This is a genomic window from Ruegeria sp. CH8, from assembly GCF_056536985.1.
Genome location: NZ_JBQFQR010000013.1, coordinates 110,748 through 166,544, shown reverse-complemented (window position 1 = coordinate 166,544; position 55,797 = coordinate 110,748). Strand labels below are relative to the sequence as shown.

Sequence of the window (55,797 nt, the reverse complement as noted above, 5' to 3'; positions counted from 1 at the left end):
CCACACCCGACCGCATCAGGCCCTCAACATGCGCCCACCAGTCCCCGAAACTCTAGTCCGAGATGGCCCAGAACAAGGGGGCTAGACAGGGGTTCAATCTGCCATCTGTATTGCAAATAAAGCTGCCGCTTGCCCTGCGCTTTAAAAGCTTAGGTCTTTCCTCCAGAAACTAACCTGCGATGACACTATCGCCTTTCATTTAGCCAAGCGATATGCTGCACTGCAGAAGGGTTTTGGAGGCTTTGCACATGAGCGGTCGGATCATCTGTGTGGCGCAGCAGAAGGGTGGGGCGGGCAAGACGACGCTCGTGTCCAACTTGGCAGTCGCGTATTTGGCGGAAGGTAAAAGCGTCGCGCTATTCGACACGGACCCTCAGGGCAGCCTTGGAAAATGGCTGGATATTCGCGAAGAGGCGCTTGGGGAAAATCAAAAGCTCTGGTTCTCAACAGCAACAGCCTACGGGATTTCGCGTGCAATCAGAGGTGTCGGTGCTGAGGCCGATGTTATCCTGATCGATACGCCACCCAAAGCCGACAGCGACGTCCGATGGGTCCTGCGCGAGTCTGATCTGGTGCTGGTACCTGTTTCAGCCAGCCAGGCGGATGTCTGGGCGACCCACGACCTCTTGGACCTTGCAGACCGGGCTGGAAAACCAACGCATATTGTCATGAACCGAACGCGCGCAGGTACGCGGGTTGGCGAGGAAGTCGCAAAATCAGTGGCCGAGCTTGAGGCGCAGCAGTTGCAGTCATCGCTTGCAAACAGAGTGGTTTACGCGGAAGCGCTAGGTCGTGGTCTGGGTGTGGTCGAAGCGAAAAGGAACGGTTCCGCATCGGACGAAGTGCGCGCGCTCGCTGATGAAGTGTCTGCCATTTTGGAATTGTAAATCAGTTTTGCGCGACAGTGTTTTGGCACCTCGTTAAGGCGACGGTGTGAAAAAGAGGTTCGCTTTGAAAACTGTATCCGTAAGCGTCGGTGCCGAAGCTACACCGATTGTTGACGCTTAAACTTTTGGAAAGAAAAATGTCGGCAAAATTTGCTTGGCGTCGTCGCGAATTTTCCGTTTAGCAGAGTTTACGACAGGGTTGTTGATGAATCCAAAAGGGCAGATCCGGTGATCTGCCCTTAAGTTATGCAGCCCGTCGAATGAGACGGAGAGGCTCTAGTTCTCTGTCCGAGAGTTAAGCGGCTTTAGCCTTGTCGGCAATCGGGGCCGTCTTGCTGGCAACATTGTTAACAGTAGCGGCGTCATTGGCGATGCCATTTCCAGCGGCAATCAGCAATTCGACGGTGTCCATTTGGGCCTTTTTTGCCACCTCGGCGAAGGCAAACATCTTTTCCCCAGCAGTTTCTGAAACGCCTGAAACAAAGTTGGCGTAGGCTGTCGCGTATTCGGCTGGATCGGTCTTGGCCTTCGACACTTCCGTCAGCTTGGCGATGGTATCTTTAGCCCACAGATTGGTTATTTCAGTCGATTTTTCAGCAGCTTCCAAAGCTACGCGTGACAGTTTCTCATTCAACGATACGGATGTGTTGTACGCGTCTTCAAAGGCTGCGGCATTGAAGGGAAATGCCCCTGCTACATCTTTCAAAATCGCAGACAAGTATTCAATCTTTTCCATTGACGTTCGTCCTAACCTTATCGCGGGCCCACCCCGCAGTGTCTCTAACCGAGACTCTATGCTCTCTGCACTGCAGCAACGCAAGTGGAAAAGTTTACCTTACGGAAGGTTGGAAGAAACCGACGTGTTTATAGAGGCTTGTTTCTTCGCGTAATGTGCTTTGGCTTTTGGGCGCGCCGGCGGTTGTTTCGAATCACCCATGTCAAAAACTGGTTAGAATGATCCGTCTACACGGGGAAGACGCCCAGCTTTTCACCTGAAGGCCTTCGCATTCATCGATACGTAATGTCGGCTTACTACAGCCACGTTAAAGCTGAGAGCCGATCGGCAAAATACTCAGAAAACCTGCTACTAAATGGTCCCAGGCTGAACCTGTGGGCTCGGAGTCATATTCAAGGACTGTGCCATCCTGGTCCCGCGTCCTCCACTTTAGCTGGCCGGCAGGTTCCAATGTCACATGATATGTATATGCGGGCAGGGCTTCATCCAAAGCGCCCAAGGTTTGCGCTGTCAGCGCAGGCGAATCGATTAGAATGCCCATTTCGGTATTGATATTGACCGAACGCGGGTCCCAATTGAACGAGCCGACAAACAGGTACCGGTCATCGACGGCGAAAGCTTTGGAGTGCAGGCCGGAACGGGACTGAGCCCAGTTGATGCCGCGAGGCTGAACCTGATACGCGTCGGGCCGCAATTCGTAAAGTTCAACCCCGCCACGAAGCAATGCCCGCCGCTTCTTGGCGTAATGCGCATAGACCGGTGCGACGTCGTTTGAGGCCAGCGAGTTTGTCACGACTTTCACGTCGACGCCGCGGTTTTCCAGTTCGGTCATCCATCTCACGCCGTTCTTTCGTGGTACGAAATAAGCCGAAACGATATGCACCTCACTGTCGGCATTTTCGAAATATGGGAGCAGCTGCGACGCAAGGATCGGGTCTGAATTCTCCAACCCCGCAGCTTTGGACGGTGGATCCGCATATAGTGTCGCCGGGACCCAATCCAGAGCGAGAGCGCCGTTCGCAAAATTCTCCTTGGCGGATTTTCTTAAGGCTGCGCCGTATTGAGTTTGTTTCGCCTCTTCCACAAGTTCGTTGAGCCTGTTTCGCGCGTCGCTCAGGCTAAAGGCCTCTGGCTCTCCAACAACTACGCGGGCAGGAACCGCAAACTCACTGTTCCAGTATGCGTCAAAGCTTTGCGATACGTCCCTTACAACGGGGCCTGCGGCCAGAACGTCCAGATCCGCGTAGTTCATTTCTTTCCGCGCAAGGAAATACTCTGCCCCGATATTTCGCCCGCCCACAATCGTAAACACGTTATCCGCAGTCATGGACTTGTTGTGCATTCTGCGATTGATGCGCTTGAAGTCTGTAAGGCCCGCAACAAGCAGGCTTTGGTCCCGCCAAAAGGGATTGAACAGCCGGATTTCAATATTGTCGTGATAGTCCAGCGCAGCCGTCATCGCGTCATAGCTGGACGTGTCCATGTCATCCAACAGCAGGCGGACACGCACGCCCCGATCAGCTGCCTGCAAAAGACTGGCTGCGAAAAGGTGACCCGTTGGGTCGTTGTGCAGAAGATAGTATTGAGCGTCAATCGTCTGCTCTGCTGCGGCCGCCAAAAGCAGCCTTGAAACCAGAGCCTGTTCTCCGTCGCTGATTAGCTTGACACCTGATCGTCCGTCTTTGGGATCCCCAAGCCGGTTGGACACCTGCCCAAGCGCAGTATTGGAGTCTGCTGGTACAGAAGCAGTTACGGTCTTTTCATATATGCGAACTTTAGGAGCGCAAGCCACAAGAACCAGCGTGCAGCAAATACAGAACACGATAGCCCATGGTTTCATCAGCTTGCTCCAACGGTTATCTCACAGGTGACTACGCTTGGGGGTACGATTGCAAGTTTGTTCAAGCACCCGCCGACGTGTTTCGTCAGACAGTGTTGCTTTCGCGAAGCTTTTCCAGACGAAACTTCCCATCGGGAAACTGTCCTTGCTGAAGGCTTGATCCGGGCTGCGCGACACGTGTTCGTAAAAATCTACACCAAATCCGAACAGCGTGGGATCGTGACCATAAGGTTTGGTGGCTTCAAATAAGATCTGAGAATTCAACAGGGTGCGAACGAGCCGATCTTTGACCTGTGACCGAAGCATCGACAGCTTGAGACCAAGGGGCACACGTCAGTTTCATTCAACAGGCATTCACATTGCAGGCTGCGGTCAATTCTGCGGGTCAGGTAGCCCTGCTTGAGGCTGGATTGGCTTTGTTGACTGCACACGCTAGTGAGTTCCAGCTAGGTTGATTTTTGCAGCAACGACATTTTACCCTGATTGAGAAGATAGATGACTTTCAACGTGTTCTCTCTAGGAAGTAGGTTGCAAAAAACACTGTGGAAACAAAGCCCGCCACCACAATAATTGCTGATATTTCGGATAGCACTCCGTTTTATGAGTCAATGAGGGACGATCAGGCGCAGAGGTTGATACAATCCGAAATTGACCGCCTGAGAGAAGTGGCGACTTCGTTCGGAGGCGTCCCGGTCGGGCAAAAGGGCGATGACGCCCTATGCTATTTTATGGATCAGGATGCTGCGGTTAAGTCCGCTTTAGAGATGATCAACAAGCCGCATGGCACGCTGTTGTCCGTGCATGCAGGAGTACATTATGGCCCCGTCGTTTTTGCGGAGAATGGCATTTTTGGCGAAACTGTAAATCTTACGGCCAGGTTGGCTGCAGCAGCAAACCCAGGTGAGGCTTGTGTCAGCGAGACCGTTGTCAGCAATCTGAAACCCGATGTCAGGCAGTTGCTCGCCCCGATTGGCCCGCTTCGCCTGAAAGGTGTGAGTGATCCTGTGAAGGTATATTCTTTGCAAGTTCCCACAGACGGGATGAGTACCGTTTTGCATCTGCCGACATTTTCCGGCCGCAATGGGATTCATGAGAGGCAAAACGAGAATTTTGCACTCGTGCTCTATCACAACGACCGTTCCTGGCGTTGCCGTGAGGGTGATGAAATTAAGATCGGCAGGTCCAAAGACTGTGAAGTTGTTATGCCTCAACCGTGGGTATCGCGGCTGCACGCGGTTCTTAGCATGAAGAATGGTAAGCTCATGCTGACCGACCGGAGTTCTTCGGGGACATATGTTAAGGTTGAAAACGCACGAGAAATTCAACTGAAGCGGGAAGCCGTCATGTTGGCGGACAATGGGCTGATTTCACTTGCCCTTCCTATTCAGCACGCGGACGCCCGACCTTTAGAATTCGAAATCGTGCGCCGTTAGCTTCTTTAGAAACTGGATTTCAGAGTTCTGTGGCAAAAGTCTCAGAAGGAAACTTGTGATTCATGCTAAAGTCATCGTGAAGTGTGGATTTCAACGAAGTTCAGGAGGGAAGCATGCCATTGAATTCTTCGAGCCAGTTGTGTCACGGCGCTTTAGCTTTGGGGGCGGCTGCTGTGTTTTTCGTTGCAGAAGCCGTAGCGCAATCAGCGATGCCCAACGCCTGTCCGGTGGATGGATGCGAAGTGCGAATAGTGTCAGTCGAAAAAAATGGTGATGAACTTTCAATCACCTACGAGTCGAACTTTACACCGGATGTATCCAAGAACCATTTCCATGCATGGTGGGGGGAAAGCTACAATGTTGAGCAGGTTGGCCGGAATGCTCAGAGCGAGTTCGATGTCGAGCAAGGCCGCTGGCACCGGCACGATGAGTATCCGACTTATGTGACCAAGGAGGCTGCCTCAATCTCTGCGCGCGATGGGGCCACAACAATGTGCGTCACTGCCGCCGACAGGGATCACAACATTCTGGACGCGACCAAGTATCATTGCGTGGACGTGCAAGAGCATCTCTAAAGTAAGGGGTGTGCGGTGAGTTTCCCTGCTTTTATAGGCCGTTATGCCGTAGAAAGGGAAATCGCCAGTGGCGGCTTTGCGGCCGTCGTTCTTGCGCGGGATGAGGAACTTGAAGTCCCCGTTACGCTCAAAATTCTTCACGCAAATCTTGCTTCCAATGACAAGGTCATCACCCATTTTCTCGAGGAAGCGCGGCTGCTGAGGCGCATTCGGTCCCCGCGTGTTGTATCCGTTCATGATGTAGGGCGGCTGGAAGATGGTCGGCCTTATTTCGTCATGGACTATGCCGACCGGGGCACTTTAGCGGATCGCCTCAAACGGTTGCAGCCAACCATTATCGCACAACGGGATGGCGTGGGCGTATTGATTGATGCGCTGGCAGATGGGCTGACTGCTGTCCATGAGGCGAATGTTGTACATCGCGATGTCAAACCAGCAAACGTGCTTTTGCAACGCATCAAACGCCAGAGAGATAATGAGGCCGACGAGTCTTTCACTGCTTTGGTCGAGCCGGATGAAAGAGTGTTTCTGGCAGATCTGGGAATCGCAAAAGACATGGCCATTGGCGTCACTGGGGCGACCATGATGGCAGGCACGCCACTTTATCAGGCGCCGGAACAGGTTGAAAGCGGGCAACCCGTTACTCCGATGACCGACATTTATTCGGCGACGGCGCTGATGTGGCACGTTTTGACAGGCCGAGCGCCGCCACCGTTTCATCGCGTCGCTGAGCACTTGCCCGGATTGCCCGAGATGTGGCGCGATTGCATTGAGCACGGGATGGCGATGGATCCTGAGGCCCGGTTTCAGGAAATGGTATCCTGGCGCAGCGCAATGAACGATGCCTTGGATCGGGACCGGAGAGAAGCTGCGTCCGAGGCTGTGACGCAAATTTCGGAAGGTGGCATCGAATGCCCGTACAAAGGGTTGGTGGCTTTCCAGACAGAAGATGCCGGATATTTCTTCGGTCGCGAAGACTTGGTCGAAGAACTTGTGAGCCGATTTCAACAAAGTCGCATCCTGGTTTTGGGGGGCTCTTCTGGAAGCGGCAAGTCATCGGTTCTTCGCGCGGGGCTGCTTCCCGCTTTAGCTGCGAATGCAATTCCCGGAAGTGACAGTTGGCGTGTGTGTGTTTTCACCCCCGGCCGGGATCCAATGACGGATCTGTACTTTCACCTCATCGGGGACAATTCAAATCTCACTGCTCAGGTCTCGTTGGATGATTTTATTGCTTATCCCAGTGCGGCGCGACGTCTCGCTACGGCAAATGAAGGCGAGTTGCTGATCTGTATAGACCAGTTTGAAGAGCTTTTTACCCTGGTCACACGGGAACGCAGAAACAAATTCATCGAAGCACTGTCTGCGATGACCGACCCCGCAGATAGTCGGGTACGAATTGTAATCACAATACGTGCAGATTTTTATGCTTCGTGTGCCGAGATACCCTGGCTTGCTGATCGAATTTCGGAAAACCAACTTTTGGTTGGACCGATGACGCGGCCTGAGCTGCGTCGCGCAATAAGTGAACCTGCCCGAGCAGCCGGGTTGCACATGGACAGATCGCTGATAGACGCAATTGTTGATGAAGCTGGCAAGGAAGCTGGATCGCTACCCTTGGTGGCGCATTCGCTGTACGAAACCTGCATCCGCCGCAAGGGTGCGACGATGTCTCTGGACTGCTACCGAGAGGTAGGTGGCGTGACTGGCGCAATAAGTCAGACAGCGGAGACGCTTTTTTCAAATAGCTTCGATGACAGGCAGCAAAAAGCCACACAGCGGTTGTTTTTGCGACTGGTGACACCCGGAGAGGGGACACCGGATACACGCAGGTTACTTCCGATAGATGAGGTTGAACAGGACGTTGAGCCCGATACCACGCAGAGGGTTGTCGAAGCTTTGACGGATGCACGCCTTCTGACAGTGGATGAAAACAACGTGCAAATCGCGCACGAAGCCCTGCTTCGCACATGGCCAAGATTGACCTCTTGGATAGAGGATAGCCGGGACGACCTGCGTATGCGGCAACGTATTCAGCATGACGCCGCTGAATGGGAAAACGATAGACGCGAACCTGATTTGTTGTACCGCGGAACACGGTTACTGGCTGCCGAGGAGTGGTCGGCGGAAAACGAAAATGTACTGGGCAAACTCGAGCGGGAGTTCCTCATACAAGCGCGGGACGCGCGGGAGAGCGCTCTGGCGGCGTCAGACCGGCGCAGACGGCGGCGGCGGCTTTTTTATCAGATCGCGGCTGGGGCTCTGGCTGTTTTGACCATTGGTGCGACCGGGGCTTCAATCCTGGCCATTCGTGCCTCCAACCTTGCTGAAAGTAACCGACAGATAGCGGTCGCGGCGACTGCAGAAGCCAACGAACGTTTTGCGCGTGCGCTTGGGGCGGCCGCAAATGGGCTATCCCAATCAGATCCGCTGCTCGCCCTGTCACTCAGTGCGGAATCTATCGCGCGGGCCAACTCAGCCAGTTCCACGTCCGAAGCGCGCTCTGCGATGCTTTTGGCGCGTCAGAAATTAGCCGAGCCAGGCTTAATCCCGTTAGGAAGTCCATTGACGGTCGGAGACGCCCAGACCATGGATCTTGATGCGGCAGGCCTGAGGGTGGCCGTCGGGCTGCGCGATGGGCGGATTGTGATTTACAGCACCAAGACAGATGAAGGTGTTCTGGCGGAACTGGTTGGGCATTCCGGAGGAATCCGTGATCTGGCATTTTCACCGGACGGGAACTTTCTGCTGTCGGCAGCAACCGACGGGGATGTGCGATTGTGGGATGTCGGTCCCTCTCGGTATGGTCCGGTCACGACGCTGTTTTCCGGCGATGATGTGGCATTCGGCGTGGCCTTCGATTCAGTTGGAAAACGTGCCGCTTCCGCAACCGGGGATGGTACCGTACGTCTTTGGGATATTTCGACTGGAATGCAAATTGGTTCGCCCTTGGCGGAAGAACAACTGGGGTTCAAAAGGGTTGCGTTTTCCCCGGTTCTGGAAGGTCTGGTTGCCGGAAATGTTGACGGAGCCATTTACGGATGGATGGATAGTGATGCACGTTCGGCTTTTCCGCCGATTCCGGGTGGTCCACTGGGTCCCGATCCTGACCATATTTCTTTCAGCAGTGATGGCAGCGTTTTTGCGGTGTCTCACACAAATGGAAAAGTTACGACGATAGGTTTCCCTGCGGGCGTTCCAATCGTTGAACGTTTTACCAACGCAGAAGCTGTTGTTGCTGCGGCGTTTGCCAGCCCAGAGAACATTCTGGTGGGCGCAACTGCGAGCGGAACGCTTCTTTTGGAAGATTCCAACATGTTGCCTGTTGGGGGCATCGTGCAAGCGCACGGCCAGAGTATCGTGGACATCGAAAGTGCCACACAGGTTCCCATCCTGGCAACTCTTGGCCGGGATCAGCAAGTCCGCCTGTGGCAGATCGCTTCTGAACCAAGCAATGGCGAAACACTTGCTTTTGAAGATGGGGTAAAAGCCCTTGGGGTCGCTTACGGCCCGGATGGAAACGAAGTCGCAGTTGGCGACAGCGAAGGTAACATTTGGATCTGGGATGTGGGTTCGGCTATGAAGCCGTTGTTGTTGAGGGGACATCGCAATCAGGTTTGGGCCGTTGCGTATTCGCAGGATGGTCGAAATCTTGTTACCGGCGATCGGGATGGCAATATCCGGATTTGGGACACGAACACCAAGCAAATTGAAGATCAATTTGACTTGGGTCAGGCGCCTGTCTGGAACATCGCGCCAACTGCCTCAAAGCTGTTTTTTGTTGCCACGGGAGATGGGGTTTATCAAATCGACGCGTCAAACACGAGTGTCGTTCAGACTATCGGATTGCCCGGCACGGACATAAACCGAGTGACCGTGTCCCCGGATGAAACCAGGCTCGGTGCAGCGTCCTCTGACGGGCGAATTTATGTCTGGAATATAGCGGAAAACCGTTTGGAAAGAGTAATAGAGGCTGATGACAACACGCTTTGGAGCGTCGCATTTTCCACCGACAGTTCAAGAATTGCGTCCGCCTCCAGTGACGAGGTGGTAAAAGTCTGGGATTTGGAAAGCGGCGAAGAGCTTGCCTCCTACGGCGGTCTTAAGGGAGGCGCCACGGATATCGCATTTTTGGCAGACGAGGCCACCTTGGTCGCAACCGACCGATCCGGAGAGTTGCATTGGTGGGATACGGCCGTAAACCGGCGGCTCATGCCTGTTCAGAAGGTGCACGCCGGTCCGAGTTGGCGAATTGCACTTGCGCCCGATGGGCAGTCCTTTGCGACAACAGGTGAAGACGGGGTAACTCGAATTTGGGACAGTTTGGATTTGGAAAAAGCCTGCTCATTAGGCAGCCCAGCTTTCGATAAAGAGAGAAGAAACCAGTATCTGGGTAGCGAAGAACCGACGACCAGTTGTAGTGCGATTCAGTAAATGGTCAGAGTTATCAGGTCGGCAAGTCTTTGTGTCATAGCATACTTGAGCAATTTCATACCCCACATCGGAACTCGGTATCCGGATGATGCTACGGTTCTGCACCTTAATGTCTGATCAGTTATGAAGCGGCGCCACCGATAGTGCATTCACCGACAGCAGAATGACTGAGACATTGTCGGGAGCTCCCTGCGCAAGGGCCGCATCGAGCAATCGTTGCACGGCCATTTCATCTGATAGCGACAAAACCTGTTCAATAGCGGGAATTGAAACCACGTCAGTAAGACCATCACTGCAGATTAAGTATTTCCAGCCGTCGGTTACTGGTTCAACGCCTACGTGGGGGGCGACGTCATGGAATTTTGGAGCCCCGCCAAGAGATTGAGTCAAAGCAGGCTTTCTTAGGCCAGTCGTCGTTGTCATAAGGGCGACGTCGTCGACACTTAATTGGTGCAAGACCTCGTCGCGAAAGCGAAAGATCTTGCTGTCGCCAACATTGAACCAAATTAGTTTGTCTGGAAGGCAGGCTAGTCCAGCTACAGTTGTTCCCATTCCCTCAAGCAGCGTATTTGCCGCCGCCAAGTCGTATATGGATTTGTTAGCGTTTTGCAGGACCTCGACCACGTCAAAGTTACTCTCTAATCGCAGTGTATTTGAAAGAAACGCACTTGCGACCAAATCACTTGCGCGTTCCCCGGCACGATGCCCGCCCAAACCATCGGCAATCAGCGCTACATCGCCTGCAAAGTCGGTAAACACAAAGTTATGTGGTGCATTCATTGATCGCTGTTCTTTCCAAGACCCCACCAGAATGCAGTCTTGATTTGAAGAGCGAGCTTTCCCGATATTCGTAAGAGCCGATCCAGAAATTCTCATGTTGTTTCCAACTCAATGCAAACTACTGATTTTGGTCTTCGCGAAACTTAACTGCGATCTTGGGCGGACTGATAGTCCAGCTTGGATGTTAAAGCACTGACGCCGTCTTCAAACAGAAACTTTTCCAGCGCTAGCTTACAAGCGTAACCAATAGGTCTTTCCCTCTTTCGACAGCCCGCCAAGTTGTGACAATCTCGTAGGTGGTATTGATGCACTGGCCGAAGCCGAACACATGACCCATCATTCAGCCAGAGCCGTCTCTTCTTCGGTTGCTTTATTGGAACTTTGGCGCCGACGGCTGCGGTTCATGGACCAGGTACTCAACGGCGAAGTCTTCTACAGTCTGCGCGAAGCACAAGTCCTGATCGAAGAAGGTAGCAAACACTTCAACACGAAACGGCCGAACATTGCATTAGGCTACCGCCCGCCAGCCCCAGAAACAGGGACCAACGGTAAATAATGCACTAACGATCAAATTGGACCAGTAAGATGAGGCGGCTCAAGCCTGGATGGTTTGAAGTACTTCAAACCCGCCCTGACTAGTTCCGACTACGTAGAACTATCCAAAAGCAATCAGAGTTTTCTTTCAACATTTTCTGAACGAATTCAATTTTTTGACTTTGTTCGATATGCGCGTACAATTGGGGAAATTTATAGCGCCAATACGACAATTAAAGCTGCACTTGGTTGCATTTGTGAAAATGAAACCAAGCGGCGCAGGAGAGGGAAATGAAGAAGCTGCTATGTGGAATTTTTGCCTTTTTGTCGCTTACGGGATGCTGGGAAAAAGAAGAGGAAATCACCGAAGAGGTTATTCGGCCCGTGCGGGCAACCGAGATTTCCGACCTCTCCAGTCTTCATGATCGTTACTTTGTTGGCACTGCCAAGGCCGCACGCGAGGTGTCTTTAGCGTTTCGTGTGCCGGGCAATGTTGTTGGTGTGGCGTGCAGGTTGGTGACCTTGTCGCAGGCGGTGATGTGGTTGCCGCTCTGGACCCCGCTCCTTATCAGGCTGAGGTTGATCGGCTAACCGCTGAATTGGAAAGCGCTCAAGCGACGTTCGAAAATGCGAAGCTGCAAACGGATCGGCAGCGCTCATTGGTTGAGAAAGACGTGGCCGCGCAGGCGACACTTGATCGCTTTGTTGCAGGTGAGACATCAGCGCAGGCGGCGATCAATTCCGTGCAGGGCGCACTGGACAGAGCAACGTTGGACTTGACCTACACCAGCCTCGCTGCACCCTTTGATGGCCGTGTGGTCGCAAAGTACATCGAAGATTTTGAGGAAGTCGCTGCGCAGACCCCGGTTCTACGAATACTGGATGCTGAGCACATCGAGGTGGTGATCGACATCCCTGAGAGATACATTGCCCTGATACCCCATGTCGAGAACATAGCGGTTACCTTTGATGCGTTGGGTGACGTGGTTCTGCCTGCGGAAATTAGCGAAATCGGGTCAGAGGCTTCAGCAACCACCCGAACCTTCCCTGTCACTTTGATCATGGAACAACCAGAAGGCTCGCTTGTTCTTCCGGGCATGGCTGGGCGCGTCCGCGGTGAGCCCAAGGAAGGGCATGAGCCATTTGACGCGATCATGGTTCCTGCCAGCGCGGTTTTCGTCCCCGAAGGCGGAACCGACCCTCATGTCTGGGTGTTTGATGCGGGATCGGAAACCGTGACCGCGCGGAAAGTTGCGCTTGGCACACCTAGGTCGCAAGGGGTTGCTATCAGCGAAGGCCTGGAGTTCGGCGACGTAGTTGTCACTGCCGGAGCCAATTCGTTGCGAGAGGGTCAGAAGGTATCGCTTCTTTCTGAGGATGCGGAGTAATGGGGCTCGCCGCATTTTCCATCCGCAACGCCAAATTCGTTTGGTTCACTGTAGTTATGCTAACGCTGGGAGGTGTTTCCGCATTCTTCAGCCTTGGGCAATTGGAAGACCCTGAGTTCACCATCAAAACGGCGGTTGTGACGACGCCTTACCCGGGCGCCAGCCCTGAAGAGGTCGAACAGGAGGTCACCGAACGAATTGAGCTGAAGCTCCAGGAAATCAAGGAAATCGACTACATCTCGAGCGAAAGCAGGGCAGGGGTGTCGACCATCAAGGTTGAAATACGTCCGAACTATTGGTCCGAAGAGCTCCCTCAAATCTGGGACACGTTGCGTCGCAAAGTCAGAGACGTGGAGACCGACTTGCCCCCCGGCGCAGGCAGACCCGCGATCAACGATGATTTCGGCGATGTTTTCGGTCTTCTGCTGGCGATGACCTCTGATGGGTTCACTGCTCAGGAACTTGATGGGTTCGCAGAAGACTTCAAACGAGAACTTTCATTGATCGATGGCGTTGGGCGAGTCGACCTGTGGGGGGAACGTGATCGGGTTATCTATTTAGAAACACGCGAGGAAGCCTTGGCGGCGCTGGGTGTTTCGGCTCAGACTATTCTCAATACCCTGCAGACGCAGAACGCGATTGTGGATGCCGGACGGGTGAACATTGGCGACTATCGCATGCGCATTGCGCCAAGCGGTACGTTTACCAGCCCGAGCGATATCGCGGATTTGGTTGTCCGACCAAGCGGTCTGGATCAGGCCCAAAGTGGCCAAAGCCGAGGGCCGGAGCTGTTACGGTTGGGGGAAATTGTTGAGGTCAAGGAAGGCTACGCCGATCCGCCGACGACCATGATGCGCTACAACAGCCTTCCCTCCATAGGTTTGGCGATATCTTTCCAGTCCGGCGTCAACGTTGTCAGCGTAGGGCAGGCAGTGGATGCAAAAGTTTCCGAGTTGATTGCGGCTTTGCCAGTGGGCATTGAGGTCGAACGGGTTCATTGGCAATCCGATGATGTGAATCTGGCGGTCAGCAGTTTCCTTGTGAGTCTCGGACAGGCTGTGGCCATCGTGCTTGTTGTTCTGACCCTGGCGATGGGCGTTCGGATGGGGATCATTATCGGCAGCGGTTTGATCCTGACGATCCTTACCACCTTCATTCCGTTGGCCGCGCTGGGCATTGATCTTCAACGAATGTCCTTGGGCGCGTTGATCATTGCGCTTGGTATGATGGTGGACAACTCGATCGTCGTTGCAGATGGCGCAATGGTTCGGATGTCCCAGGGGATGGATCGCGCAAAAGCCGCGATTGATGCGGCCACACGTCCCGCGATGTCGCTGCTAGGGGCTACATTCGTCGCGGTTATGGCCTTTTATCCGATTTTTGCCTCGGTTGAGAGCGCTGGAGAGTATTGTCGTACGCTCTTCTCGGTCGTTGGCATTGCTCTGTTGGTCAGTTGGCTGCTGTCGATGACGGTCACGCCCTTGCAGTGCGTTGCCATGCTGCCGGAGCCGAAGGGTGGAGCCAGTGAAACCTTCGACACCGGTTTTTACGCCGTATACCGCCGCTTTCTGGCCGCTGCGATCCGTGTTCGCTATCTGACAATCGGAATAGCCGTCGCGGCTCTGGTGATTGCCGGGATTGGTTTTGGTTCAGTCACACAGCTGTTTTTCCCGACCTCGTCCATGACCAAGTACATGATCGACTACTATGCTCCTGAGGGAACTCGCATCGAAGCCGTATCCGAAGCAATCGCGCGCATCGAAGAGCAAGTGGAATTGGATGACCGTGTGACAGGTATCGCCAGCTTTATCGGGGCTGGCCCGCCGCGTTTCTACTTGCCGGTTGATCCGGAAGGAACAAACCCGTCCTACGCACAAGTCATCGTGAACGTCGAAGATTATCGTGACATTCCGGAAATGACCAAAGAGATTTCGCTTTGGATTTCAGCCAATATGCCCGAGGCGACATCCTTCACACGCCAGTTCGGCGTAGGTCCCAGCAATACGTGGGCGTTTGAAAATCGTATCATTGGCCCGGCGGATGCTGATCCCGAGACTTTACGCGAACTTGGCGACAGAGCCGTTGCGATACTGGATCAGCATCAATGGACGAAAGTGGCGCGTACCGATTGGCGTAACCGTGTCCTTAAGACTGTTCCTGACTATGACCAGGATCGTGCCAGATGGACGGGCATAACTTATGAAGACCTCGGGAACACGACAAAACGCGCCTTTGATGGGCGTTCTGTCGGCCTTTACCGCGAGGGGGATGAGTTGCTTCCGATCATTGTTCGCCCCGGAGCAGAAGACGTGGCGGCGGTGGACAACTTCGAACTGTTGCAATTGCAGTCACCCTTTTCGGTCGAACCCGTTCCCTTGGCGCAGGTTGTGCGTGGCGTGAATGTTCACCCAGAAGACCCCACGATCAACCGCCGTGACCGGCGCCGGGCGCTGACCGTTCAAGCCAATCCGATCGACAGTGTTACTTTGCCAAGCTATCGCGCAGCGGTTCTGGCCGATTTTGAAACTTTGGAGGCAGACCTGCCGCCGGGCTACAGCATGGAATGGGGCGGTGAGTACGAAGATACGGTGTCTGCGCAAGCGTCATTGATCCCGGGAATGATACCGGCATTTTCAATCATGGCGCTTATCGTGGTCGGGCTATTCAACTCGTACCGCAGACCGCTGACCATCTTTCTGACGGTGCCATTTGTGCTCATAGGGATCGTTCCAAGCTTGCTTCTTACCAACACGCCGTTTGGCTTCGTAGCGTTGCTTGGAGGCATGAGCCTGGCGGGTATGATGATAAAGAACGCCATCGTTCTGATTGATCAGATCAACGACAATTTGGCCGAGGGCCAGCCAGGCTACGACGCAATTTTGAATGCCGGTGCCTCAAGGCTTCGCCCAGTTGTACTAGCTGCCGCTACCACCGTTCTGGGGGTTATTCCATTGTTACCGGATGTGTTTTGGGTCGGCTTGGCCGTTACGATTATGGGCGGATTGACGGTGGGCACGATGCTCACCATGATACTGGTTCCGGTTCTGTTTGCCACGTTGAACGGTATTCGACCTTCAACCAAAGCCGCCTGATTTGGCAGTGCAGTTCGCGGATGAACCTGTTGACCGTTTGTGAGAAGCCCGAGTTTTGAAGCCCAAACAGATGATTTCTAAGGAGGGATGATTTGGACAATACAATTCTGTTCTTTCTAGTCGGCCTCTTCATAATTGGGCTTCTAATGCTCGGGTATTTTGCCAAGGGAAACGGCGCATTGATGGTAGTCGCGATAATAGTCGGCGTACTGCTTGCAATGGTGGCGTTCTTTGGCGACCTCGTTTGACTGACCCACCATGAATGCTGATGCGTGACCGATCTTAGTTCCATCGGGATGGTGGTCTTCGGGATTAGCAGTATGACAATCCAACTTGTTGAGCCGCGCTTTGCCGCTCCATTCTTTGATTTTGAATTGTGCTTCGTACAGGAGGACGGATCCCCGTTTGGATGATCTGCCATTCATCACGTTCAGGAAGATCGGGCGCCGCTGTACTTTCACGCGGGGTCGAAGACGAGGCGGATGAAATCGCGATAGAGGAGTAACTGCTTCGGCAGCAAAGTTCTGTCTCCCATCACTCTGGACAGGATGATGCCGCCATCCCCTACTGCCGACAGCATGTCGGCTAAATCATCGAGGTTGACTTTAATCCGCGGCTCGTAGCGCTCAGCGATCTTGTCGATGCGCTCGCGAAAACGCGCACGCCAGGACAAGACAGCTTTGGCGTTGATGTTGCGTACCTCCTGATCGAAGAGCTGTTCGTGGTAGCAGACCGAAGCTACGATACAGCCAGGGTGACCATTCGGTAAATCACTAAAAACTTTAGCAAGAAGCTTGAGTGCGATCAGAAAGCTGTGCAGTGGATCTTCGCTAAGTTCGTCGGCCTCGGCAAAAACACTGTCAAAAACCAGACCGTCTTGCTCGATATAGCGCTCGAGCAGGGCGCGCGCCAAATTTGTCTTGTCGCGAAAATGATAGAAGAAACCACTTTTTGATATCCCGACTTCGGCGATCAATTCGTCGATTGAGGTTGCAGAAAATCCCTTGGCCAGAATGGCGGCTTCCGCTGCCATCAGAATTTGATCTCTCGTCTGCGGGATCGGATTCGCCACTTTTCGCCCTCGTCTTCGGAATTTGTCGGTAAAAACTGTACCACAAGTACTGTACCTGCGGTCCAGTTGTTGGACGCAATTCTGGATGCGGTTGATAGTGACCACTTGAGAAGATGTACGTAAGGCGCAGATTTTTAATAAAAATACAGGAAAATGGGCGAGCTGACCAACGAGTGTACTGCTCGACGCGATCAAATTCCCTTATTTTCTAGAACATCATTTAGTCCCTGTGCCGCGGGTAGACCGGAACGTTTTTGGCCGGTGCGGACGGGCTTGAATTTAAGATTTTCAATTGCGGAGGAAGACATGACAGACAGCATTTATCTGCCTAACGCAAACGGGGCGAGCGACGTCGCCGTCAAGCATTTCGACGATGCAATTCGAGCGTTCAATATCTACCAGGGAGACCCGGTGGCACTGGTCGATCAGGCGATTGAGGCCGCGCCCGATTTTGCAATGGCACACATCCTCAAGGCTTACCTTTTTGGCTTGGCGACAGAGCCCGAGGCGACCAGCGAAGCAAAGTCTATCCTGAAATCGGCGAAACGTTTTGCGACGACCGAACACGAGAAATCCCATGTGGTGGCCCTTGAGGCGCTTGTCAGCAACAACTGGACCGAGGCAGCGGTCAAGCTAGACCGCCACAACATCGAATACCCACATGACATCTTGGGATTGCAAGCTGGTCACCTGATGGACTTCTATCGGGCGAACGCGCGGAATATGCGTGACCGGTTGGCGCGGGTTCTGCCGAATTGGTCGGAAGACCAACCGGGCTATTCCATCGTTCTTGGCATGTATTCTTTTGGCCTGGAAGAGGCCGGGAACTATGCCCGGGCCGAGGCGATTGGTCGAGAGGCGGCTGACCGTGAACCGCTCGACTGCTGGGCTCACCATGCGGTTGCACATGTCCTTGAAATGCAGGGACGGGCAAAGGACGGAATCGAGTGGATGGCATCACGAGAGCCTCATTGGTCTGGCGATGACAATTTCTTCAAGGTGCACAACTGGTGGCACAACGCGCTCTATCATCTTGAGGTTGGAAAACCCTACACGGTCCTACAGCTTTATGATACCCGGATCCGCAAAGACGAAAGCCAGGTTGCGCTTGACCTGGTGGACGCCTCGGCCCTGCTTTGGCGGCTGCACATGGAAGGTTGCGATGTTGGTGATCGCTGGGTCGAAGTTGCCCAAAGTTGGGACGCCCACGCGGATGGACGCCTCTATCCTTTCAATGACTGGCATGCCGCGATGGCTTATCTGGGTGCCGGACGCGTTGACGAAGTTGATCGGATTCTCGATCAATATCGGTTGGGCGATGAAACAGGGGGCGAGACCACCCGCTGGGCGCGAACCACGGGTATCCCATTGATAACGGGCTTCCGGGCTTTCTGGGAGGGGAATTATGACGAGGCCGTCGATATCCTGCACCCGGCGAGGTACGTTGCGAACTCCTTCGGAGGTAGCCATGCCCAGCGTGACATCGTCGACTGGACTTTGACAGAAGCAGCCGTGCGTTCAGGCAAAAAAGGCGCGGCAGAGGCACTGGCTGCCGAACGCTTGTCAGTCAAACCACACAGCCCGATTAACAAGAGCTTTTTGAAGCGTGCTACCAATTCGGCCAAAGGCATTGTTGCGGCGGTGTGAGCCAATTTGGCTTTTGATATCTGCAGACCTAATTCGCCTTGCCCGTTCTATCAGCGGGCAGGGCGAAGTCGTATTGGTGTTTAAGTGCAAATGTCAGCAAGTTCTCGTCTGCTGGTCGCAACGCGGCATGATCTATTTGTACGGTGAGAACAAAGCTGCAAAGACCCTCACTTACAGATTGGCAATTCAAGCGGGGGCTGTTTGGGTAACGACGCCCTCCATTGGTTGATGATCGGTTGGAGGGTGTTTTTCGGCCAGAACTTGGGCGCGCCGATAGATTTTAGGCAAGCGGCATTCCAGTAAACTCCTGCGCGAGACAGCGGTTTTCCTGCTTTCACTGCTTTGGATACTGCGTTGATATCTTTTGATTCCGGATAGATGTAAAGGGTTGTCGGGTTCCCCTCAACAAGCGCCAATATCTCTTTGGATGCGGATTGGGACCATGTCGTGCAACCGTTGCTGCGACCGCCGGTATAGTTCACGAGGTTTCCGTAGGGAACATACCCTTCATTGTCGGCATGTTTGCTTTGGGGGTTTTTGAATCGACATTGCCATTTCAGGAAAACAGCAGGATGGCCGCCGATGGCCCGCTCGCGGGCGTTACTGGTTTCTCCTTCTCCGTCAAATAACAGAAACGTACGGTAGAATGGTTTCGTCTTGCCTGAATGGTTGTAATACCCTTTGAAAGAAGTCCGCGTTTCGGCGGTCACATAGGATCCACCGGCAGTTAGTTTAGAACCCTCTGTATTGCTGAAGTGCTTCGCGCATTGTCGACCGTTTGCGAAATTGGCGCGCTGCAGTTTTCGACCATTGCCGTAACCAGACGAAACGGCACGGAAGGACTTTTGCGATTCACAAATCACATAAAATCGTCGCCCGGGATTGCCGTTTCGCGAGGTGCTGGGGCGGGTAGCATCCTTGGCGAGGTAACAGGGGTTTGTAACTTTGCCTTGGCGCACCTTTTTTTGATACAGCGCGCGCGCCCTTTCCAGGACTACCGGAGCGATTTGACCATCACCCGTGCCTACATGCTGTTGTAGCCATGGTGGGATGTTTTTCGAAAGCGCATCGCTGCGGGTCGGTAGGGAACATGTGCAGGCGGCGAGGGCCAGGGCAGTAAGAATGAGACGGTGTGAATTCATTCGCAACGTAAAGACTCCTGCTAGATTATCCTCAGCACCAGTCTAACACGGATCCGCCACGTCACCCTCGCGGTGTTTGGAACGAGCCATTTTACTGTGGCCGCAAATCCTATCCAATTGATAAGCAGCGAAGTATTCCATCTCTGCTTGAACATAAGGTCGCTCGACTTCGTTGGGCCAGGGCAGGCGTGTGAGAAACCCTGCTATCGTTTTGAAAGGGCACTAAGCTATGTGGCAATTCCAGCACGGCGTTCCCGAAGCTGTCTCAGCCACCGGGAAAAGCCACATAAGTCCAAGCTTATTGAAATTCACGGCTCAATTCTTCGGCAAATGGTTGGATATCCCCGATATGCGCATCGACCCATTCCGGGTTGTAATAAGTGTCCAGATACCGGTCACCACTGTCGCATAGCAGGGTGACGATGGAACCCCTTCGATTGTCCCGCATCATTTCATTGGCAATTTGCAGTGCGCCCCAAAGATTGGTCCCGGTCGATGCGCCCGCCCGTCGGCCGATCCGCTTTTCAAGCCAAAGCATAGTTGCGATGCTTGCGGTATCCGGCACTTTGATCATTCGATCGATGACATCCGGCTGGAATGAGTTTTCCACCTTGGGCCTGCCGATACCTTCGATCCGGCTAGAGGTATCGGACGATAGGTTTTGGTCCCCGGTCTGGTAGCTGTCGTAGAACACCGAGTTCTCAGGGTCGACGACCGTCAGCGCGGTATCATACCCCTTGTAGCGAATGAAACGGCCAAGCGTCGCCGACGTGCCACCGGTGCCCGCGCTCATTACAAGCATCGAGGGAACAGGATGCGGCTCATATTCCATCTGTCGAAAAATGCTTTCGGCGATGTTGTTGTTCCCACGCCAGTCGGTGGCGCGTTCGGCATAAGTGAACTGATCCATGAAGTATCCGCCAATGGACTTGGCCAATTCAACTGATGCGCTGTGCATCTCGGGGGCTGAACCCACGAAATGTGTCTGTCCCCCGTAAAACTCGATCAACTTGATTTTGCTGTGAGCTGTGCTTTCTGGAATCACGGCGATGAAGGGAACGCCAATCATGCGCGCGAAATAGGCCTCGGATACTGCCGTGCTGCCGGAGGAGGCTTCGACAACGGTAGTGCCTTCCTTGATCTTGCCGTTGCACAGTGCGTACAGAAACAGAGACCGGGCCAACCGGTGTTTCAAGCTTCCGGTCGGATGAGTGCTCTCGTCTTTCAGGTAAATATCCACGCCAGTAAGGTTTGGAGCCGGTAGCTTGAACAGATGTGTATCCGCTGATCGGTGTGCATCTGCGTTAATCTTGGCGGTAGCACCCGCAACCCATTTATCCATTTCACCCTCATTTCCTGCCTTGCGTCAGTTCAACTATGCGCCCGCCCACTTGCAGATGGCAAATGGGCGGGTTTAGTATGAAGGATCAGCCGCAGCATCCGCCTGAATTCGATTGCGTGGTATCGCAAGGAACCTCGTTCAGGTTGGCGCCACGCCCCAGCCATGTCCGTTCGGCCAGATAGAAATCCGAGAACCTTTCAAGAAAATCCTCGGGCACCGATTTTGCGGGAATGCCACTGTTCAGAAGTGTTTGCTGCCATGCTTTAGCTTTCGGAAACTCAGCGAGCATGTCGTATCCGCTGTGGTCTTCGACAATTGCCGCACGATGGAGTAGGGGAAGCCAGGCGATATCCACGTTTCCAATGCTCTCACCCGAGAAAAACGCCCCCTGTTCCAATTGGCTCTCGACCTTTTCAAAGGACTTGGTGAGTTTCGCCATGCGTTCGTCCAGAACACCCTTATCGGCGCTTTGCATTGTACTGCATTGGACCAGATAATGTTTGGTGGCCTGATAGCTCCAAGCGCGATTGGTCGCGCGCTGTTCAGGTGTTAGATCCTTCTGTAGCGGTGCAGTGATTTCATCAATGTACTCCACGATCGCATCTGACTCGAACAACGGTTGGCCGCTCTCGGTTATCAAAACCGGGACCTGGCCTGTGGGCGAGATATCCAGAAACCACGCGGGCTTGTTCTTCAGGTCGATGTACTCAATATCATAGGGAACCTGCTTGGCCTCGAGCATCGCAGTAACGCGCTGCACGAATGGGCAAATCCTGAAGCTGACGATCTTGATCATGAATGTAGTCCTTTTTGTTGATCCGACCTGTAAGACGAACGGCAGCGCGCAAAGACGAAGCAACTAAGGTGAAATGTTGCAGGGTGTTGATATTGAATGATTTAATTTTAGTGAAAAAGGCGGGAACCGATGACTCACAGCGCCCCTGATCTAGAGAGTGTTTGGTCTGAATACCGGGCCAGCCTGTTGGCCTTTCTTCGCTCAAAGGTATCGAACCAGGAAGACGCAGATGATTTGCTGCAGGAAATCCTGCTGAAAACTCATAAGAGCTTAGCTAGTCTCGACAAGGTTGAAAGCCTGAAAGCGTGGCTGTTTCAGATTGCGAACAACACGATAACCGACTTTTACCGGGCCAAAGGCCGGCAAGATACGATACATCCTGACGACCTTTGGCACAGTGAAATGGATGAAGAGGACCAGCATGTGCTGGAGGGGTGTGTCGGGCCTTTCATAGATGCTCTGCCTTCTGAAATGGGCAGTTTGCTGCGCAGGGTAGACTTACAAGGCGTGCCGCAAAAAGACCACGCGGATGAGCTTGGTATCAGCTACTCGACACTCAAGTCCCAAGTCCAAGCCAGCCGTAGAAAACTACGAGAGCTTTTTGAGGATTGCTGCAACTTCTCTTTGGATCACAAGGGCAATATTGTTGGATATGAGGTCAACGGCGACAACTGTAAGCCGTGTTGAGCCATCAATAGCAACTTTATCTTGTTTGGAGGTTGGCCCGGCCTCTATTCGATGCCGTCCGTCACGCTCTTGAAGTCAAATGGGAGCGCAACTCAGGTTTTCACGACGTTTTACTCAAGTGCAATAAGCCACCAATTATCGCTCCCGCGGCGGTAGTGTCGAATTTAAATGAAACGGTTACCAGTTCAAAACTCCTAGCGTCTAATGCACAGCCGTTAAATTTCATTGCAGTTTAAGTGCAATCGACTACCCTGCTTACGAAAGGTCAACGACCTGCCTCCTAAGCGACTGGACGGCGGAAGGCCCGGCAGTGGGTGCGCCAATCTTATAGTAGCGAGTGTCATGAAGCGGAAGATCGCGACGATATTGGTAGCCGACGTTGTTGGGTATTCGGCCCTGATGCACGACGATGATACCGGTACGTTGGAACTTCTGAAAGTTTGCGACGCTGAGATTATCACCCCATGCGTCAATGCGAATTCCGGACGTGTCTTCAAGAGGACGGGTGACGGGTTTCTTGTAGAGTTCGAAAATGCGATCGACGCAGTGCATTGCGCTTTGGAATGGCAAAGTCGAACGCGGTCCAACACTGTAACCCCGCTGAGTTTCCGGGTCGGGATTCATCAGGGCCAAGTCATTGTCGAGGATGACGATGTCTACGGCGATTGTGTCAACATAGCTGCCCGGTTGGAGCCGATGGCTCAGACCGGGTGTATCATGGTTTCCGACGAAGTGTACCAACAGGTGCGGGGTCGCGTTGACGCCCGATTTGACGATCTTGGTGCTCAGGAATTCAAAAACATTCTGCAACCCATTCACGTTTGGGAATGGCGCTGCCCCTTTGCAATACCGCAGCGCCTTGCGAAAGGTGATCTTGCGGATCCCGGTAAGCCGTCTGTAGTGATCTTGCCATTTCGGAACTTGTCCAAAGATCCAGACCACGAGGTTTTTGCCGAAGGTCTGCGTGCGGATGTTCAGAGCGCTCTGACGCAAGTGCTCGGTGTATTTATCGTCGCGATGGGCGCTGCGGACCAATTCAGGGGGGCAACGCCAGAGGAAGCAGGGCCCGCGCTGGGCGTGCGCTATGCTCTTCAATGCACCATGCGGGTTGCCGGTGACCGAGTTCGCGTCACGGCGGTTCTGATTGCGACTGCCACAGGTGAGATCGTATGGACCGAGCAATTCGACCGCGATATGGATGACGGTTTCTCCCTTCAGGATGAAATCGCGGCCAAAGTTTTGATGGAGATGGATGTCGCGCTCGTCGCCGGCGAACAAGCGAAGATCTGGCACAAGTCTCTGCGGTCGTTCAAAGCGCTCGAGCTGTTCTACAAAGGTGTCGACACGTTCTATCGCATGAATCCAGAGGATATGCTGATCGCGCGTGGCTATTTCCAGAAAGTTTCGCAAATGGAGCCTCAGTCGGCGCTCGGTCCGATGCAGGTGGCGATGTGCTACTGGTACGAGCTTCAAAAAGGCTGGGCGAAGGATGTTTCATATGCGCAAGAGCAAGCCATAGGCTGGGCAGAAGAGGCCGCCAGCAAAGAAGACGAGGACGGTCAGGCCCTGACCGTACTGAGCCACGTGCACCTGATGCGGAGGGACTATGATGCAGCACTTGCGGCGGGTCGCGAGGCCACGACAGTTCGCCCGGGGTGTGCTAATGCCAACGCTTTCTTTGCAAATGTCCTGCACCATTGCGACGAGCACGAGCAGGCCAGACATCACATCAGTCTGGCAATGCGGTTTCACCCTCTCAATCCGCCATTTTTCAGGAATATCCTCTCGGCGACGTTGCTCGCCCTGAACGAGCTAGAAGACGCTTTAGTGATTGCCTCTGAAACAACGCGGCTGGCGGATCAGGAACTGGAGTCGAGGATCGTGCTGGCCAGTGCGTACCATAGGGCTGATCAAAACATAGAAGCAAAACGTGTCGCTTCTGAAATTCAACAGATTGACCCGCACTTCTCGATCGCTAAATACGTCAGTTCCAGATTGTACCGTAGTCCGGATTATCCGAACCAACTTGCAGCCGATTTGAGAGCACTGGGTCTACCCCAATAAGAGGCTGAACGTGTCTTGTTTGTGTGCCGTCCCGGGACATGTTTTTGCCACTCTCTAATTCAAGCGTCACATGACTTTTCCTTGTAGGGCCATCGAGCCGTCCTCGCGGATTGTAATGGCCCTCGTCGGACTAGATGGTCGGAAGCCTCTTTGATCGTGTTTTGATTAATGCAAGCTGAACAAGTGATCGCTATCCGAGTAACAGCTCCAAGTTTTCACTTTTTTGCCAGTATTTCTGCAATCCGCGCGAATACTTGATTTGATTCCGTGGTGTGTCACTATGACAACCGCAATGCCTACAGTTCGAAACAACACAAATTTGCGCTACGACACGGGCGATGCCGACTGTGCAGAAATCTTTGAAACCCTGTCGAAAAAGAACGCGGTGTATCTCAGGCGGCGCAGGCTTCTGGAGGGTTCTGCCGCGCACGCAAAGGATTTGGTGATCGAGTGTGCAGAAGAGATCAGGCAAAACAACGATGAGGCCCTGCTTGATCAGTTTGTCGCACAGGTTTGCGAAAACGAGACAGAGCATGAGATTTTAACGCTGTTGGTGGCCGGATGGTTTGAGCTTCAGCGGGGGCAGTGGCAGGCAACCGAAAGGTTAGGGCGCGAGGTTGTCAGTCGCGATCATCATGATCTTATGGCGCAGCGGCTTATTGATGCCGCCCGCGAAAAGTCAACGGACCTGGAAACCGAAACCGACCGCTGGCTTCGAACGCGGACGTGCGCGGCCCCTTTCCGAGAAATGGAGACGCGGGTCAACGGTGAGGTCCATTTTTGTTGCTCGGCTTGGCAACCTGTTCCAATCGGTCGCCTTGAAACGGCGGACGAGGGCGGATTCTGGAATTCCGACCGGGCCCGCGAAATCAGACGATCTGTCCGTGATGGCGACTTTTCGCATTGCAGCCGGTGGCATTGTCCGCAGATCGCAGGGCGAAGGCTTCCCGCCCGCACTCCGGAAACGCAAAGCCTGAAGCTGGAGTTGGAGGAAGGTCCGGATCGGGTTATCCTGTCTCATGACCGGTCGTGCAACATCTCTTGCCCCAGTTGCCGAACCAAACTGATCAACCTGCCGCACAAAGAAACAGAGCGCTTGAATCAGGTGTTTGAAGATCACCTTTTGCCACTTGTCAGCAAGGCCACGAAGATCAAGGTGACCGGATCAGGTGATCCGTTTGGCAGCAGGCACTTCCGTCATCTTCTTGGGCGGTTGACGCAGTTCGGCCCGTCCGGGCGGCGTATCCAGTTGCACACCAACGGGTTGCTGGCCAATGAAAGGGCCTGGAACGATCTTGGGCTATGGGACAAGGTTTCGTCGGTCTGGGTTTCAATCGATGCGGCGCAGGCCGACACGTACGGCGTGCTCCGCCGCGGAGGTGATTTCACCGCATTAAGAAAGAACCTGCGCTTCCTTGGTGACCTGAACGCGCAAGGAGACATTGATACGCTGCGGTTCGATTTTGTCGTGCAGACAGCGAACTACAGGGAAATGCCAGCCTTCGTGGATCTTGCCAATGAAATGAACGCGGATGGTGTTTACTTCCTGAGGCTGCGCAATTGGGGCCATGTCACACCGCAAGAGTTCAAAACCCAGGATGTATGCTCGTCCGATCATCCCGAACACAAAGACTTGCTGGAGGTGCTGGCCGATTCACGGATGGCTTGGGGCGGTGTGGACCTCGGCAGCCTGAACTCGATCTGACAAAAGTTATCCCGGCGCGGGATCACAGCTCTTTTCGGATCAGGATGTCGGCCAGACAGGAACAGGAGTCATTTGTACATCGGATCGGTTCGCGAGGCAGATCAAGGTCTTCGCCCAGATAGCCGATTACCCCTCCGACACCGCAGACACCGCGATAAACTTCGCCATTCCCTCGGACCCGCAGAGATTCAAGCCCGACATTGCAGTTGTAGCCCCGCCAGCGGTTCATACCCCTAAGAATGAACTCATTGGGGGGCAATGTATCGCATTGTCCGGACCGTGTGGTCGCGCGCATCAAAGAGCGCGGCTTTTCACCAACCGGCGCGTATTTCGAGGGCAATCCTTTCGACAGCACTCGCATCTGGTCATCGGTGTAATCGTACAGCTTTGCCCCGAATTCCTGCCGCAACGGTTTTAATGATATCGATGCGGCGGGCAGCGCCGCGCGCAGTTCCTGGGCATCTTCAAAGGTCTGGTCAAAGCGGTCCGGGTGCATCGTGACGTTGATATGGACGCTGATGCGGTCCTCCATCATTTTCGCCACACGGATAAAAGGGACCAGCTCCGCGAATTCGGCGTGATAGGTCAGGATAACGCTGTTCAGACACCCGCTGATCTTTTCCCAGAACCGAGGGGTTCGCGACGCATTGCTGATCAGGCTGACTTTAAAGTCGATCTCAGACGCGTGCTGCAACAAATCAATGATGCGGGGATGCATCGTGGGTTCGCCGCCGGTGAACTGAAGCCAGACAATCTTGTCCCGTTCGTCCACATAGTGTCGCTTCATCTGGCGATATAAGTGCAAAATGTCCTTGGTCTTTTGCCACCTGACCGAACCGTCATGCAATGACTTTGGGCAATAGCTGCATGCATAGCTGCAAGAGTTCCCCAGCATCCAGTCCACCACGACCACTTTGGCATAAAAGGGATCGGAGTGTTCTATCAGAGTATAGATTTCCTGTTCGTTTTGAGAGGCGTCCATTTAATCCCGAGTTTTTCCTATACAAGTTAACCAAAAACACGCCGTAAACCCCTCTGCGGCGTTCACGTGGCGACAACAATAAGCTTCAGCTTAACTCGGAATTGGCTAATGGACAAAAAAACTCTGAAACTAGCGTCTGGCGGGGCAGGGCGAGCGCGCCTTACAATGGTGGTGACAGTGCTGATTTATCCCGTAGGGATCGGCTGACTTGTCAGCATGAAGTCAGTTTTTTATAATCTCAAGTCAGTTTTATTAGAATTTTGATGCACCGGCTTGTGCTTGGGTTAACCGGGTAACAGCAGTTTTGAGCTTATTTTAGCGGCCAGTCGGGGGTAATTCATGACAAAGGCTAGCGGCCAGAAGACTCGACCAGAAGTTGCCAAGAAAAGCGCTGATCAGGCGTCGGATATCTATGATTTTGTACAATCCTCCGAGTGGCAGAAGGTGCTTGAAAAAGCTCGGATAGAGCGGGAAAAAAATCTTTCGGCACGAAAGCAGAAAAGTAAAGAAACTCAAAAGCCGAAACCGAAGCAAAGCAGTGCTGATCAATCAACCACAGGTGTGCGCCCTTCGGGTACCCATACTTCGTGGTCACATCAGCTTGAAGAAGCCAGGGAGAAAAGAAACGAGGTGCTCGCGCGTCGGGGGAGTGAGTCGGAAAAGCCCCGTCCCGGAGTGCCTGATGAGGGCCAAGGCAATGAATCTGGAGACCGACTGAACGACAAAGTCGAAAAAATTTTCGGGACCCACAAACCAAAAACTAGTTCTGCCGAAGCCAGTCAGTCAAGCCAAGACTCCCTCAGGCGCAAACTCAATCATGCAAGATCTGGAAAAGTACAGGAAGACAATGGGTCGTCGCCCAACGAAACTCTTACCGACGGTGACGCCTCTAAGAACGTTGGCGGCGACCATTCAAATTCGGGTTTGAGTTTAAAGCTGTCTACTGAGGAAATTGACCATCGCCTGTCAAAAAAACTTCTTCGAAGTCTGAGAAAAGAGAAACAAGCCCGCGGCAAAGTCAGTTTGGGCTTATTGGCCCTTGGTTGCGTTATCGGAGTAGTTGCTTCGTCTTCAGTTTTTTTGTTTCTTTCCCGTTCAGGCAACAATGAAACAGTAAGCCTGACAACAGCCGAAGCTGAGATAGCCATTGCCGCCCCCTTGCAAGGTGAGAACGCAGGGCAATCTGGTGCCGTGCAGCCTGTTGTATCTTCTGGTGAAGAGGGGGAACTTATCATCTCGGCTGACGTGTTAGACCTACCGCCAAGACCAACATCCCCCGACAGCAGTTTGGTCCAGGTGGAAAACCTGAACAGCTTTGCTTCGCTGACACCACCCCTGTCGGAATTTACAAACGGTCCTGAAGTCGTGGAGCCAATTGCTCTGAGTGCTGTCCCAAGCGTTCAGGCATATGTTCCGGCGCTTGAGCAGCCACTTTTGCCGGTAGGAGGTGCTGGCTACCTGCCGAGACAAGAAGCGAACCCGAGTTTCCTGCCCTATGAAAGCGTGCCTGAATATTATGGTACAGCGATTGTTTTGTCCGGAGCGGTTTCGGCAAGGTTTGACCCAATAGAAATTGCAGTTGAAGCGTTTGCTTCTCCGTTACGCGCGTCCCTCGTCGAAATGCAGCCTGTCTTGTTTACCACTCCGACTCCGTTGCCGCCTGTAGCCGGACCTGGAACACTACCGAAACAAATTTGGGCAATTCAACCCGATTGGCCTGTTTTGATTGATCCAGTCGATCATGTATTGACATCCGTGGCACTGAACCCCTCGGAACAAATTGAAGGCCCAGAGCTTAGCCCGGAGGCGATGCAATTATTGATTGCAGCGCCGCGAAAACAGCCCTTGGACACAACCGTGCACGTGGCGCTGCCCATTGAGGAGATCGAACCACCTGCAACGATCTCTCAAAGTCGAGGCGCAACATTCAGGTTGTACGCGCCCAACAGGCTCTCTGAGGATGATGTGGATACTGTGGTCGCTGATTTGACGACGACGGGGCACGAATTAAGTGGAACGGCGCGGGTTGGATTCCGGGTGTCGCAATCCAACGTGCGGTTCTATCACAGGCAGGATGCCGCCAAAGCCGCCGCCCTTGCGGAAGATGCTGGCGCGTTGCTGCGCGATTTCACCGGATCAAAAAGCAAGACGCCAAGCGGTGTCGTGGAATTGTGGCTGGCCGGAAAAGGCTATGGCAATTCTCCGACTAAACGAACGACCAAAAGAAGCAGCCGAAACGGGACTGCAAACAATCCTTTAAATCAATTGAGACGTCAGGTTTTACAAAAACTTCGGGCAAGTACGAACTAGAAATCATGTTCCAGTAATTGACTGCGTGGGACTGAAACAAACTGTGAGTGAATTTAATAAGTATTTATAAGGTTTTCATAGATGACTGATAGCAGACTCGTCGGCATGGTAACTGCGCTTCTATTTTTAGCGACCTCGGGGGGCGCACGTGCCGAGATTACGCTTGAGCATTTGCTCGCCATAGATCAGCTATTATCAAGCAATGACACAAAGGCCCTGCAATCATACCTTGATAGAAACCCGGAGTTACTTGCTGGTGAAGACGAGCTATCGCGTGAACTGCGCGAGTTTTATAACGCTGCTTCCTCCGGCAACCTGAACTTTGGTTTTCCTGCCAATGCATCGCCCGACCCGCGTGACGCCCAAACGGGAACGGCTGCGCGCTCAAATGAATTGCAGCACTAGGCCCCATGACTGTGTTTAGTGCCATTGGTAGCTCGTCTCGTCCGAAGATCGCCTACGTTATTGAGCCAAGGTTCTCGGGCGGTACATCAGCAGCAGTCGCCGCCGAGCTTCAGGTGGCAGTTGAGCTTGGGGAGATAGAGGTTCATGCCGTAGCATCCAGGACTTTCGGTGACAGCCAACACATAGCGCCGGTGTTACGGCGTACGCTCGACGTATTGCGTATTCCGCTGATTTGGGATGCACCTCGCATCAGTGCGGATGTAGTGATCCTTCACAATCCGGCGTTTCTTAAGTTTCAAGACGCATTATGCACAAAGATATTTGCCCGGGAATTGATAGTTGTAACGCATGAAAATTTTCTGCGTCCTGGCGGAGAAGACGGGTTCGACGTTTTAAGCTGTCTGAACCAAATTGAGGGATCGGCACTTGCGCTCAGGAAAACTCTCGCGCCGATTTCACCATACAATCGAAAAACCGTAACCGAATGGCTGGCCAGATCCCGAGTGGCGCGTCATTGGAATGTTCTGGGCACGGATTGGTTCAATATTTGCGAAACCGACATGGACGCTCCGTGCGAAAAACCCGAGGATCGCCGCGGCAGGCATTCACGGCCCGGGTTTGAGAAGTTCCCGGTTCTCTCCGATCTGGACAGTTGTTTTTCCAAACATGCAAAGAGTAACGTAATTCTGGGCGCCGATGCATTGCTTGATGCCCGTGTACTTCGCCCGCATTGGACCTTGCTTCCCTTTGATGCTGTTAGCGTGGACGAGTTTTTTGGAATGATTGATTTTTTTGTTTATTTCACAGCACCGACTTGGCAAGAGAGTTTTGGTCGCGTCATAGCGGAAGCACTTGCCGCTGGAAAAGTTGTTCTAACGAATTCCGATATCGGCGAGACGTTCGACAATGCAGTTCTTACCTGCCGTCCCGAAGATGTAGATGGGATAGTTTCTGACCTCGTCGCTCACCCAGACCGGTATCATGAACAGATTTCCAGATCGCAACCGGTGCTGGCGCGTTATTCTGCTGAAAACTTCAAAGCGATGCTGTCCGGTGTATTATCCGCTGACAGCGGGGTGTTGGTATGATTTTTGTTGAGGCCGGTTCGCGTTCTTTAAGGTCTTTTGATGCGCAATTGATTTTTGCCGAGCAGCTAGCTGCGCGTGGTTTTACCGCATGTATAGGTGCCGAATATTTGCCGGAAGAAGCCGGGCGCGGCAGAGTTTACGAGGCGGCCAAGTTTCTTGTTGATCCGGAAGAATATGAAGCCGAAACCGTGTTCGTGCTGGGTGCCGAGGACATCAATGATCTGCTTCTTTCATCACTGAGGCAAAAGCAACTTGAACCAGACGTTCCGGTGATCGCGACCGGCCGGTTCGAAACTCAGCAAAGTTACATTGGTGCGAAGGCGCGATTGGCGTATGCACTTGGGCGTGAAGCGACGGTAATTGATCTTACGGACTTTCAGCCGCGTTCGGTGCTGTCCACGGCGGCCAGCCCTCTTGTTGCCGAGATTCAGCCAACGCCTCGGCCTGTGCAACAGGTGGCGAACGTCACTGTAGTCCTTGGATCTATGGAACTGGACAATCCCGAGACGCTATCCTGTTTTTCACGGATGAGTAACCAGGGTGGCTACAACTTGCGTCTTGTGGTCAGCGGAGCACAGAACGAAGCCATAAAGTTGTCACCGTACCGCGACCTGCCGACCATCCTTTACACTGATCTTTCCTCTCTTACTTTGGCCAAAACGACAGACATTCTTGTGTTGTTCGGTCACGGTATCGCAGGGGTTCGCGTGGCAGCGTATGCTGTCGCGTTGATTGCGGCCGGCGGTGTGGCGATAGACTGCACAGATGATGAAGCGCTTGTTTCCTCGGGCGCGCCGGTATTGCTTGGGCCCAAAACGCCGTTCTCACTGGATGGATACCTTGCAGGAAAAATCCTTGGGAATACCTCGCAAATCGCAGAACAGGCCATGAAATCTCAGTGGCTTCATTCGGTGGACATCTCCCGTCTTGAAGCCGCCGCAGGTCTTGCAGCCAAAAAACGCGAGCCTGTTCGAACCGAACAAAGAACTTTGTTTTTTCCAACAAACGGTGTGGGATTGGGGCACGCACAGCGGTGTGCGGTAGTTGCCAACGCGCTGCCCGACGATATGTCGCCGATATTCGCGGCCTTTCCCAGTTGTATCCCGCTTATCCGCCGTGAAGGCATCGATTGCATTCCGCTGGTCTCGCGTATCGACACCACAGATAGTCCCGATGGCAACGATATCCTGACATATCGTCGGTTGAGCGCGGCGCTACAGGAAAATGACCGGTTGGTTTTTGATGGCGGCCATGTCTTCGATTCCGTCTTCCGCGTGATTCTCGAACGCAAATTTTCGGCGGTTTGGGTCCGGCGGGGCCTGTGGCCGGATGGACGATCCAGGGAAACGATGCTTCGCCGCGAGGGGGTGTTCGATCAGGTTATCGTGCCGTCCGAAGCCTTTGAAGAATTGAATGACGTCTACAGTTTTGGCGATCATGTGCACTACGTCGGTCCGATCTTTCGTCAGGTGACCCAGTCAGCGGAGGAGCGCAACGGGCTTAGGGCGCGGCTGGCTGAACGGTTTGGACGAGATTTCAAGCAGTTGGTCGTCAGTATGCTGGGCGGTGGGGTGGCCTCTGACCGGTCGGCTCAGATTCAGGCAATATCAGGGATGTTGGAGGGGCGGACAGACTGTCTGCACCTTGTCGTAGTCTGGCCAGGAAGCAAGGTTCAGCCAGCCACGTTCGGGTGGACGAATACCCGGGTGGTTCAGACGTTTGAGGCTACTTCATTGTGTCTGGCCGCAGATTTGGTCATCTCGGCGGCGGGGTATAACTCCGTCCTTGAGATTCTCTATCACAAAATCCCCTCGATCCTGATCCCGCAGTCCGCGCCCTATTTGGACAATCAAGAGCGACGCGCCAAAGCTTTGGCTGACCGAGACCTATGCGCAATCATCACCGAAAAAGACTTCATGAAGCTTGAACGAGCAGTGTCTGAGTGTCTGGATCACGATGAAGTGGAGATCTATCGATCTGAATTGAACAGAATTGAATTGCCCGAAACAGGGGCGTCGAGAGCGGCTGAAATCATAGCAGGGGTTACGTTAGGAAAATGACAGATACCTTTTGGTTCGAAATTCTCGGTAGAACGTCCCCAAAGCAACCGGTGCAACTGGACGCATTGGTCGCTGACAATCATACACCCAATCCACATGGAAAAGTTGTGTTCCCTGAAATGGGCATAGTTCCATCTGTTGCTCTTTGGGAGCGCGAAGCAGGTAGCCCTGTTCATATCGGCATTCGAATTCTGGAGCCTCCAAAGTCTGTACACAATGTCTCAAGGCTTCTTGCCGCCGCCGCATTGGAACGTGAGGTGTTTCCGGTAATTTTAAGCCGCATTGATTACAGTGGTTTTGAACAGTTTGGCTTCCGTGTTGAACGCATTCCTGACGAGCCGGAGGCGGCGCAAGCTGCAGAAGAGGAAATAAGAAAGTTCTGGGAGCTTGCGATTATCATAGATGGGAATGAAATCGGCCTGTGGTCACAACAGAATAACGTGACTTGAAGTTTAGCAGGGGGCGGTTAGCGTCCGGGTATAAGCAAGCTATTCGTTGTAAAGGCTTAAACACGCGCAGGGCGCCTCGATACCTGACGGTAATGGTAAGACGATGCGTGCGGTTTACTAGGTGGCCTGATAAGCGAATACCGGAACAAGGGGCTGAGCAATGGGTCATTCGAAAACTCCCACGCCTGCAACAACGCCGAGGACCCGAGCCAAGGCGCGGCATATTCTGGACAATTACTATATCGGGCCAGCACGCGACGACTCGGTTCTGGAGATTTGGGGCTACACGGAACTTATGACCTATGCTCCAGGTGATCGGCTGGTTCTGCGCGTGTCCACCACGGCAGAAATCTGGGACCTTGAAGTTGGTCGCGACGGTACGCGTTATGAGACGGTGTACTCGAAAACCGGTATCCAAGGCCTGCATCAGACCACTCCCGAGGATTGTTCGGTTACGGGTTGCGGATGGAATGCCTCGCATGAGCTGACGATCCCTGATGATTGGCGCGAAGGTGGCTATCTTGTGACACTAACCGCCGAGCGTGATGGGGACCGGGTGGAAGAGCATCACCTGTTTCTACTGCGTCGCGCTGAGACAAAACCACCTGCACCCTATGTGCTGATCTGCGCGACGGGAACATGGCTGGCCTATAATTGCTGGGGTGGATCCAACCACTACGAAGGGATCACAGGACCGGATCGCAACGCATTTTCCCCGGTCGTTTCAACGCAGCGCCCGTGGACACGCGGGTTCTGCAAGCTGCCCGCTGGAGCTCCGCGCGCAGTGCCCGAAACGCCACATACGCCGGGAACAATGGTGCGTTATCCTTATATGGAATGGGCCTATGCCTACGGGTATTCCAAGAAATACGCTTCGGCCGGGTGGGCAAGCTACGAACGCCATTTTGCAATTTGGGCAGAAGAACAAGGCTTTGCGTTCGATTTCGCCACTCAGCACGATCTGGAAGAAAATCCCGAACTTTTGAAACGCCACAAATGCGCTGTCTTTGTGGGGCATGACGAATACTGGTCTGCCAACATGCGCGATGCGGTGGACCGCTACACAGAACAGGGCGGTCGCGTTGCCCGGTTCGGCGGCAACTTTCTTTGGCAAACCCGGATCGAGGATGAGGGGCGTTCTCAAGTTTGCTACAAATACACGGCCGAGCAGGATCCGCTTGTCGGTACGGAACTAGAGCATTTTGTGACCACAGCATGGGAGGCCGCCCCGGCAAACCGTCCCGGCGCGCAGACCTTTGGGGTGAATGGGCTCAAAGGGGTCTACGCGGGTCTTGGGCGCTGCGTCGGGCAGGGCAGTGGGGGCTTTACGGTCTACCGTCCCGATCATTGGGCGCTGCAGGGCACTCAGCTAGGGTACGGTGATCAGTTAGGGGGCGCGTCCCGTATCTTTGGATACGAAGTGGATGGCGTGGATTACCGGATGGAGGACGGCTTGCCTTTTGCCACCGGGGCTGACGGCGCCGACCCGGCGCTTGAGATCCTCGCGATGGGGCTTGCGACCAACATAGAACCATCACAGGGGGTTTGGGGTGAAACCCCTTATATCGCGGACGCGGATGCGATTTTCAAAGCCACGGCAATGTTCGGAGAAGTCACCCCAGAGACATTGGATCGTAGCCGACGGGGCAATGGTGCCATCGTGTATTGGCCGCGCGGCGAAGGCGAGGTTTTCACGGCAGGCACCTGCGAATGGGTGATGGGGTTGGCGAGGCGTGACTGGCAGGTAGAACAGGTGACGCGCAATGTGCTTGTCAGGTTTGGCAGAGAGTAAGCGAGTTGAATGGACTGGCCTTGGGGCACTTAAGGCTGGCGCAGGTTCTGAGTGCTAAGCACGTCAAGGCTCTGCTCCAGAATAGCGCGGACCTGTAGCCCAATCTGCGGCGCTTCGGACGCTCGAGGGCCAGCGACATTCAACAAAGAAACGGGAATAGAGCGAAGCCATTGGCGCACTTTCCGCGCGCAAGTATCCGTACCTTTTCGAACATCGATGACCAGATGCGGTTTCCCTGTTTCCTTTGCAAAATCGATGGTCAATTGCGTGCCGGGACTGGTTGAACCATCGATAAAAATCAGTGTGGCGTCGCCCAATAGGACATTGTTCCGGGTTCTTTCGTCAACGTCTTCGGAATTCGTCTCGCGCAGTCCAGTGAAATGGTCGGGAATGCGACCGGACTCATTTGTACGACCTTTGGGGACCCATCCGCCGTACACAATCCCATTGCGCCGCGCGAAGTCCAGTGCCGCCATGTCCACGCCGGTTTGACCGCCTGATACGATTTTCATAGTTCACGTCCTTTCTTTACGAAGACTTTAAAGGGCGCTCGGGTGCCGGGGTGCTGGTGGATTTCAGGACTTCTTCCGCAGAACGTCCAACATGCGGGGGGCAATATCAGAGATTTTCTGTTTCAGCCGGCCATACTGTTTCCTTTCCTGCTCATCCTGAAACATCCCAACAGCGGCCGCCATCCGCGACAATTGAACGGCAGGGGCACAATCCCGGATTTTCTGACGCAATGTCCGCAAAGCGTAGCAGTTAAATAGGATCAAAGCGTTCAGGTTTGGGAAGGTTACCTGCCCCCAATTTCCGATTGCATCATAACGTAAAACGCGAGCAAACTGGGCAATCGGGCAAGGGCGCAAAAACACATGGCAACACAATCCCAGAGTAAAGCGGTCTTTCTGACGGGCAGTCTGATGGGCCACGTCACCCGCATGTCCCTGACCACCAGCATTGGCCTGATGGCGATTTTCGCCGTGGACTTCGTCGATATGATCTTCATTTCGATGCTGGGCAACGACGCACTAGCAGCAGCAGTCGGCTACGCCGGAACGCTGTTGTTCTTCACCAATTCGATCAATGTCGGGCTGTCGATCGCTGCAGGCGCTTTAGTGGCGCGAGAGTTGGGCGCCGATCGGCCTGAGCAGGCGCGCCAATTCGGAACCAGCGTTGCCGTGCTGGGCGGTCTGGTCGGGTTGGTCGTCTCTGTGGCCGTTCTGTTCAATCTGACGTTTTGCCTGTCCTTGCTGGGCGCTGAGGGCGAGGTATTGCGACTGGCCGCCCGATATGTGTCCATCATATTGCCGACCATGTGGGTGATGGCGGTTGCCATGACTGGCATGGCGGTGTTGCGCGCGTATGGGGATGCGCGACGCTCGATGCAGGCCACGATTTATGGCGGGGTGGCAAACGCAGTGCTGGATCCAATCCTGATTTTTGCTGTCGGGCTGGGGTTGGACGGGGCGGCAATAGCTTCGGTCATTGCACGGATTTGTATGTTGATTGCGGCGGTCAGACCTGCCGTCCGCGTGCATCGCGGTTTTGGCCGACCTTCCTTGCGGCAATTGGGGCTGGATGTCCGCCCCATCCGTGCGATTGCCGTGCCCGCCGTCCTGACCAATATCGCCACGCCCATTGGCAACGCGATTGTCATCCGTGAGGTCGCCCAATTTGGAACGGACGCTGTGGCTGGTATGGCGGTGATCGGGCGGTTGATGCCGGTGGCGTTTTCGGTTGTGTTCGCCCTGTCCGGCGCCATCGGGCCAATCGTCGGTCAGAACTTCGGCGCCGCGCAGTATGACCGGGTGAAAGCGACCTTTCTGGCCGGAGTTAAGTTCACCGCTGTTTACGTTTGCCTGATGGCGGCAACTCTCTTTGTGTTGCGCGCGCCGATTGCCGATCTGTTTCAGGCGCAGGGGCAGACGCGGGCGCTGATCTATCTGTTTTGCGGACCGTTGGCTTTAGCCTCATTCTTCAACGGTGTGATCTTTGTCGCGAATGCCAGTTTCAACAATCTGGGTCATCCGATTTATTCGACCTGGATGAATTGGGGGCGGCATACACTGGGCACATGGCCCTTTGCGGTTGTCGGGGCCCATATCGCGGGCGCCCCCGGCGTACTGCTGGGCCAGGCGTTGGGAGGGGTCATCTTCGCCGTGATCTGCTGGGTTCTGGTCCGGCGGGTTGTTGCGAACCTGGCCGCACCGCAACCTGCCGACCCGTTTGCCGGGCAGAACCGGTTGCAAGCCTTGTTCGGGCGTCGCGGTTGGTAGAGGCGGGTCAGTTGCCCTGATTACGCGCTTCCAGCCGTTCGAGGTTGACCACGGTGGACAGCATCAGGCGATCATGGCTCCAATCCTCGGTCTGTTGGACTGATGCGGCGGCCAGCCCAAGGACAAGCGCAAACAGGATGCTCAGGCCAAGGAACATGAACGGCATCGACGATTGCATCGCAGGTGCATCCGCCAACGCGATCACCCGTTGCCGCAGAACGCGTTTCGCTTTGCCGCCAGTAACCAAAGCCACGTTCAGAACACGCGGGCTGCCGCGCGTGACGGTTCGGGCGCAATAGTCCAGCAGGCATTTGGTATAGTCGTGCGCATCGATGTTCTTGCGGGCCACAACTGACTGATCGCAGGCCAACTCGCGCAGGCGATCGAACTGATATTTTAGCACCAGATAGGCGGGGTTCCAGAACAACAGAGGCCGCAGAAGTTCGAACCCAAGCTCCCACTCAACATCCCCGGCACGCACGTGCTGCAGCTCATGCGCAAGGGCGAACCGCAGCTCGCGCGGGGTGTCCAGCAGGTGGCTGGGCAACACGACGTGACGCCGACGCAGACCCCTGACCGCGAAGGGCACGGAAATGCGGTCGGACAGGCGGATATCCACCTTCGCCGAGCGGCGCCACAAAAAGCTGGTGTTGACCGTCTCGCGGATTGCCATCCCGTCGCGGATCACCCGCAGGGTATAGATCAGCGACGCAAGGGCCATCAATACAAGGATTGCGGACGCAACCGGATAGTCTCCGCTGAACAATACCTCTACCCAGCGTTGGCGCGTGTTTAGTAGCGTCTCGAATTGGGTGGCAGGCATGGCGATGTCACCGCGCAGATAGGCCGCCACGGCGATATCGCCGATCGCCACGGTGCTCTTGGTCTGAGTAAGTGCGGCCAGCGCCGATACACCCAGAGCCAGAAGAGGGCTGATGACGATACACATGCAAAGTGCCTTAAGCGCGCGCAATTGCGCCACGAACCCGTGGCTGAGTGAGGTTCGGGACAAAAGCCCCCGCGCAACCAGCCACAGAATTGCGGCAAGTCCGAGGACTAAATTCCATTCCAGATACGCGTCGAGAACCGGTTTAACCGCTGTCATTTTGCAGTCTCCTCTCTACCAGTGCCCGAATTTCCTCCAGATCGGCTTCGCTGAGGCCTGCATCGTCAACCAGACGTGCAACCAGCGTGGCAGGTGTGTCGTCGAACAGCGTCCGCGACAGGTTCTGCAGCGACCGTGCCTGATACCTGTCTTTCTCCAGAAGCGGCGTATAGATCAGCGTCTTTCCATCCTTGTGGCTTTCGACAAATCCCTTGTCGTCGAGTATCCGCAGGATGGTTGCACCGGACGTATAGGCCAGATTGCGTTCTGGAGGCAGGCGATCAAGCACGTCACGGACCGAGCCCTGACCTAGCGCCCAGAGCTCGTTCATGAACTCAAGTTCCACTTCGGTCAGCAGGTTTGTTGTTTTCTTTTTTCGCATCGGTCTTTCGTGTCGCATTTTTAGTATGCCTGACAGACAAGCATCCTTTCGCTGTTTCGCAAAGCTTAAACTTTCCAGAAGACGAAGATGCTCCAGCCGATCGACAGGAATAGCGGCGTCCAGACGGGCTGACCCACCAGCCCAAGCCAGGCGAGGAAGATATAGGCCGAGCCCAGCAGGGTGATGAACAGCCGGTCGCCCAGAGTGGTGGTCAGGCCCAGCACGCCACGTCGTTCGATGCCGTCGCGATACTTGAACCCTTCGAGCACGCCAATCAGGGCGATGGCCGAGAAGATGCCCACGAACACGGCCAGCGTCGCTGGGGTCCAGGCCATCCAAAAATCGGGCCACAGAGGGTCGGTCCATGAAAAGCCCTTGTCCTCTTGTTGGCCGACACTGCCCCAACCGGCCTGTTGGGCAGCAGCCATCGAAGGCAGGAAGGGGAGGGTGAGAAGAAGTTTACGCATATCGAACCTCACACACGTCCCATCGCGAAGCCACGCGCGATGTAGTTGCGGACAAACCAGATGACGATGGCGCCGGGGATGATGGTGAGCGTCCCGGCAGCGGCGAGCAGGCCCAGCTCATACCCTGCGCTGGAGGCCGTCCGGGTCATCACGGCGGCGATGGGTTTTGCCTCGACCGCAGTCAGGGTTTTGGCCAGCAGCATCTCAACCCATGAGAACATGAAACAGAAGAAAGCAGCCACTCCGACGCCGGCTTTGATGTTCGGCAAGAAGATCGTCACGAAGAAGCGAGGGAAGGAATAGCCATCGACATAGGCCGTCTCGTCCAATTCTTTCGGAATGCCGCGCATGAAGCCTTCCAAAATCCACACCGCCAGCGGCACGTTGAACAGCGTGTGTGCCAGCGCTACGGCCAGATATGTGTCGAACAGGTGGATCGACGAATAGAGCTGGAAGAAGGGCAAAGCGAAGACAGCGGCAGGGGCCATCCGGTTGGTCAGCAGCCAAAAGAACAACTGCTTGTCACCAAGGAACCGATAGCGTGAGAATGCATAGGCTGCTGGCAGCGCAACACAGACCGAAAGCACGGTGTTGATCGTCACATAGATGATCGAGTTGATGTAGCCCCAGTACCACGTCGGATCGGTGAAGATGGTGATGTAGTTCTCCAGCGTAAAGGTCTGGGGAAACAGGGAAAAGCCCGACAGGATCTCGTTCGTGGTCTTGAAGGACATCGCCACCAGCCAATAGATCGGCAGCATCAGGAACGCGATATAGAGGATTGGGATAAGGGACCGCTTCTTCATTGCGCGTCATCCTTTGTCATCAGAGTGTAGAAGACCCAGCTGACCAGTAGCGTGATGGCGAAGTAGATCAGGCTCATCGCGGCCGCAGGGCCAAGGTCGAACTGTCCCAGCGCGATCTTCACAAGGTCAATCGACAGCAAGGTGGTTGAGTTGCCGGGGCCACCGCCGGTTAGAACGAAGGGCTCGGTATAGATGTTGAAACTGTCCATAAACCGCAGAAGTACGGCGATTGTCAGGACGGTTTTCATTTTGGGCAACTGGATGTAGCGGAACACCGACCACGGGCTGGCCCCGTCGATCTTCGCCGCCTGATAGTAGGCGTCGGGGATCGAAACCAGACCCGCATAGCACAGCAGAACCACCAGCGAAGTCCAGTGCCAGACATCCATGACTATGACCGTAATCCAGGCCGAGATCGGCTGTTGTGTCATGTCATAGTTGATGCCCAGAACGTCATTCAGGAAGTATCCCAGAAGACCGATTTTGGGCAGGGTGAAGATGTTCCACATCGAGCCCACCACGTTCCACGGGATCAGCATCGGCAGGGCCATCAGAACCAGACAGACCGGCACCCAGAACCCTTTGCGCGGCATCGACAGTGCCACAATGATGCCCAGCGGCACCTCAATCAGCAGGATCAGGAAGGTGAACAGGAACTGTCGTCCCAATGCGGCTTGAAACCGGTCAGAGCGCAGGATTTGCTCGAACCAGCCGAGCCCCTCCCAGAAGAACTGGTTGTTGCCGAAGGTTTCTTGCACCGAGTAGTTGACCACCGTCATCATCGGAACCAGCGCGTTGAACGCGACCAGAGCCAGCACAGGCAGGACAAAGAACCATGCCTTTTGGTTTTCGGTTCTCATTGCGCCCGCTCCTCGGTTGCGATCCAGCCGTCGCGGTAGACGCGGGATTGGTCTGGTTTGAATTGCAGGAAAACCTGCGAGCCCGGCTCGGGCACTTCATGTTCCGTCACGGCCTTCAGCGCAGTGTTGCCGACCATGGCGCTGATCACATAGTGGCGACCGATGTCCGACACTTTGGTCACATGCGCGGGGATGCCGGTGTTGCCAAAGCCCACATATTCGGGTCGGATACCCAAATCGGTGCGGCCTCCGTCGCCGTGGGTCGGACCCTCTAGCATCACCTCGTGACCTTCGAACAAAGCGCGGTCACCTTTGACCTCGCAAGGCAGGACATTCATGCCGGGTGAACCGATGAAGTGGCCGACGAATGTGTGCTGAGGGCGCTCGAACAATTCAACTGGAGTCCCAATTTGCACGACCTCGCCTTCTTGCATCACAACCACTTCGTCGGCGAAGGTCAGCGCCTCGGTCTGGTCGTGGGTCACGTAGATCATCGTGGCTTTGACGCGCTGATGCAGTTCCTTCAGCTTGGATCGGAGCTTCCATTTCAGGTGCGGGTCGATCACGGTCAACGGTTCATCAAACATCACCGCGTTCACGTCGTCGCGGACCAGACCACGACCCATCGAGATTTTCTGCTTGTTATCCGGGCTCAGGCCCGAGGCGCGCGTGTTCAGCATATCCGTGACGTCCAGCATCTCGGCAATCTCATCGACGCGGCGCTTGATCGTCGCGGCGTCGACGCCCCGGTTTTTCAGCGGGAACGCCAGGTTTTCGCCCACGGTCATCGTGTCGTAAATCACCGGAAACTGGAACACCTGCGCGATGTTGCGTTGATCGGGGGGCAGGGCGGTGACGTCCTGACCATCGAACAGAATTTGCCCCTCGGACGGCGTCAGCAGACCTGAGATGATGTTCAGCAGCGTAGATTTGCCACAACCCGAGGGCCCAAGCAGTGCATAGGCCCCCCCATCGCGCCAAGTCACGTCGATTTCCTTCAGTGCATAGTCCTCCGGACCTTTCGGCGCTGGAATGTAGCTGTGTCGCAGGTTTGAAAGCTTGATCTGTGCCATGTCAGGCCACCCTTTTGCCGTCTTGGCCGAAATACCGGCAATGGGCCGGGTTCATGTAGAAACTGTGATCCTCACCGACCTGATAGGGGTGAACACCAGCAGCGAGCGAAACCCACGCTTCTTCTCCATGCTGAAAATGCGCGCTGGAATCTGAGCCCGACAGTTCGGTCACGATTACGCGGCCCGTGAGTTCCACATCATCACCGGATGAGCGGAACGGCGTCACCCTGTGGGGCCGTACGGCGACCATGTAGTCTCCGTCGGCTATGCCGGTGACCGGCCAGCCGCCTCCGCCTGCCAGTTGCGCCTGGGCGCCGGAAACGGTGATGCGCGCCACATTGATTGGTGGGTCCGAGAAGACGCGCGCGGCGGCGATGTTCTCGGGGTTGCGGTAGATGTCGGCGGTCGGACCGAACTGAGTGACGCGGCCGTCTTCCATTAGGGCAGTATAGCCGCCCAGCAAAAGGGCCTCTTCGGGTTCCGAAGTGGCGTAGACCACCACGGCTCCACGTCCGGCGAAAAGGTCGGGTAGTTGCTCGCGCAATTCCTCGCGCAGCTTGTAGTCAAGGTTCGCCAGCGGTTCATCTAGAAACACCGCGCGGCTCTCTTTCGCGATGGCGCGGGCCAATGCAGTTCGTTGTTGTTGCCCGCCCGACAACTCATGCGGTCGGCGGTGCAGCATCGGGCGCAGTTGCAGCAGATCGGCGGCTTCTTCTACGCGGCCTTCGATCTCGGTCCTGGCCATGCCCGCCACGCGTAGCGGCGAGGCGATGTTGTCGAAAACGCTCATATGAGGGTAGTTCACAAAGAACTGGTGCACCAGACTGATCTGCCGCTTTTGCGTGTTCAGCCGGGTTACGTCCTGCCCATCCATGAAGACTTTGCCCGAGGCAATCGGGTCCAGCCCCGCCATCATCTTGATCAGAGAGGTCTTGCCGGATCCCGTCGCGCCAAGCAGCACATTGAAATGGCCGGTTTGCAGCGTCAGGTTCGTGGGCTTGATATGGATGACATTGCCAACCCGTTTGGTGGCGTCTTGTAGTTCGATCATGTCCGTGGGTTCCGGTCCTTCAGTGCTGCGCACTGGTCTTTGTGGTGGGGATGCCGCGAACGGCACCCCCGGTTTTCAACGGCTTACTGAGACTGCCAGCGCTGAACCAGTTCGTCATAGTTGACGGTCTGGCCCTGCGGCTTTTCGTTCTCAAGCTTGGCCTTTGGCGAACCCGCTTTTTCCAGCCAGAAGGCAGGGTCCTGCGGCTCGTTCAGGCGAGGACCACAACCACCGTAGACACCGGCGCTTTCATCCGCGGCCTGCATACGGGCCATGGTGATGTCCATCTCTTCGGCCAGACGGTCCATCGCCTCTTGCGGGGTAAAGGCGCCCGAGTTTACGTCACCGATCTGCTGCCACCAGATTTGGGCCAGCTTTGGATAGTCCGGAACGTTGATGCCGGTCGGCGACCACGCCACACGGTCAGGCGAGCGGTAGAACTCGACCAGGCCACCCAGTTTGGGCGCGCGTTCGGTGAACGATTCGTGGTTGACCGAGCTGTCGCGGGTGAAGGTCAAACCCACATGGGATTTCTTCACGTCGACAGTTTTGGAAGTCACGAATTGCGCGTAAAGCCACGCTGCCTGAGCACGATCCGCAGGGGTCGATTTCAGGAAGGTCCAGGAGCCCACGTCCTGATAGCCAACTTTCTGACCTTCTTCCCAGTAGGGGCCATGTGGGCTGGGTGCCATCCGCCACAGCGGCGTGCCTTCGTCATCCACGGTGTTGTTGCCTTCGGACTTCGGCTTCACCATGTCGGCGGTGAAGGCGGTGTACCAGAAGATCTGCTGGGCCACGTTGCCTTGGCTGAGCGCGGGCAGCGACTGGTAGAAGTCATAAGACGCCGCACCCGGAGGCGCATAGGCCCGCAGCCACTCATCCCACTTGCGGATTGCGTAGACCGCAGCCGGGCCGTTCGCAGCACCACCGCGCGACACCGAGGCACCGACGGGGTTACAGGTGCCCGCTTCCATGCGGATGCCCCATTCATCGACCGGAACGCCATTCGGCTCACCTTTGTCGCCAGCACCTGCCATCGACAGCCAGGCATCGGTCATGCGCCAGCCAAGGTCAGGTGCGCGTTTGCCGTAATCCATGTGGCCATAGATCGCCACGCCGTCGACTTCCTTCACGTCATTTGTGAAGAATTCGGCGATGTCTTCATATGCGGACCAGTTGACCGGAACTCCAAGGTCGTAGCCGTACTTCTCTTTGAACGCGGCTTTGTTGGCCTCATCATCGAACCAGTCCTTGCGGAACCAATAGAGGTTCGCAAATTGCTGATCGGGCAGTTGATAGAGGTTGCCGTCCGGACCGGTGGTGAACTGAATGCCCATAAAGTCATCCAGATCCAGAGTCGGTGAGGTGGTCGCCGACCAGTCACCGCCCATCTGCTCGGTCAGGTTATACGCCAGTTGCAGACGCGAGTGCGTACCGATCAGGTCACTGTCATTGACGTAGCCGTCGTACAGGTTCCGACCCGTTTGCATCTGGGTCTGAACGGCCTGAACTACCTCACCTTCGCCAAGGATCTGGTGGTTCACTTTAATGCCGGTGATCTCTTCGAATGCCTTTGCCAGAACCTCGGATTCATAGGAATGCGTCGGTATGCTTTCCGACAGCACGTTGAGTTCCATTCCGGCATAGGGCTCGGCAGCTTTGATGAACCATTGCATTTCCGCCATCTGTTCGTCTTTCGACAGGGTTGATGGCTGGAATTCGTCGTCGATCCAACGTTGTGCTGCAGCTTCGTCGGCCCAAGCAGAGCCGTGCCCCGCAATGACGGCAGCTGCCGCCACTGCGGAAAGTAGATGTCTCCGCATCTGTCTCCTCCCAAAGATTATGTGATCCGGCGCGAACCGGATGGCGATCAGCATCAGCGATTTTCTGCGTATGTGTCAAACTAAATTTTTAGTAATTGGATTTGTTTGGAGTTCCGCGACAGCAACGCATCCTCGGTTGCCAATTTTTGAATTCGTTGTAAGCTGCACCCGTGATTGCAAAAAATGTCGCTGACTGACGTGGCGCCAATTTGTAAAAAACCACTTGGACGCATGAGGATAGGCAATGTCCCAGAGTCTGTTGAAATACACGCGTGTACTGGAAATTGTAGGTGATACGATCAAGGTCAGGGTGCCCTTAGACGGGTCTGCGGATGCTGCGGTTCGGTTCAATGATCTGGCTGTGATCGAGACGGTTGATGGGCATAAAACCCTGGCGCAGGCAATCTTCATCGACCATGACGTGGTGACGCTGCAGGTATTTTCCGGCACCAAGGGGATATCGACCGAAGCGACCGCAACCTTCCTTGGCCACCCGATGCAAACGCCCTATTCGGCCAACATTCTGGGCCGTGTGTTTGACGGGGCAGGGGTGGCGATAGATGGCGGTCCGGACCTGTCGGCCGAGCCTCGAATCGATATAGGCGGGCCGACCGTGAACCCGGCCGAGCGGGCGGTGCCCAACAAGATGATCCGCACCGACGTGCCCATGATCGATGTGTTCAACACGTTGGTCGAAAGCCAGAAAATCCCGATCTTCTCCGTCTCGGGTGAGCCGTTCAACGCGTTCCTCAGCCGAATCGGCATTCAGGCGGACGCCGATATCGTGGTGTTCGGCGGGTTGGGGCTGATCTTTGACGACTACCACACGTTCCGGACGTCGTTTGAAGACGCCGGGGTATTCTCGCGCACTGTGATGTTCGTCAATCAGGCGATGGACCCTCTGGTGGAACGCCTGTTGGTGCCCGACATGGCGCTGGCCGTGGCCGAAAAATTCGCGGTGGAAGAGGGCAAGCGCGTCCTAGTCCTGCTGACCGATATGACCGCCTTTGCCGACGCGATGAAAGAGGTTGGCATCAGTCAGGAACGGGTGCCCTCGCAGCGCGGTTATATGGGCGATCTCTACTCCCAATTGGCGCGGCGGTATGAGAAAGCCTGCGACTATGCCAAGGGCGGGTCGGTAACGGTTTTGACCGTAACAACGATGCCCGGCAATGACGTGACCCACCCGGTGCCAGACAACACCGGCTATATCACCGAAGGGCAGTTCTATCTGCACTCCGGCGTGATCGATCCATTCGGCAGCCTCTCGCGCCTCAAGCAGAACGTGATTGGCAAGACCACGCGTGAGGATCACGGGCAAATCATGAACACGATGATCCGGTTCTATTCTGAAAGCCGTGATGCCGCGCAGAAACAGGCAATGGCGTTTGATCTGTCTGATTACGATCACCAGTTACTGAAATTTGGAGCGCTGTTCCGGACGCGGTTCATGGACATCAACGTTTCGATCCCGCTGGAAGAGGCGTTGGATCTGGGCTGGAAAACGCTGGCTGAGTGTTTCCAGCCTGAACAACTGCTGATGAAGCAGGCTTTGGTCGACAAGTATTTCCCGAAGGATGCCAATGGCGCGGTTGCAGCTGAATAAATCGTCGCTGGCTCGCCAGCAGACGCAGCTGAAAAGCTATGAGCGGTTCCTGCCGTCGCTGGACCTGAAGCGCCAGCAGTTGATGGCGGAACGTGCCAAAGCGCGCGAGGATGTACGGCGGCTTGAGGAAGAGGTGAAGGAACTGGCCCAACAGGTCGGGGCGAAGCTGCCGATGCTGGCGCAGCAGGGTGTCGATTTGGACGGGCTGGTTGAACTCAAGGACTATCAGGTCAAAGAGGTCAACGTTGTGGGTGTGAAAATGCCCGCGCTGGACCGGATCGAAGTTGCAGTGCGGCCCTATTCTCTACTGGCCAAACCCCATTGGGTCGATGCCGCGGCGCAGTTGCTGCACGACATGATCGAGGCGCGTCTTCGGGTCAAGGTGGCCGAGGAACGGGTGAAGATTTTCGACAAGGCCGTCGCGACGATCACCCAACGCGTCAACTTGTTCGAAAAGGTCCTGATCCCGCGCGCCAAGGCCAACATCAAGAAAATCCGCATCTACCTGAGCGATGAGCAGATGCAGGCCGTTGTGCGTTCGAAGATTTCAAAACGCAAACACGCGCAGGAGGCCGTGACATGAGTGTCGCGCGCCTCAAAAAACTTTCCTTGGTTGGACGCGCAGGGCAGAAGAACGAAACGCTTGAGGCGTTGCAGGAGTTGGGCTGTATGCACGTCCTGCCGCTGGCACCGCCTCCGGCCGAACCCGAAAAGATCAGTGAGCGTGGGGCAAGAGACGCCTATAAGGCACTGCGTTTCCTGACGGATGTGCCCGAGCCGCGCCGACAGATACAGCGTGACCCGGATTTCGACATGGACCAGTTCGTCAAGGACGTACTGGACCTAATGCAGCGCACGCGTGACATGACCGACCGGCGGGACTTTCTGGCTCATCGGATTGCTCAGGTGCGACCATGGGGAGATTTGGATTTTCCGCCCGATGATGTGTTGGCGGGCAATCGGTTGTGGTTCTACCAACTGCCAGTTAAGCATCGCGATGCGCTGTCCGATCTGACACTGCCTTGGGCCATTCTGGAACAGGATCATCGCTTTATCTATGCGGTCCTGATCGCCCCGGACGAACCGGCAGATGACATTCTGCCGGTTCCACGCACTCACACAGGCTCGTTGCCCATTCACGAGTTGGAGGCGCAGCTGGAAGAGGCCGAGATTGCCATCGAAGCGCTTGAGGCTGAACGGGTTGCGCAGACCCGTTATCTGACGTTGATGCGGCGAAATCTGTCCGTGGCAGAAAGCGCGGCTGAACTTGCCCATGCAACGCAGAAAGTGCGCGACGAAGAGGCGATGTTCGCCCTGCAGGGCTGGGTGCCCGAAGATCGCATTGAGGCCGTGCTTGAGATGGCTCAGGCCAAGGATGCAGCCGTTCTGATTGAAGAGCCGGGGCCGGAGGACTCGCCGCCCACATTGCTGGAGCAACCGGAAAAACGCAGTGCAGCTGTGGACTTGGCACTGTTTTATCAAGTGCCCGGATACAAGGATTGGGATCCGAGCATCATCGTCGCCGCCTCGTTTGCGTTCTTCTTCGCGATGATCGTGGCCGACGCCGGATATGGCGTTGTCATCCTGCTTGGCCTGCTGCTGTTCTGGAGACGGATGGGTCGAACGGCCGGAGAGAGATCGTGGCGACTGTATGGTCTGATCATCTCGGGCGCGACGATTTTGTACGGGATTCTGGTCGGCAGCTATTTCGGGGTTTCTCCACCCGACGGGTCGATCTGGGCCAAGCTCAAGCTGCTGGATATGAACAATTTCGGGGCCATGATGATGGTGTCGATTGTTGTCGGTGTTCTGCACTTGGTTCTGGCCAATGCGCTGGCCGCTCGGGCGGCGTGGGGACAGAGGAAAGCCATCGCCAATCTGGGTTGGATCGCAGCGCTGATCGGCGGGTTTGTTCTTTGGCTCAGCTACATGAAGGGGGATTCCCCGACACCCGGGGCGGCGATCCTGATCGTGGGCGCTGTGGCGATTCTGCTGTTCTCAAGCGAGCGGGTGATCAAGAAACCTACCGACTGGATTTGGCGTTTGATCGACGGGGTTCAAGGTCTTGCTGGGGCTATGGGCGCGTTTGGAGACGTGCTGAGTTATATGCGCCTGTTTGCGCTTGGGCTGGCCTCGGCTTCGCTGGCGATCACCTTCAACGATCTGGCCATGTCGGTTATTCACGCGCTGAAAGGGCCGGGTATTCTATTCGGTCTGTTGATCCTGATCATCGGCCATATCCTGAACTTCGCCCTCGCGTTGATGAGCGGCGTCGTCCACGGATTGCGTCTCAACTACATCGAATTCTTTAAATGGGGTCTGCCGGACGAAGGCATCGTCTTTCGCCCGTTCGCCCGCAAGGAGGTTCAGGAATGAATGAGCTTGTTCTGACATTGGGTTGGCTGGGGATTTACGCACCCATGGCGCTAGGCGCAGCCGCAAGCGCCATCGGCTGCTCGATTGCGGGGATGGCCAGTATCGGCGCCATGACCGAGACCGAGGGCGGATATGGCCGGTTTGTCGGCGTGTCGGCCTTTCCCTCGACCATGGTGATCTACGGCATCGTTATCATGTTCACACTGAACCGCGACGTGACGCCGGAAAACGCGGGCGGGCTGTTCGGGATCGGAATCCTGTCGGGCATTGCGCTGATGTATTGCGGCATTTGGCAAGGCCGGGCCTGTGCGGCGGCGATTAACGCGACCAAGGAAAAGCCTGAAATCTTCGGCCTGTCGCTGGCACCAGCAGCGATCATCGAAGGCTTTGGCGTCTTTGCCTTTGTCTTTGCCCTGGTCATCAGCGCGGGGATCAGTTGATGGCACAGGATGGGATGATTTCGCACGGTGTCGATGCGCTGATCGACAAGTTGCGCAGTGACGGCGTGGCGGCCGGGCAGGCGGATGCAGAAAAACTTCGCGCGGATGCCAAGGCCGAAGCCGCAAAGATTCTGGCCGACGCAAAACGCGAGGCGGATGCCTATCAGAAAAAGGCTCGCAGCGAGTCTGACAGTTACCGTGCAGCGGGTGAGGAAGCGCTGAACACCGCCATGCGTGACGCGGTATTGACGATGAAGGCTGGTCTGACGGACCGGTTCCGCCAAGATGTCGAGCGACTGGTCACCAAGGAAATGGGTGACCCGGACCTGCTGAAACAGATGATTCTCGAAGTGGTGGGCCGTGCTGCTGCTGAGGCTAAGCTGGACGGCAAGGTGCAGGTCATCCTGCCTGCCAAGGTCGCCACGCAAGAGGATATCAAGCAAAACGCTGACGACATTCAGTCAGGCAAATTGACCAAGTACGTGTTGGGCCTGACCGCCAAGATGCTGCGCGAGCAAGTCGAGTTACACGCTTCGGACGACGCGCAGGACGGTATCCGGGTCCGGGCTGAAGATCAGGGTGTTGTGCTGGATCTGACCGACAAGGCCGTGGCCTCGCTGCTGATGGAGCATCTGCAACCTCGCTTCCGCGCAGTGTTGGAAGGGGTGATCCGGTAACATGTCGGACCCCGACGCCTATATCGCGCTGATCAGCAGCTTGCCGGGCTCGGAACGGTTGTTTATCGCCAAGCAGCCGCCACTGTCGCGGTTGCGTCTGGATCGCCGTTTGACCGCGCTGACAGCTGAAGATGCGCGCGTTTTGAAGGTGTTGGAGCACGCTCTGAATTGGAGCGATTATGATATGGACGTCACAGACGCGCAGGCCATTGAGCGGTGCAAAGAGGCGCTAGGCGACATTCCCCAACCGACCTTGCGAGAGGTATTTGTGGAACGTTTGGACCTTCGTACGGCCGTCGCTGCGCTGCGCCTGCGCAAGCAAGGGGGTAGCCCGCCCGCCAGTACGTATGGAATGGGCCGATGGGCCCGGTACATCCCGGCCAACTGGACCGACCCGACCTTCAAGCTGGACGGTCCAATGCCCTGGATCAAAGAGGCCAAGCAATTGCTTGACGCCGAAGACCCTATGGGCCTGGAACGGCTGTTGTTGTCGGTCAGCCAAAAGCAACTGAAACGGCACGCGTCCCGCCACTATTTCGATTTCGAAGCGGTGGCGATCTACGTGCTGATCTGGAACATTTTCGACCGCTGGGCGCAAAGCAACGCGCAGGACGCGGCCAAGAGGTTTGAACATCTGGCGCAACAGGCCATGGCCGGTGCCGCCGAGATTGGTTTTGATGGAGCAAGCGCATGACAGCCCCAACCACCGCCAAACAGACCGCCACCGCCCGCGTCGTCTCGGTGCAGGAGGGGTTGGTGCAAATACAGGCCAATCACGATGCCTCGGGTCAGCCCGGGCAACTGGTCAAGAACGAGGTTGTGTTTATCCTCCCGACACGCCCCGGCCCCGGTGGTCGCCAGGAACGCTTAAAGGCCGAAGTGCTGCGGGTGCGCGGCGACATCGCAGACGTGCAGGTCTATGAAAGCACCGACGGGGTAGCCGTAGGCGATCCGGTCGAACAATCGGGGCAGTTGCTGTCGGTTGAGCTCGCTCCGGGCTTGCTGGGGCAGGTGTTTGACGGGCTGCAATCGCCGCTGCCCAAGGTGGCTGCTGAGTTCGGGACCTTCCTGCCCCGTGGGGCAGATGTGGCCCCGCTGGACGATCAGGCAAAGTGGTCATTCACGCCGTCGGTCAAGGTTGGCGATACGGTGACCGCGGGTGACAGCATCGGCACCGTGCCTGAAGGCCATTTTAGTCACAAGATCATGCTGCCCTTCAATTGGGTGGGCGACTACAAGGTGGTATGGGTGCAAAAGGGCGCTGCAACGATCCACGACATCGTGGCGCGGCTTGAGGATGAGCAGGGTGGAGAGCATACGCTGACCCTGTCGCAGAAATGGCCGGTGCGACGCGCATTGCCGGAAAGCATCCTGAAACGCGCATTGTCTGAACGGCTTTACCCGACTGAACCGGTTCTCACCTCTCAGCGCCTGATCGACACGTTTTTCCCAATCGCGCGTGGGGGTACGGCCTGTATCCCCGGACCGTTCGGGGCGGGTAAGACGGTGCTGCAGAACCTGATCGCACGGAACGCAAAGGTGGATATCGTGATTGTCGTGGCCTGCGGTGAGCGCGCGGGTGAGGTGGTTGAAACGATTCACGAGTTCCCCAAGATGACCGACCCGACAACAGGCGGCAGCTTGATGGACCGGACGATCATCATTTGTAACACGTCCTCCATGCCTGTCGCCGCACGCGAGGCGTCGATCTTTACGGGGATCACTCTAGGCGAATACTATCGTCAGATGGGTTATGACGTGCTGCTGATCGCAGATAGTACCAGCCGCTGGGCGCAAGCGATGCGTGAGACGTCCGGCAAGCTTGAGGAAATCCCGGGTGAGGAGGGTTTCCCCGCCTATCTGGAAAGCTCGATCAAAGGGCTATACGAACGCGCCGGTGCGATGAAAACCAATGATGGCGATCTGGGTAGTTTGACGCTGATCGGCACGGTTTCACCCGCAGGCGGCAACTTTGATGAACCGGTCACGCAGTCTACGCTTTCCACGGTGAAGTGCTTCCTCGGCCTGTCCTCCGAGCGCGCCTACAAACGGTTCTATCCTGCGGTCGATCCGATGCTTAGCTGGTCACGTTATACTGATCAGCTGTCGGACTGGTACGACAAAAACGCCGAACCGGGCTGGACCGGCAAGGTGCGCGATCTGCTGGACTTGATCGAAAAGGGAGAGCAGGTCGACCAGATGATGCAGGTGACTGGCGAAGAGGGCGTTACCATTGAGGACTTTGTGACCCAGCAAAAGGCCCTGTTCGTGGATATGGTCTATCTGCAGCAGGATGCGTTCGACAAAGTGGACGCGACCGTACCGCTTGAGCGCCAAAAGATGACCTTCAAGCTGGTTTACGATGTAACCCAATCGACGGCATCCTTTACCGACAAGTCAGATGTTCGGCAGGTGTTTACGCAACTGACCGGTCTAATGAAGAACTTCCACTATGCAGCGGAAAACACGCCGGAATTCAAGTCGACCTGGGGGCAGATCACCGATCTTTGTCACGAAAAATTCGGAGTGTAAGAGAAAATGGCAGCCCGTAGGGGAATCGAACCCCTCTTTCCAGGTTGAAAACCTGGCGTCCTAACCGATAGACGAACGGGCCACTTGGTCCAAACAAGCACAAGTGGCAGCCCGTAGGGGAATCGAACCCCTCTTTCCAGGTTGAAAACCTGGCGTCCTAACCGATAGACGAACGGGCCACGCTGGCTTGTGGAGGGCCTTTTACGGTTTCGCCGTGACCCCCGCAAGCCGAAAAACGCAGGGATGTGAAAGTTTTTTCACGGGCTTGAAATTGGGTTCAATTCACTTGTGCCGCGTCCTCGAGCCTGAGCTGCACACTCTGCCGCCCGCCCCATGTGTTTACCTCAAGCCGTCCGGCGAAATGAAACCGTGCACCACCGTGATTGGACAGCTTTTCACCCATTGGCCCGTCAAAGGCGCCAAAGGCAATCGCGTCCAAGCCGCCGCCGACACCGTCTGCCAAGGACAGTTTCAGATGAGATTCGCCGACACGCTTCGCGAAACGGACCTGTAGGTCGGGCAGCGCGTATCGCGGGGCAGGGGCGCTGGCCCCAAACGGGCCTGCCTTTTCGATCTGTTCGATCAGATCAATCGTCGCCGCGCCCGGCATCAAAGTGCCATCCAGTTTCAGGTCGGCCGGCCCACCTTCACCGGCACCCTGTTTGGCCAGCAATTCGGACAGCCGCTCCATCGCGGGTTCCAACTGATCCCGCATCACTGTCAGACCCGCAGCCATTTTGTGCCCGCCGCCTTTAACCAGCAACCCCTCGGACGCCAAGCGCTGGATAGAAGCGCCCAGGTCAACACCAGAGACCGAACGGCCCGAGCCTTTGCCCTCATCCCCGTCAAAGCCGATGACAATCGCGGGACGGTTTGCGTTTTCCTTCAACCGCGATGCCACGATGCCAACGACCCCGGGATGCCATCCTTCGCCCGCAGCCCAGACCAAAGGCGCCTCCAGACCGCGTTCTTCGGCCTGTTCCAATGCCGCCGCGCGAACGGCGTTTTCGATATCGCGACGCTCGGTGTTCAGTTCATCCAACCGCTGCGACAGTGCTTCGGCTTCGTGCATCGACTCCGTACTAAGCAACCGCGCACCCAGATCGGCCTGCCCAATGCGCCCGCCCGCATTCACGCGCGGACCAAGCAGAAAGCCAAGGTGATAGCTGTTGGGCGCCGAGTCCATGCGAGCCACGTCAGACAGGGCCACCAGACCCGGCCTTTGCCGTTGCGCCATGACCTTCAACCCCTGACGCACCAGCGCCCGGTTTGCGCCAATCAGCGGGGCCACATCCGCCACAGTCGCCAGCGCCACAAGGTCCAGCAAGCTGATCAGGTCCGGGCCCCTCACGTCTGCCTCGCGTAGCTGCCGTCCGGACTCGACCAGCATCAGAAACACAACGCCAGCCGCGCAGAGATAGCCCAGATCGCCGCTTTCGTCCTGCCGGTTCGGGTTCACCACGGCCACGCAATCGGGCAGGGTCTCTCCGCCCAGGTGGTGGTCCAGCACAATCACATCGGCGCCTTTGGCAGCGGCGATAGGTTCATGGCTGAGCGTCCCACAATCGACACAGATGATCAGGTCGTGGTTCGCAGCCAGTTCCTGCATGGCCGGGACGTTGGGGCCATAGCCCTCATCAATCCGGTCGGGCACATAGAGCGTCGCCTGAAGGCCTATCTGACGCAGCCAAACCAGCAGCAAGGCGGCTGAGCTGCCTCCGTCGACGTCATAATCGGCAAAGACCGCGATCCGTTGCTTATTCCGAACTGCTGCCAGAAACCGCGTTGCAGCAGTTTCCATGTCTTTCATCGATCGCGGGTCAGGCAGTAGTTCCTTCAGCTTGGGCTCCAGAAACCCCTCAGCCTCCATCGTAGGAACGCCGCGCCGCGCCAGCACTTGACACACGGCGCGGGGCAAGCCCGCCTGTTGCACAAGCATCTGGGTTGCACGCTCGGTCTCAGCCGTGGGGCCGACCCAACGCCGCCCGGACAATGATTGTTCAACCCCTAGAAAGCTCATGACCTGCCCCTGATATGCCAAGGCCGGACACTATGCGGGTCCGGCCTCTTCATCTTTCTACAAATACGCTCGCCGAAGGCAGCGGCGCAAGCGGCTATGCGTCGGTATGCGACCACATCGGCGTGCGGTAGGTCATACGCCGCACCGACCCGGTTTTCGACCGCATCAGCAGGGTGGTGGTTTCCACCCAACCCGGTTCACGCTTGATGCGCGGCAGCAGCGAGCCACCGGTCACGCCGGTTGCGGCAAAGATCACGTCTGCTGTCACCATCTCGTCGCGGGCATAGACGCGGTCCAGATCGGTGATGCCCGCCTTGGCGGCACGGCCACGTTCGTCATCGTTGCGGAACAGCAGGCGGCCAAAGATCTGACCACCCATACATTTCAGAGCCGCTGCGGCCAGAACGCCTTCGGGCGCGCCACCCTGGCCCATATACATGTCGATGCCAGTCTCTTCGCTTTCTGCGCAGTGCATCACACCGGCCACGTCACCATCGGTGATCAGGCGGATCGACGCACCGGTTTCGCGCACCTCGGCGATCATCGCCTCATGACGCGGGCGCTCCAGAATGCAGACAGTGATGTCGGCGGGTTCACAGCCCTTGGCCTTGGCCAGAGCTTCGACACGTTCGCGCGGGCTCATTTCCAGATTGACGACGCCCTCAGGAAAGCCCGGACCAACGGCCAGCTTGTCCATGTAGACATCGGGTGCGTGCAGCATCGAGCCGCGCGGCCCCATGGCGATTACGGTCAGTGCGTTAGGCATGTCCTTGGCGGTCAGCGTGGTGCCTTCCAGCGGGTCCAGCGCGATGTCTACGCCGGGGCCTACACCAGTGCCAACCTCTTCGCCGATATACAGCATCGGCGCTTCGTCACGCTCGCCTTCACCGATGACGACGACGCCCGCGATATCCAGCAGGTTCAGCTGTTCGCGCATCGCGTTCACGGCTGCCTGATCGGCGGCTTTTTCGTCACCGCGACCAACCAGAGAGGCCGACGCCAGTGCAGCCTGTTCTGCCACCCGCGCAAGGCCCAGAGACAGCAGTCGGTCGTTGAAATCTAC

46 protein-coding genes, 2 tRNA genes and 1 pseudogene (1 of these 49 cut by a window edge) are annotated in these 55,797 nt (G+C 55.6%); 27 read left to right on the top strand and 22 right to left on the bottom strand.

The window, feature by feature from the left end; all coding sequences use genetic code 11:
• Positions 1 to 248: 248 nt before the first annotated feature.
• Positions 249 to 887: a ParA family partition ATPase gene (parA, locus tag ACR0ER_RS15990; RefSeq protein WP_480769788.1), complete on the top strand. Its 639-nt coding sequence runs from the start codon at positions 249 to 251 to the stop codon at positions 885 to 887.
• 295 nt (positions 888 to 1,182) lie between these two features.
• Here parA and ACR0ER_RS15985 read toward each other — a convergent pair whose 3' ends face one another.
• From ACR0ER_RS15985 to ACR0ER_RS15975, 3 genes are all read right to left on the bottom strand, one after another.
• Positions 1,183 to 1,623, bottom strand: coding sequence for a phasin family protein (locus tag ACR0ER_RS15985; RefSeq protein WP_480769787.1), 441 nt, complete (start codon positions 1,621 to 1,623; stop codon positions 1,183 to 1,185).
• Positions 1,624 to 1,930: 307 nt separating this feature from the next.
• On the bottom strand, positions 1,931 to 3,463 hold the full coding sequence (locus ACR0ER_RS15980) for a phospholipase D family protein (RefSeq protein WP_480769786.1): 1,533 nt from the start codon (positions 3,461 to 3,463) through the stop codon (positions 1,931 to 1,933).
• A gap of 21 nt (positions 3,464 to 3,484) precedes the next feature.
• On the bottom strand, positions 3,485 to 3,793 hold the full coding sequence (locus ACR0ER_RS15975; protein ID WP_480769785.1) for a hypothetical protein: 309 nt from the start codon (positions 3,791 to 3,793) through the stop codon (positions 3,485 to 3,487).
• Positions 3,794 to 4,005: 212 nt separating this feature from the next.
• On the opposite strand from ACR0ER_RS15975, the gene ACR0ER_RS15970 reads away from it, so the two are divergent.
• The 3 genes from ACR0ER_RS15970 to ACR0ER_RS15960 all read left to right on the top strand — a co-directional run bounded on the left by ACR0ER_RS15970 (position 4,006) and on the right by ACR0ER_RS15960 (position 9,902).
• Positions 4,006 to 4,896 (top strand): FHA domain-containing protein, encoded by an 891-nt coding sequence (locus ACR0ER_RS15970; RefSeq protein WP_480769784.1) that lies wholly within the window; start codon positions 4,006 to 4,008, stop codon positions 4,894 to 4,896.
• 113 nt (positions 4,897 to 5,009) lie between these two features.
• Positions 5,010 to 5,471: a hypothetical protein gene (locus ACR0ER_RS15965; RefSeq protein WP_480769783.1), complete on the top strand. Its 462-nt coding sequence runs from the start codon at positions 5,010 to 5,012 to the stop codon at positions 5,469 to 5,471.
• Between the two features lie 15 nt (positions 5,472 to 5,486).
• On the top strand, positions 5,487 to 9,902 hold the full coding sequence (locus tag ACR0ER_RS15960; RefSeq protein WP_480769782.1) for a WD40 repeat domain-containing serine/threonine protein kinase: 4,416 nt from the start codon (positions 5,487 to 5,489) through the stop codon (positions 9,900 to 9,902).
• A 117-nt stretch (positions 9,903 to 10,019) separates the two neighbouring features.
• On the opposite strand, the gene ACR0ER_RS15955 is transcribed toward ACR0ER_RS15960, so the two are convergent.
• Complete coding sequence (locus ACR0ER_RS15955; RefSeq protein ID WP_480769781.1) at positions 10,020 to 10,778, bottom strand: PP2C family protein-serine/threonine phosphatase; 759 nt, start codon at positions 10,776 to 10,778, stop codon at positions 10,020 to 10,022.
• 310 nt (positions 10,779 to 11,088) lie between these two features.
• On the opposite strand from ACR0ER_RS15955, the pseudogene ACR0ER_RS15950 reads away from it, so the two are divergent.
• From ACR0ER_RS15950 to ACR0ER_RS15930, 5 genes and pseudogenes are all read left to right on the top strand, one after another.
• A pseudogene (locus tag ACR0ER_RS15950) lies at positions 11,089 to 11,238 on the top strand (integrase core domain-containing protein); the annotation flags it as partial.
• A gap of 269 nt (positions 11,239 to 11,507) precedes the next feature.
• Positions 11,508 to 11,807, top strand: coding sequence for a hypothetical protein (locus ACR0ER_RS15945; RefSeq protein WP_480769780.1), 300 nt, complete (start codon positions 11,508 to 11,510; stop codon positions 11,805 to 11,807).
• Positions 11,756 to 12,604 (top strand): efflux RND transporter periplasmic adaptor subunit, encoded by an 849-nt coding sequence (locus ACR0ER_RS15940; protein ID WP_480769779.1) that lies wholly within the window; start codon positions 11,756 to 11,758, stop codon positions 12,602 to 12,604. Before ACR0ER_RS15945 ends, ACR0ER_RS15940 begins: the two co-directional genes overlap by 52 nt.
• Complete coding sequence (locus ACR0ER_RS15935; RefSeq protein WP_480769778.1) at positions 12,604 to 15,696, top strand: efflux RND transporter permease subunit; 3,093 nt, start codon at positions 12,604 to 12,606, stop codon at positions 15,694 to 15,696. The genes ACR0ER_RS15940 and ACR0ER_RS15935 overlap by 1 nt, the downstream gene beginning before the upstream one ends.
• Positions 15,697 to 15,788: 92 nt before the next feature.
• Positions 15,789 to 15,944 (top strand): hypothetical protein, encoded by a 156-nt coding sequence (locus tag ACR0ER_RS15930; RefSeq protein ID WP_480769777.1) that lies wholly within the window; start codon positions 15,789 to 15,791, stop codon positions 15,942 to 15,944.
• A gap of 209 nt (positions 15,945 to 16,153) precedes the next feature.
• Here the strand turns inward: ACR0ER_RS15930 and ACR0ER_RS15925 are convergent, their stop codons facing one another.
• A complete protein-coding gene (locus ACR0ER_RS15925) occupies positions 16,154 to 16,768 on the bottom strand; it encodes a TetR/AcrR family transcriptional regulator (RefSeq protein WP_480769776.1) in 615 nt (204 codons plus the stop codon).
• 306 nt (positions 16,769 to 17,074) lie between these two features.
• On the opposite strand from ACR0ER_RS15925, the gene ACR0ER_RS15920 reads away from it, so the two are divergent.
• On the top strand, positions 17,075 to 18,415 hold the full coding sequence (locus ACR0ER_RS15920; RefSeq protein ID WP_480769775.1) for a tetratricopeptide repeat protein: 1,341 nt from the start codon (positions 17,075 to 17,077) through the stop codon (positions 18,413 to 18,415).
• A 167-nt stretch (positions 18,416 to 18,582) separates the two neighbouring features.
• Here ACR0ER_RS15920 and ACR0ER_RS15915 read toward each other — a convergent pair whose 3' ends face one another.
• The 3 genes from ACR0ER_RS15915 to ACR0ER_RS15905 all read right to left on the bottom strand — a co-directional run bounded on the left by ACR0ER_RS15915 (position 18,583) and on the right by ACR0ER_RS15905 (position 21,695).
• Positions 18,583 to 19,557, bottom strand: a complete 975-nt coding sequence (locus ACR0ER_RS15915) for a hypothetical protein (RefSeq protein ID WP_480769774.1) — start codon at positions 19,555 to 19,557, stop codon at positions 18,583 to 18,585.
• 298 nt (positions 19,558 to 19,855) lie between these two features.
• Positions 19,856 to 20,899: a PLP-dependent cysteine synthase family protein gene (locus ACR0ER_RS15910; RefSeq protein WP_480769773.1), complete on the bottom strand. Its 1,044-nt coding sequence runs from the start codon at positions 20,897 to 20,899 to the stop codon at positions 19,856 to 19,858.
• Positions 20,900 to 20,984: 85 nt separating this feature from the next.
• Positions 20,985 to 21,695 carry a glutathione S-transferase family protein gene (locus ACR0ER_RS15905; RefSeq protein ID WP_480769772.1) on the bottom strand — a complete coding sequence of 237 codons (711 nt, stop codon included), beginning with the start codon at positions 21,693 to 21,695 and terminating at the stop codon, positions 20,985 to 20,987.
• Positions 21,696 to 21,824: 129 nt separating this feature from the next.
• On the opposite strand from ACR0ER_RS15905, the gene sigZ reads away from it, so the two are divergent.
• From sigZ to ACR0ER_RS15890, 3 genes are all read left to right on the top strand, one after another.
• Complete coding sequence (sigZ, locus tag ACR0ER_RS15900) at positions 21,825 to 22,382, top strand: RNA polymerase sigma factor SigZ (protein WP_480769771.1); 558 nt, start codon at positions 21,825 to 21,827, stop codon at positions 22,380 to 22,382.
• A gap of 342 nt (positions 22,383 to 22,724) precedes the next feature.
• Positions 22,725 to 24,446, top strand: coding sequence for an adenylate/guanylate cyclase domain-containing protein (locus ACR0ER_RS15895; protein ID WP_480769770.1), 1,722 nt, complete (start codon positions 22,725 to 22,727; stop codon positions 24,444 to 24,446).
• Positions 24,447 to 24,726: 280 nt separating this feature from the next.
• Entirely contained in the window at positions 24,727 to 26,151 is a 1,425-nt protein-coding gene (locus tag ACR0ER_RS15890; RefSeq protein ID WP_480769769.1) for a radical SAM/SPASM domain-containing protein, read from the top strand.
• A 22-nt stretch (positions 26,152 to 26,173) separates the two neighbouring features.
• Here ACR0ER_RS15890 and ACR0ER_RS15885 read toward each other — a convergent pair whose 3' ends face one another.
• Positions 26,174 to 27,133 carry a radical SAM protein gene (locus ACR0ER_RS15885; RefSeq protein ID WP_480769768.1) on the bottom strand — a complete coding sequence of 320 codons (960 nt, stop codon included), beginning with the start codon at positions 27,131 to 27,133 and terminating at the stop codon, positions 26,174 to 26,176.
• Positions 27,134 to 27,472: 339 nt separating this feature from the next.
• Between ACR0ER_RS15885 and ACR0ER_RS15880 the strand changes: the two genes are divergently transcribed.
• The 6 genes from ACR0ER_RS15880 (at position 27,473) to ACR0ER_RS15855 (ending at position 35,237) form a co-directional block, all read left to right on the top strand.
• Entirely contained in the window at positions 27,473 to 29,443 is a 1,971-nt protein-coding gene (locus ACR0ER_RS15880; RefSeq protein WP_480769767.1) for a hypothetical protein, read from the top strand.
• 81 nt (positions 29,444 to 29,524) lie between these two features.
• Positions 29,525 to 29,848: a hypothetical protein gene (locus tag ACR0ER_RS15875; protein WP_170330813.1), complete on the top strand. Its 324-nt coding sequence runs from the start codon at positions 29,525 to 29,527 to the stop codon at positions 29,846 to 29,848.
• Positions 29,849 to 29,853: 5 nt separating this feature from the next.
• Positions 29,854 to 30,936, top strand: coding sequence for a hypothetical protein (locus ACR0ER_RS15870; RefSeq protein WP_480769766.1), 1,083 nt, complete (start codon positions 29,854 to 29,856; stop codon positions 30,934 to 30,936).
• Positions 30,933 to 32,996 carry a glycosyltransferase gene (locus ACR0ER_RS15865; protein WP_480769765.1) on the top strand — a complete coding sequence of 688 codons (2,064 nt, stop codon included), beginning with the start codon at positions 30,933 to 30,935 and terminating at the stop codon, positions 32,994 to 32,996. Before ACR0ER_RS15870 ends, ACR0ER_RS15865 begins: the two co-directional genes overlap by 4 nt.
• Positions 32,993 to 33,445, top strand: a complete 453-nt coding sequence (locus ACR0ER_RS15860) for a hypothetical protein (protein WP_480769764.1) — start codon at positions 32,993 to 32,995, stop codon at positions 33,443 to 33,445. The genes ACR0ER_RS15865 and ACR0ER_RS15860 overlap by 4 nt, the downstream gene beginning before the upstream one ends.
• Positions 33,446 to 33,605: 160 nt before the next feature.
• Entirely contained in the window at positions 33,606 to 35,237 is a 1,632-nt protein-coding gene (locus ACR0ER_RS15855) for a N,N-dimethylformamidase beta subunit family domain-containing protein (protein WP_480769763.1), read from the top strand.
• 29 nt (positions 35,238 to 35,266) lie between these two features.
• Here ACR0ER_RS15855 and ACR0ER_RS15850 read toward each other — a convergent pair whose 3' ends face one another.
• A complete protein-coding gene (locus tag ACR0ER_RS15850) occupies positions 35,267 to 35,749 on the bottom strand; it encodes a putative molybdenum carrier protein (RefSeq protein ID WP_480769762.1) in 483 nt (160 codons plus the stop codon).
• 363 nt (positions 35,750 to 36,112) lie between these two features.
• On the opposite strand from ACR0ER_RS15850, the gene ACR0ER_RS15845 reads away from it, so the two are divergent.
• Positions 36,113 to 37,516 carry an MATE family efflux transporter gene (locus tag ACR0ER_RS15845; RefSeq protein ID WP_480769761.1) on the top strand — a complete coding sequence of 468 codons (1,404 nt, stop codon included), beginning with the start codon at positions 36,113 to 36,115 and terminating at the stop codon, positions 37,514 to 37,516.
• Between the two features lie 7 nt (positions 37,517 to 37,523).
• Here ACR0ER_RS15845 and ACR0ER_RS15840 read toward each other — a convergent pair whose 3' ends face one another.
• The 8 genes from ACR0ER_RS15840 to ACR0ER_RS15805 form a co-directional block, all read right to left on the bottom strand.
• Positions 37,524 to 38,621, bottom strand: a complete 1,098-nt coding sequence (locus ACR0ER_RS15840; protein ID WP_480769760.1) for a M56 family metallopeptidase — start codon at positions 38,619 to 38,621, stop codon at positions 37,524 to 37,526.
• Complete coding sequence (locus ACR0ER_RS15835) at positions 38,608 to 39,003, bottom strand: BlaI/MecI/CopY family transcriptional regulator (protein ID WP_170330829.1); 396 nt, start codon at positions 39,001 to 39,003, stop codon at positions 38,608 to 38,610. Before ACR0ER_RS15835 ends, ACR0ER_RS15840 begins: the two co-directional genes overlap by 14 nt.
• A gap of 65 nt (positions 39,004 to 39,068) precedes the next feature.
• Complete coding sequence (locus ACR0ER_RS15830) at positions 39,069 to 39,470, bottom strand: DUF2160 domain-containing protein (protein WP_480769759.1); 402 nt, start codon at positions 39,468 to 39,470, stop codon at positions 39,069 to 39,071.
• Between the two features lie 8 nt (positions 39,471 to 39,478).
• Positions 39,479 to 40,276 carry a carbohydrate ABC transporter permease gene (locus tag ACR0ER_RS15825; RefSeq protein WP_058280831.1) on the bottom strand — a complete coding sequence of 266 codons (798 nt, stop codon included), beginning with the start codon at positions 40,274 to 40,276 and terminating at the stop codon, positions 39,479 to 39,481.
• A complete protein-coding gene (locus ACR0ER_RS15820; protein WP_058280832.1) occupies positions 40,273 to 41,136 on the bottom strand; it encodes a carbohydrate ABC transporter permease in 864 nt (287 codons plus the stop codon). The genes ACR0ER_RS15825 and ACR0ER_RS15820 overlap by 4 nt, the downstream gene beginning before the upstream one ends.
• Positions 41,133 to 42,209 (bottom strand): ABC transporter ATP-binding protein, encoded by a 1,077-nt coding sequence (locus tag ACR0ER_RS15815; protein WP_480769758.1) that lies wholly within the window; start codon positions 42,207 to 42,209, stop codon positions 41,133 to 41,135. Before ACR0ER_RS15815 ends, ACR0ER_RS15820 begins: the two co-directional genes overlap by 4 nt.
• A gap of 1 nt (position 42,210) precedes the next feature.
• Positions 42,211 to 43,260, bottom strand: a complete 1,050-nt coding sequence (locus ACR0ER_RS15810; protein ID WP_480769757.1) for an ABC transporter ATP-binding protein — start codon at positions 43,258 to 43,260, stop codon at positions 42,211 to 42,213.
• 83 nt (positions 43,261 to 43,343) lie between these two features.
• A complete protein-coding gene (locus ACR0ER_RS15805) occupies positions 43,344 to 45,083 on the bottom strand; it encodes an ABC transporter substrate-binding protein (RefSeq protein WP_170330836.1) in 1,740 nt (579 codons plus the stop codon).
• A 244-nt stretch (positions 45,084 to 45,327) separates the two neighbouring features.
• Here ACR0ER_RS15805 and ACR0ER_RS15800 point away from each other — a divergent pair, with 244 nt between their 5' ends.
• From ACR0ER_RS15800 to ACR0ER_RS15770, 7 genes are read left to right on the top strand one after another with little or no spacing between them, the layout of a single operon-like run.
• Complete coding sequence (locus ACR0ER_RS15800) at positions 45,328 to 46,689, top strand: V-type ATP synthase subunit B (RefSeq protein WP_480769756.1); 1,362 nt, start codon at positions 45,328 to 45,330, stop codon at positions 46,687 to 46,689.
• On the top strand, positions 46,667 to 47,272 hold the full coding sequence (locus ACR0ER_RS15795; protein ID WP_480769755.1) for a V-type ATP synthase subunit D: 606 nt from the start codon (positions 46,667 to 46,669) through the stop codon (positions 47,270 to 47,272). The genes ACR0ER_RS15800 and ACR0ER_RS15795 overlap by 23 nt, the downstream gene beginning before the upstream one ends.
• Positions 47,269 to 49,065, top strand: a complete 1,797-nt coding sequence (locus ACR0ER_RS15790; RefSeq protein WP_480769754.1) for a V-type ATP synthase subunit I — start codon at positions 47,269 to 47,271, stop codon at positions 49,063 to 49,065. The genes ACR0ER_RS15795 and ACR0ER_RS15790 overlap by 4 nt, the downstream gene beginning before the upstream one ends.
• Positions 49,062 to 49,505 carry an ATP synthase subunit C gene (locus tag ACR0ER_RS15785; protein WP_170324458.1) on the top strand — a complete coding sequence of 148 codons (444 nt, stop codon included), beginning with the start codon at positions 49,062 to 49,064 and terminating at the stop codon, positions 49,503 to 49,505. The genes ACR0ER_RS15790 and ACR0ER_RS15785 overlap by 4 nt, the downstream gene beginning before the upstream one ends.
• The gene (locus ACR0ER_RS15780) at positions 49,505 to 50,182 is read left to right on the top strand and encodes a hypothetical protein (protein WP_480769753.1); all 678 of its coding nucleotides are present in this window, start codon (positions 49,505 to 49,507) and stop codon (positions 50,180 to 50,182) included. Before ACR0ER_RS15785 ends, ACR0ER_RS15780 begins: the two co-directional genes overlap by 1 nt.
• Before the next feature lies 1 nt (position 50,183).
• Positions 50,184 to 50,876 carry a hypothetical protein gene (locus ACR0ER_RS15775; RefSeq protein WP_480769752.1) on the top strand — a complete coding sequence of 231 codons (693 nt, stop codon included), beginning with the start codon at positions 50,184 to 50,186 and terminating at the stop codon, positions 50,874 to 50,876.
• Positions 50,873 to 52,714, top strand: coding sequence for a V-type ATP synthase subunit A (locus ACR0ER_RS15770; protein ID WP_480769751.1), 1,842 nt, complete (start codon positions 50,873 to 50,875; stop codon positions 52,712 to 52,714). Before ACR0ER_RS15775 ends, ACR0ER_RS15770 begins: the two co-directional genes overlap by 4 nt.
• Positions 52,715 to 52,721: 7 nt before the next feature.
• Here the strand turns inward: ACR0ER_RS15770 and ACR0ER_RS15765 are convergent.
• The 4 genes from ACR0ER_RS15765 to glpX all read right to left on the bottom strand — a co-directional run.
• Positions 52,722 to 52,796 (bottom strand) — tRNA-Glu (locus tag ACR0ER_RS15765).
• A gap of 22 nt (positions 52,797 to 52,818) precedes the next feature.
• Positions 52,819 to 52,893: transfer RNA gene (locus ACR0ER_RS15760), tRNA-Glu, on the bottom strand.
• 98 nt (positions 52,894 to 52,991) lie between these two features.
• Complete coding sequence (recJ, locus tag ACR0ER_RS15755) at positions 52,992 to 54,734, bottom strand: single-stranded-DNA-specific exonuclease RecJ (RefSeq protein ID WP_480769750.1); 1,743 nt, start codon at positions 54,732 to 54,734, stop codon at positions 52,992 to 52,994.
• A gap of 94 nt (positions 54,735 to 54,828) precedes the next feature.
• Positions 54,829 to 55,797, bottom strand: partial view of a class II fructose-bisphosphatase gene (glpX, locus tag ACR0ER_RS15750; protein ID WP_480769749.1) — the 3' portion only. The gene runs 15 nt beyond the window's last position; 969 of the gene's 984 nt are visible here — the last part of the coding sequence; its start codon lies beyond the right edge, outside the window; its stop codon occupies positions 54,829 to 54,831.

What these genes read in the sequence shown, in the direction of transcription:
- parA (WP_480769788.1), top strand. Translation starts at nt 249, where the DNA reads ATGAGCGGTCGGATCATCTGTGTGGCGCAGCAGAAGGGTGGGGCGGGC.
- ACR0ER_RS15985 (WP_480769787.1), bottom strand. Translation starts at nt 1,623, where the DNA reads ATGGAAAAGATTGAATACTTGTCTGCGATTTTGAAAGATGTAGCAGGG.
- ACR0ER_RS15980 (WP_480769786.1), bottom strand. Translation starts at nt 3,463, where the DNA reads ATGAAACCATGGGCTATCGTGTTCTGTATTTGCTGCACGCTGGTTCTT.
- ACR0ER_RS15965 (WP_480769783.1), top strand. Translation starts at nt 5,010, where the DNA reads ATGCCATTGAATTCTTCGAGCCAGTTGTGTCACGGCGCTTTAGCTTTG.
- ACR0ER_RS15955 (WP_480769781.1), bottom strand. Translation starts at nt 10,778, where the DNA reads ATGAGAATTTCTGGATCGGCTCTTACGAATATCGGGAAAGCTCGCTCT.
- ACR0ER_RS15945 (WP_480769780.1), top strand. Translation starts at nt 11,508, where the DNA reads ATGAAGAAGCTGCTATGTGGAATTTTTGCCTTTTTGTCGCTTACGGGA.
- ACR0ER_RS15935 (WP_480769778.1), top strand. Translation starts at nt 12,604, where the DNA reads ATGGGGCTCGCCGCATTTTCCATCCGCAACGCCAAATTCGTTTGGTTC.
- ACR0ER_RS15920 (WP_480769775.1), top strand. Translation starts at nt 17,075, where the DNA reads ATGACAGACAGCATTTATCTGCCTAACGCAAACGGGGCGAGCGACGTC.
- ACR0ER_RS15915 (WP_480769774.1), bottom strand. Translation starts at nt 19,557, where the DNA reads ATGAATTCACACCGTCTCATTCTTACTGCCCTGGCCCTCGCCGCCTGC.
- ACR0ER_RS15910 (WP_480769773.1), bottom strand. Translation starts at nt 20,899, where the DNA reads ATGGATAAATGGGTTGCGGGTGCTACCGCCAAGATTAACGCAGATGCA.
- ACR0ER_RS15905 (WP_480769772.1), bottom strand. Translation starts at nt 21,695, where the DNA reads ATGATCAAGATCGTCAGCTTCAGGATTTGCCCATTCGTGCAGCGCGTT.
- sigZ (WP_480769771.1), top strand. Translation starts at nt 21,825, where the DNA reads ATGACTCACAGCGCCCCTGATCTAGAGAGTGTTTGGTCTGAATACCGG.
- ACR0ER_RS15895 (WP_480769770.1), top strand. Translation starts at nt 22,725, where the DNA reads ATGAAGCGGAAGATCGCGACGATATTGGTAGCCGACGTTGTTGGGTAT.
- ACR0ER_RS15890 (WP_480769769.1), top strand. Translation starts at nt 24,727, where the DNA reads ATGACAACCGCAATGCCTACAGTTCGAAACAACACAAATTTGCGCTAC.
- ACR0ER_RS15885 (WP_480769768.1), bottom strand. Translation starts at nt 27,133, where the DNA reads ATGGACGCCTCTCAAAACGAACAGGAAATCTATACTCTGATAGAACAC.
- ACR0ER_RS15880 (WP_480769767.1), top strand. Translation starts at nt 27,473, where the DNA reads ATGACAAAGGCTAGCGGCCAGAAGACTCGACCAGAAGTTGCCAAGAAA.
- ACR0ER_RS15875 (WP_170330813.1), top strand. Translation starts at nt 29,525, where the DNA reads ATGACTGATAGCAGACTCGTCGGCATGGTAACTGCGCTTCTATTTTTA.
- ACR0ER_RS15870 (WP_480769766.1), top strand. Translation starts at nt 29,854, where the DNA reads ATGACTGTGTTTAGTGCCATTGGTAGCTCGTCTCGTCCGAAGATCGCC.
- ACR0ER_RS15865 (WP_480769765.1), top strand. Translation starts at nt 30,933, where the DNA reads ATGATTTTTGTTGAGGCCGGTTCGCGTTCTTTAAGGTCTTTTGATGCG.
- ACR0ER_RS15860 (WP_480769764.1), top strand. Translation starts at nt 32,993, where the DNA reads ATGACAGATACCTTTTGGTTCGAAATTCTCGGTAGAACGTCCCCAAAG.
- ACR0ER_RS15855 (WP_480769763.1), top strand. Translation starts at nt 33,606, where the DNA reads ATGGGTCATTCGAAAACTCCCACGCCTGCAACAACGCCGAGGACCCGA.
- ACR0ER_RS15850 (WP_480769762.1), bottom strand. Translation starts at nt 35,749, where the DNA reads ATGAAAATCGTATCAGGCGGTCAAACCGGCGTGGACATGGCGGCACTG.
- ACR0ER_RS15845 (WP_480769761.1), top strand. Translation starts at nt 36,113, where the DNA reads ATGGCAACACAATCCCAGAGTAAAGCGGTCTTTCTGACGGGCAGTCTG.
- ACR0ER_RS15840 (WP_480769760.1), bottom strand. Translation starts at nt 38,621, where the DNA reads ATGACAGCGGTTAAACCGGTTCTCGACGCGTATCTGGAATGGAATTTA.
- ACR0ER_RS15835 (WP_170330829.1), bottom strand. Translation starts at nt 39,003, where the DNA reads ATGCGAAAAAAGAAAACAACAAACCTGCTGACCGAAGTGGAACTTGAG.
- ACR0ER_RS15830 (WP_480769759.1), bottom strand. Translation starts at nt 39,470, where the DNA reads ATGCGTAAACTTCTTCTCACCCTCCCCTTCCTGCCTTCGATGGCTGCT.
- ACR0ER_RS15825 (WP_058280831.1), bottom strand. Translation starts at nt 40,276, where the DNA reads ATGAAGAAGCGGTCCCTTATCCCAATCCTCTATATCGCGTTCCTGATG.
- ACR0ER_RS15820 (WP_058280832.1), bottom strand. Translation starts at nt 41,136, where the DNA reads ATGAGAACCGAAAACCAAAAGGCATGGTTCTTTGTCCTGCCTGTGCTG.
- ACR0ER_RS15815 (WP_480769758.1), bottom strand. Translation starts at nt 42,209, where the DNA reads ATGGCACAGATCAAGCTTTCAAACCTGCGACACAGCTACATTCCAGCG.
- ACR0ER_RS15810 (WP_480769757.1), bottom strand. Translation starts at nt 43,260, where the DNA reads ATGATCGAACTACAAGACGCCACCAAACGGGTTGGCAATGTCATCCAT.
- ACR0ER_RS15805 (WP_170330836.1), bottom strand. Translation starts at nt 45,083, where the DNA reads ATGCGGAGACATCTACTTTCCGCAGTGGCGGCAGCTGCCGTCATTGCG.
- ACR0ER_RS15800 (WP_480769756.1), top strand. Translation starts at nt 45,328, where the DNA reads ATGTCCCAGAGTCTGTTGAAATACACGCGTGTACTGGAAATTGTAGGT.
- ACR0ER_RS15795 (WP_480769755.1), top strand. Translation starts at nt 46,667, where the DNA reads ATGGCGCGGTTGCAGCTGAATAAATCGTCGCTGGCTCGCCAGCAGACG.
- ACR0ER_RS15790 (WP_480769754.1), top strand. Translation starts at nt 47,269, where the DNA reads ATGAGTGTCGCGCGCCTCAAAAAACTTTCCTTGGTTGGACGCGCAGGG.
- ACR0ER_RS15785 (WP_170324458.1), top strand. Translation starts at nt 49,062, where the DNA reads ATGAATGAGCTTGTTCTGACATTGGGTTGGCTGGGGATTTACGCACCC.
- ACR0ER_RS15780 (WP_480769753.1), top strand. Translation starts at nt 49,505, where the DNA reads ATGGCACAGGATGGGATGATTTCGCACGGTGTCGATGCGCTGATCGAC.
- ACR0ER_RS15775 (WP_480769752.1), top strand. Translation starts at nt 50,184, where the DNA reads ATGTCGGACCCCGACGCCTATATCGCGCTGATCAGCAGCTTGCCGGGC.
- ACR0ER_RS15770 (WP_480769751.1), top strand. Translation starts at nt 50,873, where the DNA reads ATGACAGCCCCAACCACCGCCAAACAGACCGCCACCGCCCGCGTCGTC.
- recJ (WP_480769750.1), bottom strand. Translation starts at nt 54,734, where the DNA reads ATGAGCTTTCTAGGGGTTGAACAATCATTGTCCGGGCGGCGTTGGGTC.